This is a genomic window from Rothia mucilaginosa (assembly GCF_001061665.1).
Lineage (GTDB): Bacteria > Actinomycetota > Actinomycetes > Actinomycetales > Micrococcaceae > Rothia > Rothia mucilaginosa_A.
Genome location: NZ_JVSP01000002.1, coordinates 379,330 through 436,449, shown reverse-complemented (window position 1 = coordinate 436,449; position 57,120 = coordinate 379,330). Strand labels below are relative to the sequence as shown.

50 protein-coding genes (2 of these 50 cut by a window edge) are annotated in these 57,120 nt (G+C 64.6%); 25 read left to right on the top strand and 25 right to left on the bottom strand.

Going from position 1 to position 57,120, the window contains the following annotated elements:
• The 3 genes from ADJ95_RS02195 to ADJ95_RS02185 all read left to right on the top strand — a co-directional run.
• Window positions 1-926: the 3' portion of a threonine/serine ThrE exporter family protein gene (locus ADJ95_RS02195; RefSeq protein WP_049332125.1), read on the top strand. 454 nt of this gene lie to the left of the window's left edge; only the last 926 of its 1,380 coding nucleotides appear in the window; the start codon falls outside the window, past its left edge; its stop codon occupies window positions 924-926.
• Between the two features lie 251 nt (window positions 927-1,177).
• Complete coding sequence (gene hemL, locus ADJ95_RS02190; protein WP_049332123.1) at window positions 1,178-2,527, top strand: glutamate-1-semialdehyde 2,1-aminomutase; 1,350 nt, start codon at window positions 1,178-1,180, stop codon at window positions 2,525-2,527.
• Between the two features lie 29 nt (window positions 2,528-2,556).
• Window positions 2,557-3,735 carry a hypothetical protein gene (locus ADJ95_RS02185; protein WP_049332121.1) on the top strand — a complete coding sequence of 393 codons (1,179 nt, stop codon included), beginning with the start codon at window positions 2,557-2,559 and terminating at the stop codon, window positions 3,733-3,735.
• Between the two features lie 81 nt (window positions 3,736-3,816).
• Here ADJ95_RS02185 and hemB read toward each other — a convergent pair whose 3' ends face one another.
• The 7 genes from hemB to hemE all read right to left on the bottom strand — a co-directional run bounded on the left by hemB (window position 3,817) and on the right by hemE (window position 12,353).
• Entirely contained in the window at window positions 3,817-4,818 is a 1,002-nt protein-coding gene (gene hemB, locus ADJ95_RS02180; RefSeq protein WP_049332119.1) for a porphobilinogen synthase, read from the bottom strand.
• Between the two features lie 55 nt (window positions 4,819-4,873).
• A complete protein-coding gene (locus tag ADJ95_RS02175) occupies window positions 4,874-5,863 on the bottom strand; it encodes a uroporphyrinogen-III synthase (RefSeq protein ID WP_049332117.1) in 990 nt (329 codons plus the stop codon).
• 2 nt (window positions 5,864-5,865) lie between these two features.
• Complete coding sequence (locus ADJ95_RS02170; RefSeq protein WP_049332115.1) at window positions 5,866-6,993, bottom strand: hydroxymethylbilane synthase; 1,128 nt, start codon at window positions 6,991-6,993, stop codon at window positions 5,866-5,868.
• A 12-nt stretch (window positions 6,994-7,005) separates the two neighbouring features.
• Window positions 7,006-8,334 (bottom strand): ferrochelatase, encoded by a 1,329-nt coding sequence (locus ADJ95_RS02165; protein WP_192830497.1) that lies wholly within the window; start codon window positions 8,332-8,334, stop codon window positions 7,006-7,008.
• A 209-nt stretch (window positions 8,335-8,543) separates the two neighbouring features.
• A complete protein-coding gene (hemQ, locus tag ADJ95_RS02160) occupies window positions 8,544-9,350 on the bottom strand; it encodes a hydrogen peroxide-dependent heme synthase (protein WP_049332113.1) in 807 nt (268 codons plus the stop codon).
• Window positions 9,351-9,500: 150 nt separating this feature from the next.
• Window positions 9,501-11,090: a protoporphyrinogen oxidase gene (gene hemG / locus ADJ95_RS02155; protein ID WP_049332111.1), complete on the bottom strand. Its 1,590-nt coding sequence runs from the start codon at window positions 11,088-11,090 to the stop codon at window positions 9,501-9,503.
• An 87-nt stretch (window positions 11,091-11,177) separates the two neighbouring features.
• Window positions 11,178-12,353 (bottom strand): uroporphyrinogen decarboxylase, encoded by a 1,176-nt coding sequence (gene hemE / locus ADJ95_RS02150; RefSeq protein ID WP_049332107.1) that lies wholly within the window; start codon window positions 12,351-12,353, stop codon window positions 11,178-11,180.
• Between the two features lie 416 nt (window positions 12,354-12,769).
• Between hemE and ADJ95_RS02145 the strand changes: the two genes are divergently transcribed.
• The 4 genes from ADJ95_RS02145 (at window position 12,770) to ADJ95_RS09575 (ending at window position 17,923) form a co-directional block, all read left to right on the top strand.
• Window positions 12,770-14,032: a glutamyl-tRNA reductase gene (locus ADJ95_RS02145; protein WP_049332106.1), complete on the top strand. Its 1,263-nt coding sequence runs from the start codon at window positions 12,770-12,772 to the stop codon at window positions 14,030-14,032.
• A 236-nt stretch (window positions 14,033-14,268) separates the two neighbouring features.
• Window positions 14,269-14,496: a DUF3107 domain-containing protein gene (locus ADJ95_RS02140; protein WP_049332104.1), complete on the top strand. Its 228-nt coding sequence runs from the start codon at window positions 14,269-14,271 to the stop codon at window positions 14,494-14,496.
• Window positions 14,497-14,978: 482 nt separating this feature from the next.
• Entirely contained in the window at window positions 14,979-16,637 is a 1,659-nt protein-coding gene (locus ADJ95_RS02135; RefSeq protein ID WP_049332102.1) for a DEAD/DEAH box helicase, read from the top strand.
• Between the two features lie 2 nt (window positions 16,638-16,639).
• Complete coding sequence (locus tag ADJ95_RS09575) at window positions 16,640-17,923, top strand: DNA-methyltransferase (protein ID WP_049332100.1); 1,284 nt, start codon at window positions 16,640-16,642, stop codon at window positions 17,921-17,923.
• A gap of 202 nt (window positions 17,924-18,125) precedes the next feature.
• Here ADJ95_RS09575 and ADJ95_RS02125 read toward each other — a convergent pair whose 3' ends face one another.
• Window positions 18,126-19,049 carry a PHP domain-containing protein gene (locus ADJ95_RS02125; RefSeq protein WP_080974919.1) on the bottom strand — a complete coding sequence of 308 codons (924 nt, stop codon included), beginning with the start codon at window positions 19,047-19,049 and terminating at the stop codon, window positions 18,126-18,128.
• Window positions 19,050-19,251: 202 nt separating this feature from the next.
• Between ADJ95_RS02125 and ADJ95_RS02120 the strand changes: the two genes are divergently transcribed.
• Window positions 19,252-20,787 carry an aminopeptidase P family protein gene (locus ADJ95_RS02120; RefSeq protein ID WP_049332098.1) on the top strand — a complete coding sequence of 512 codons (1,536 nt, stop codon included), beginning with the start codon at window positions 19,252-19,254 and terminating at the stop codon, window positions 20,785-20,787.
• Between the two features lie 142 nt (window positions 20,788-20,929).
• On the opposite strand, the gene ADJ95_RS02115 is transcribed toward ADJ95_RS02120, so the two are convergent.
• The gene (locus ADJ95_RS02115; protein WP_049332097.1) at window positions 20,930-21,913 is read right to left on the bottom strand and encodes a hypothetical protein; all 984 of its coding nucleotides are present in this window, start codon (window positions 21,911-21,913) and stop codon (window positions 20,930-20,932) included.
• A gap of 114 nt (window positions 21,914-22,027) precedes the next feature.
• Between ADJ95_RS02115 and ADJ95_RS02110 the strand changes: the two genes are divergently transcribed.
• From ADJ95_RS02110 to ADJ95_RS02100, 3 genes are read left to right on the top strand one after another with little or no spacing between them, the layout of a single operon-like run.
• The gene (locus ADJ95_RS02110; protein WP_049332094.1) at window positions 22,028-23,356 is read left to right on the top strand and encodes a magnesium transporter MgtE N-terminal domain-containing protein; all 1,329 of its coding nucleotides are present in this window, start codon (window positions 22,028-22,030) and stop codon (window positions 23,354-23,356) included.
• The gene (locus ADJ95_RS02105) at window positions 23,349-24,185 is read left to right on the top strand and encodes a DUF1003 domain-containing protein (RefSeq protein WP_049332093.1); all 837 of its coding nucleotides are present in this window, start codon (window positions 23,349-23,351) and stop codon (window positions 24,183-24,185) included. Before ADJ95_RS02110 ends, ADJ95_RS02105 begins: the two co-directional genes overlap by 8 nt.
• Window positions 24,172-25,374 (top strand): P-loop NTPase, encoded by a 1,203-nt coding sequence (locus tag ADJ95_RS02100; protein WP_049332092.1) that lies wholly within the window; start codon window positions 24,172-24,174, stop codon window positions 25,372-25,374. Before ADJ95_RS02105 ends, ADJ95_RS02100 begins: the two co-directional genes overlap by 14 nt.
• A gap of 103 nt (window positions 25,375-25,477) precedes the next feature.
• Here the strand turns inward: ADJ95_RS02100 and ADJ95_RS02095 are convergent, their stop codons facing one another.
• From ADJ95_RS02095 to dapE, 4 genes are all read right to left on the bottom strand, one after another.
• A complete protein-coding gene (locus tag ADJ95_RS02095; RefSeq protein WP_049332091.1) occupies window positions 25,478-25,855 on the bottom strand; it encodes a twin-arginine translocase TatA/TatE family subunit in 378 nt (125 codons plus the stop codon).
• Window positions 25,856-26,132: 277 nt separating this feature from the next.
• On the bottom strand, window positions 26,133-27,500 hold the full coding sequence (locus ADJ95_RS02090) for a hypothetical protein (protein WP_049332090.1): 1,368 nt from the start codon (window positions 27,498-27,500) through the stop codon (window positions 26,133-26,135).
• Complete coding sequence (locus ADJ95_RS02085) at window positions 27,497-27,880, bottom strand: hypothetical protein (protein WP_049332089.1); 384 nt, start codon at window positions 27,878-27,880, stop codon at window positions 27,497-27,499. Before ADJ95_RS02085 ends, ADJ95_RS02090 begins: the two co-directional genes overlap by 4 nt.
• A gap of 209 nt (window positions 27,881-28,089) precedes the next feature.
• On the bottom strand, window positions 28,090-29,244 hold the full coding sequence (dapE, locus tag ADJ95_RS02080) for a succinyl-diaminopimelate desuccinylase (RefSeq protein ID WP_049332087.1): 1,155 nt from the start codon (window positions 29,242-29,244) through the stop codon (window positions 28,090-28,092).
• A 105-nt stretch (window positions 29,245-29,349) separates the two neighbouring features.
• On the opposite strand from dapE, the gene dapD reads away from it, so the two are divergent.
• The 6 genes from dapD to ADJ95_RS02050 all read left to right on the top strand — a co-directional run bounded on the left by dapD (window position 29,350) and on the right by ADJ95_RS02050 (window position 35,255).
• Window positions 29,350-30,315 (top strand): 2,3,4,5-tetrahydropyridine-2,6-dicarboxylate N-succinyltransferase, encoded by a 966-nt coding sequence (gene dapD / locus ADJ95_RS02075; RefSeq protein ID WP_049332085.1) that lies wholly within the window; start codon window positions 29,350-29,352, stop codon window positions 30,313-30,315.
• Between the two features lie 300 nt (window positions 30,316-30,615).
• A complete protein-coding gene (galE, locus tag ADJ95_RS02070; RefSeq protein ID WP_049332196.1) occupies window positions 30,616-31,629 on the top strand; it encodes a UDP-glucose 4-epimerase GalE in 1,014 nt (337 codons plus the stop codon).
• Window positions 31,630-32,005: 376 nt separating this feature from the next.
• Complete coding sequence (locus ADJ95_RS02065) at window positions 32,006-32,770, top strand: amino acid ABC transporter ATP-binding protein (protein ID WP_049332084.1); 765 nt, start codon at window positions 32,006-32,008, stop codon at window positions 32,768-32,770.
• 15 nt (window positions 32,771-32,785) lie between these two features.
• Entirely contained in the window at window positions 32,786-33,616 is an 831-nt protein-coding gene (locus ADJ95_RS02060; protein ID WP_049332082.1) for a glutamate ABC transporter substrate-binding protein, read from the top strand.
• Window positions 33,617-33,636: 20 nt separating this feature from the next.
• Window positions 33,637-34,320 carry an amino acid ABC transporter permease gene (locus tag ADJ95_RS02055; RefSeq protein ID WP_049332080.1) on the top strand — a complete coding sequence of 228 codons (684 nt, stop codon included), beginning with the start codon at window positions 33,637-33,639 and terminating at the stop codon, window positions 34,318-34,320.
• Entirely contained in the window at window positions 34,317-35,255 is a 939-nt protein-coding gene (locus ADJ95_RS02050; RefSeq protein ID WP_049332078.1) for an amino acid ABC transporter permease, read from the top strand. Before ADJ95_RS02055 ends, ADJ95_RS02050 begins: the two co-directional genes overlap by 4 nt.
• Before the next feature lie 123 nt (window positions 35,256-35,378).
• Here the strand turns inward: ADJ95_RS02050 and dapC are convergent, their stop codons facing one another.
• The 5 genes from dapC to ADJ95_RS02025 form a co-directional block, all read right to left on the bottom strand.
• Entirely contained in the window at window positions 35,379-36,518 is a 1,140-nt protein-coding gene (gene dapC / locus ADJ95_RS02045) for a succinyldiaminopimelate transaminase (protein WP_049332076.1), read from the bottom strand.
• Between the two features lie 206 nt (window positions 36,519-36,724).
• Entirely contained in the window at window positions 36,725-37,045 is a 321-nt protein-coding gene (fdxA, locus tag ADJ95_RS02040; protein ID WP_049332074.1) for a ferredoxin, read from the bottom strand.
• 363 nt (window positions 37,046-37,408) lie between these two features.
• Window positions 37,409-38,797 (bottom strand): PIG-L family deacetylase, encoded by a 1,389-nt coding sequence (locus ADJ95_RS02035; RefSeq protein ID WP_049332072.1) that lies wholly within the window; start codon window positions 38,795-38,797, stop codon window positions 37,409-37,411.
• 267 nt (window positions 38,798-39,064) lie between these two features.
• Window positions 39,065-40,975, bottom strand: a complete 1,911-nt coding sequence (typA, locus tag ADJ95_RS02030; protein ID WP_049332070.1) for a translational GTPase TypA — start codon at window positions 40,973-40,975, stop codon at window positions 39,065-39,067.
• Window positions 40,976-41,184: 209 nt separating this feature from the next.
• Window positions 41,185-42,117: an NAD(+) diphosphatase gene (locus ADJ95_RS02025; protein WP_049332069.1), complete on the bottom strand. Its 933-nt coding sequence runs from the start codon at window positions 42,115-42,117 to the stop codon at window positions 41,185-41,187.
• A gap of 130 nt (window positions 42,118-42,247) precedes the next feature.
• On the opposite strand from ADJ95_RS02025, the gene pgi reads away from it, so the two are divergent.
• The gene (gene pgi, locus ADJ95_RS02020; RefSeq protein WP_049332067.1) at window positions 42,248-43,924 is read left to right on the top strand and encodes a glucose-6-phosphate isomerase; all 1,677 of its coding nucleotides are present in this window, start codon (window positions 42,248-42,250) and stop codon (window positions 43,922-43,924) included.
• Between the two features lie 126 nt (window positions 43,925-44,050).
• Here the strand turns inward: pgi and ADJ95_RS02015 are convergent, their stop codons facing one another.
• From ADJ95_RS02015 to ADJ95_RS02005, 3 genes are all read right to left on the bottom strand, one after another.
• Window positions 44,051-44,755: a peptidase C15 gene (locus ADJ95_RS02015; protein WP_049332065.1), complete on the bottom strand. Its 705-nt coding sequence runs from the start codon at window positions 44,753-44,755 to the stop codon at window positions 44,051-44,053.
• A 6-nt stretch (window positions 44,756-44,761) separates the two neighbouring features.
• Entirely contained in the window at window positions 44,762-45,352 is a 591-nt protein-coding gene (locus tag ADJ95_RS02010) for a TIGR00730 family Rossman fold protein (protein WP_049332063.1), read from the bottom strand.
• Window positions 45,353-45,509: 157 nt separating this feature from the next.
• Entirely contained in the window at window positions 45,510-46,055 is a 546-nt protein-coding gene (locus ADJ95_RS02005; protein ID WP_080974918.1) for an NUDIX hydrolase, read from the bottom strand.
• A 251-nt stretch (window positions 46,056-46,306) separates the two neighbouring features.
• Between ADJ95_RS02005 and ADJ95_RS02000 the strand changes: the two genes are divergently transcribed.
• Window positions 46,307-47,902: a hypothetical protein gene (locus ADJ95_RS02000; protein WP_049332062.1), complete on the top strand. Its 1,596-nt coding sequence runs from the start codon at window positions 46,307-46,309 to the stop codon at window positions 47,900-47,902.
• Window positions 47,903-48,041: 139 nt separating this feature from the next.
• Here the strand turns inward: ADJ95_RS02000 and ADJ95_RS01995 are convergent, their stop codons facing one another.
• Both ADJ95_RS01995 and ADJ95_RS01990 read right to left on the bottom strand, forming a co-directional pair.
• Window positions 48,042-49,535: an amino acid permease gene (locus ADJ95_RS01995; RefSeq protein WP_049332060.1), complete on the bottom strand. Its 1,494-nt coding sequence runs from the start codon at window positions 49,533-49,535 to the stop codon at window positions 48,042-48,044.
• A 310-nt stretch (window positions 49,536-49,845) separates the two neighbouring features.
• Entirely contained in the window at window positions 49,846-50,358 is a 513-nt protein-coding gene (locus tag ADJ95_RS01990; protein ID WP_192830493.1) for an OsmC family protein, read from the bottom strand.
• A gap of 226 nt (window positions 50,359-50,584) precedes the next feature.
• On the opposite strand from ADJ95_RS01990, the gene ADJ95_RS01985 reads away from it, so the two are divergent.
• The 3 genes from ADJ95_RS01985 (at window position 50,585) to ADJ95_RS01975 (ending at window position 53,193) form a co-directional block, all read left to right on the top strand.
• Complete coding sequence (locus ADJ95_RS01985; RefSeq protein ID WP_049332058.1) at window positions 50,585-51,427, top strand: AzlC family ABC transporter permease; 843 nt, start codon at window positions 50,585-50,587, stop codon at window positions 51,425-51,427.
• Window positions 51,428-51,880: 453 nt separating this feature from the next.
• Window positions 51,881-52,216, top strand: a complete 336-nt coding sequence (locus tag ADJ95_RS01980) for a branched-chain amino acid transporter permease (RefSeq protein ID WP_049332056.1) — start codon at window positions 51,881-51,883, stop codon at window positions 52,214-52,216.
• Between the two features lie 8 nt (window positions 52,217-52,224).
• Complete coding sequence (locus ADJ95_RS01975) at window positions 52,225-53,193, top strand: AzlC family ABC transporter permease (RefSeq protein ID WP_049332054.1); 969 nt, start codon at window positions 52,225-52,227, stop codon at window positions 53,191-53,193.
• 290 nt (window positions 53,194-53,483) lie between these two features.
• On the opposite strand, the gene tpx is transcribed toward ADJ95_RS01975, so the two are convergent.
• A complete protein-coding gene (gene tpx, locus ADJ95_RS01970; protein ID WP_049332052.1) occupies window positions 53,484-53,984 on the bottom strand; it encodes a thiol peroxidase in 501 nt (166 codons plus the stop codon).
• 174 nt (window positions 53,985-54,158) lie between these two features.
• Here tpx and ADJ95_RS01965 point away from each other — a divergent pair, with 174 nt between their 5' ends.
• From ADJ95_RS01965 to ADJ95_RS01950, 3 genes are all read left to right on the top strand, one after another.
• A complete protein-coding gene (locus ADJ95_RS01965; RefSeq protein ID WP_152691682.1) occupies window positions 54,159-55,040 on the top strand; it encodes a hypothetical protein in 882 nt (293 codons plus the stop codon).
• Between the two features lie 159 nt (window positions 55,041-55,199).
• Window positions 55,200-55,970 carry an LppP/LprE family lipoprotein gene (locus tag ADJ95_RS01960; RefSeq protein ID WP_080974917.1) on the top strand — a complete coding sequence of 257 codons (771 nt, stop codon included), beginning with the start codon at window positions 55,200-55,202 and terminating at the stop codon, window positions 55,968-55,970.
• A gap of 450 nt (window positions 55,971-56,420) precedes the next feature.
• Window positions 56,421-56,813, top strand: a complete 393-nt coding sequence (locus ADJ95_RS01950) for a DoxX family protein (RefSeq protein ID WP_049332044.1) — start codon at window positions 56,421-56,423, stop codon at window positions 56,811-56,813.
• A gap of 75 nt (window positions 56,814-56,888) precedes the next feature.
• On the opposite strand, the gene ADJ95_RS09090 is transcribed toward ADJ95_RS01950, so the two are convergent.
• Window positions 56,889-57,120 carry the final stretch of a HincII family type II restriction endonuclease gene (locus ADJ95_RS09090; protein WP_080974916.1) on the bottom strand. Its footprint extends 797 nt past the window's final position, so the window shows 232 of its 1,029 coding nt (coding positions 798-1,029); its start codon lies off the right edge, out of view; it ends in the stop codon at window positions 56,889-56,891.

Below are 57,120 nucleotides of genomic sequence, written 5' to 3'. Positions count from 1 at the left end.
CCTCCGCGGTGGCTTGTGCCGGGTTCGCGTTCCTGAACCGCGGCGGCCTGGTGGAGTGCTCGGTCGTATTCCTCGCCGCCGGTGCCGGTCAGTTTTTGCGTTCGACCCTTCTCAAGCGCGGGGTGAGCCACCTGGCCACCTGGATGGCCTGCGGCTTCCTGGCGGCCGGCCTGTACATTGCGGTTGTCAATGTGCTGGTTGCGGCGGGTCTGGTTAGCCCGAACCACATGATTGGTTTCATTTCTTCGGTGCTGTTCCTGGTGCCGGGCTTCCCCATGGTGACGGGCATGCTCGACATTTCCCGCATGGACTTCCTCGCGGGTATTTCGCGTCTGACCTACGTGGGTTTGCTGCTGCTGAGCGCGTCTTTTGCGGTGTGGGTTTTGGGTTCGCTCTTCCACCTGCCGTTGGCTTCCCCGGCTCCTCTGAATCTGGACCCGACCCTGTATCTGCTCCTGCAGATTATCTCCTCGGGTGTGGCGGCGGGCGGCTTCGCGATGCTCTTCGCCGCCTCCCCCGTGGCGTGCGTGTGGGGTGGCGTGATTGCCGCGGTGGCGAACCCCATCCGTATTCATATGGTGGAGGCGGGCATGCCCGCGCATATGGCCGCGACGATTGCCGTGTTTGGTGTGGGCATCCTGGCCGAGGTTGTGGCGCCGTTGCATCAGCGCAAGTACACCCGTATTTCCCTGTCGGTTCCGGCGGTGGTGACGATGGTTCCGGGTGTTCCGTTCTACCGTTCCATGTCGCACTTTGCCAGCGGTGACATGTACTCGGCGGCGAGCGGTTTCGTGCAGTCCCTGCTCATCTTCATGGCGCTGGGTATGGGCCTGGCCTTCGTGCGTCTAATCTTCGACAAGAACTGGCTGTTCGATCAGGACACCCAGGTTCTGAACCGCCTGGATACCGACCGGCACCTGCGCTAACCGCTACCGGTCCCCTACCGCGTAGCCCCCACGCGCGCGACCCAGCTGCGTTCCCCGTCCATTACCCCGCCCGTCAGACGTGTTTTGTCGTCACCTTTCGGTACATTCAGACGCTCGTCACCTGCGGTTTACCTGAAGCACCTATGATGGTTAGGGTACGGGACGTTAGCGTCGCGAGGGCTCTGCCGCCCGGCATGCCTCGTCCCCTGTAATTCTTGAATTCGCCGTCTCGTTTGAAAGGCACCGATACGATGACTCCCTCCCCCACCCACCCGCTACACCACGAAGCCAGCGAGAAGCTATTCGAGCGTTCCCGCGCGGTGATTCCCGGCGGCGTGAACTCCCCGGTGCGCGCCTTCAACTCCGTGGGCGGCACCCCTGCGTTTGCGGCGAGGGCTAAGGGCCCCTACCTGTACGACGCGGACGGCAACGAGTACGTTGACCTGGTCTGCTCCTGGGGCCCGTCGATTCTGGGCCATGCACACCCGCAGGTCGTGGAGGCCGTTCAGCAGGCCGCCGCGCGCGGCCTGTCCTTCGGTGCGGCGAGCGCCCCCGAGGCGGAGCTGGCCGAGCTGGTCATCAACCGCATTAACGCCGCGATCCCCGGCGCGATTGAGCAGGTGCGCATGGTGTCCACGGGTACCGAGGCGACCATGACCGCGATTCGCCTGGCCCGCGGCGTGACCGGCCGCGACAAGATTATTAAGTTTGCCGGCTGCTACCACGGCCACGTGGATGCGCTGCTCTCCGAGGCCGGTTCGGGCGTGGCAACCCTGGCGCTGCCCGGTTCTGCCGGCGTGACTGCCGCGACCGCCGCCGAGACCATTGTTCTGCCCTATAACGACCTGGATGCCGTGCGCGAGGCCTTCGAAACCCACGAGGGTCAGATTGCCGCCGTCATCACCGAGGCGGCCCCCTGCAACATGGGCGTGGTCGCCCCCGAACCCGGCTTCAACCGCGGCCTGCACGAGATTGCCCACGCCAACGGCGCGCTCGTCATTTTTGACGAGGTGCTGACCGGTTTCCGCGTCTCCTCGGCCGGTTACTGGGGCTACGCCGCCCCCGAGGACGGCGGCTGGGTTCCCGATATCTTCACCTTCGGCAAGGTCATCGGCGGCGGCATGCCCATCGCGGCCCTGGCCGGTAAGCGCCGCATCATGGAGTACCTGGCCCCGGTCGGCCCGGTCTACCAAGCCGGCACCCTCTCGGGTAACCCGCTGTCGGTGGCCGCCGGCATTGAGACCCTGACCCTGGCCGACGAAGAGGTCTACAAGACCCTGGACGCCCGCAGCGCCCAGCTGCGCCGGGCCCTGACCGAGGCGTTCACCGCCGCGGGTGTGGACCACTCCATCCAGAACGCCGGCAACCTCTTCTCGGTGGCGTTTGGCACCTCCGAGAAGGGCGTGCACAACTACGCGGACGTCAAGGCCTCGGCCACCGACCGTTACACCGCGTTCTTCCACTCGATGCTGGAGTCCGGCGTGTACCTGCCGCCGAGCGCGTTCGAGGCCTGGTTCGTCTCTGCCGCTCACGACGACGCGGCCATGGACCGCATCATCTCGGCTCTTCCGGCCGCCGCAGCTGCTGCCGCATCCGCCTAGACGCGAGCGAATAGAGAGAGGAGAAACCCATGGATTTGTCTGCCCTGGGAATTCCCCTGGAGCCGGTGCGTGATGTCTGGCTGATTGCCTTCATGGCGTACACCTTCGTCTGCCTGCTGGTGGATATCGCCTACCCGGTGAATATTCCCGCCGCCAAGGCGCGGGAGCTTTTCGTGGCGGTCAAGGGGGATCCCGTTGAGGCCGCGAGAATCCGCCTCGAGGATATGGCCGCGAGCGGTTTGCCGCTCTCTTCTGCCCAGAAGGGCTCGGTGACGAAGCGGGCAAAGAAGCAGCTGGAGAGCATCCCCGGCAGTAGCATCGTGGGCGGCTGGTTGCACGTACTGATGTACGCGTGGGCGTGGGTCGTGATGGTGTCCATCTTTACGCTGTACTGGGACATCGCCTACGACGGCATCCTGATACCCGCGCTGGCCCTACCGTTCCTCATGGTGTACGCGGGTGCCCGCTGGGGCCGCCGCAGCTGGCGTACGGCCCGCGGCTTCAGCGCCGATGAGCGCACGCTGGGCATGCCCCGCATCTACTCCGCGACCCTGGGTCGGCTGAGCGCGCCGTTCCGCGTGAAGGGTGCGGTTCCCGGCATCGGCCCGATTCGTCTGGACCGCACTGGGTTCTGGATTCTGCAGTTCCTGGCGGCTCAGGCCCTGCTGTACTTCCTGTACTCGCTCTCGGGGCTCGAGATGGAGGATATCGCCCTCCCCTACGTTGGCCACACCTCGATGCTCCTGGGAATCGGCGCGGTAATCTCGCTCCTGACGGCGTGGGCGCAGGTACGCAGCTATATTCTGTTCAACCCCGATTCCTTCGTGACCGGCCGCGTGCTGCTGCCGGCGAAGACCCGCGAGTACTCGACGCTCCGGGCGTTCCGAGTGCTCCCGAACAACCCGGACGCGATTAAGACGGACGCGAAGGATCCCGCGCAGTGGAAGGTGGAGGTGATGCTCCCCAACGGCAGCAAGCGCACCTTCCCGCTGAAGGACCCGAATATTGACTGCCTGATTGCGCAGCTCGCGTTCAAGCTGGAGCAGGGAGACTGGGCTCGGCTCGACTCCCCCGCCGACCGCGAGAAGCTGGCCGGGTACTTCCTGGACGGCCGCGCGATTTGCACGACCCTGGGTCACATCCCCGCGGGTAAGCACGCGGAGGAGGCGGCGCGCCGTGCGTCCTTCCAGAAGGCGCAGTACAAGTAAACCGATAGCCCGTATAACACTAAAGAAGCCACATGCTGTTCACACAGCATGTGGCTTCTCAGCGCTCAAAGAGGGAGGGATTTAGGCGTCCAGCTCACGGAGCCAGCGGGCCGCCTCAGTACCGTAGTAGGTCAGGATGACGTCCGCACCGGCGCGGTGAATCGAACGCAGCGACTCCAGCACCACGGCCTTACGGTTAATCCAGCCGTTCGCGGCGGCCGCCTCAATCATCGCGTACTCGCCCGACACCTGGTAAGCGGCCACGGGCACCGGCGAAAATTCCGCCACCTCGCGCACAATATCCAGGTAGCTACCGGCAGGCTTCACCATGACCATGTCGGCGCCCTCCTCCAGGTCAGCGCGCACCTCCAGCAGCGACTCGCGGCGGTTGGCCGGGTCCTGCTGGTAGGTCTTACGGTCGCCCTTAAAGGTCGACTCCACAGCATCACGGAACGGGCCGAAGAACGCCGAAGCGTACTTCGCCGAATACGCCATAATCGACACGTCCTCGAAGCCAGCCTCGTCCAGGGCGGCGCGCATGGCCGCAATCTGGCCGTCCATCATGCCCGAGGGCGAGACGGTGTGCGCACCCGCGCGAGCCTGCGAAACCGCCATCTTGCAGTACAGCTCCACGGTCTCGTCATTATCCACCACGAGCGTGCCGTGGCCGTCATCGACCAGCACGCCGCAGTGGCCGTGGCTCGTGAACTCGTCCAGGCAGGTGTCGGCCATGACCACCAGGTCGTCGCCGAACTCCTCGCGGCACACGGCAATCGCGCGGTTCAGGATGCCCTGCGGGTCCCAGGCGGTCGAGCCGATCTCGTCCTTATCCTCGTCGCGGGGAATACCGAACAGGTCGATGCAGCGGATGCCCGCCTCGTAGGCCTCGCGCACGGCGGGGATGATGCTCTCCAGGGTGTGCTGGTACTGGCCGGGCATGGAGCGAATCGGCTGCTTCTCGTCAATGCCGTCGCGCACGAAGAACACCTGAATCAACTGCGAGGGGCGCAGGGTGGTCTCGGCGACGAGGGAACGCATGGCTGCGGTGGTGCGCAGGCGGCGGGGACGGCGGGTGAGGTTCATGATCTCTCCTGAAAATTCTTGCGAAATAATGTGAAGTCTTAGATGAAGGACGCGCCTAAATAAGGGATACTGCGGCGCGCGCCAAATCCTGCGGTGAGGGCGAATCCGCCTGCACGTGGCGCAGGTTCAGGGCGCGGCATGCGGAGGCGGTACTCGCCCCAATCGCCACCACCGGCGGCACGGATTCGGGTCCTAGCGCGGGCGCGCCATCCAACAGGGCGTGCAGGCGGGAGGGTGCGGTCGCCACGAGCACGTCCGGGGCGGATGCGTCTGCGCCCCGCAGGAGGGCGCGGGCGGCGCTGAGGCTCAGCTCGCCGGGCTCCACCCGCTCGGCGGGCACCATGTCGTAGAGCACGCGCGTGGTCACCGACCAGCCCAGGTTTTTGAGGCCCTCGCGCAGGGTCGGGCGGGCGTTGGATCCCTCCAGAACCAGCACGGCGGCGGGCACGGTTGAGACAGGCTCGGTTGAGACAGCCCCGGCTGCGGCTGAATCGGTTGAGACAGAGCCGGCCGCGGGCCCTTCGAGCTCCGCAAGCATGCCGGCGGCGCTCTGAACGCTCGGTTGAAAGTCCGCGTCCAGCCCGAGCTGGGTGCGCACGGCGCGGGCGGTTGCCGCACCCACGCAGGCGATGCGCGCTCCCCCGGCGTGAACCGCGCGGGCGAAGTCCTCACCCCAGAGCTCGGCGCAGGCGCGCACCGTGTGGGCGCTCGTGAAGCTCACCCAGGCGTAGGCCCCGGATTCCAGGAGTGCGGGAATACCGCGCAACTCCTCGGTGGCGGGCACGGTGCGTGCCTGCTGCAGGGGCGCGAAGAGCACGCGAGGGGCCGCGGCGTTCCGCAGGCGGTCCTGCGAGGGGTCCCGCGGGCCCTCCCCGTTGTCACCTTCGCGGGTCTCTTCGCTGGTGCTTTCGCGGGCGGACGGTTTAGCGGCCCGCTCAGCCTCCCACTCCTCGGCGAGGGCGCGCGCGAAGGTCGCACCCTGGGCCGCCGAGCGGGTCAGCAGAACCGTGGCACCCCGTTCGGCGGGGCGTTGCTCCTCGTCCATGGCTACTTGACGTCCAGACCGGCCAGGGCGGCGGCACCCATCTGCAGCAGGTCCTCGGCCACGCGCACGCCCAGGCGCTCGGCGCCGGGCACATCCAGCTCGGAGGTCGCGGAGGTGTGACGCAGCAGGTCGGTGCCGTCCGGGGAGGCCACCACGGCGCTGAGCACCAGGTCGCCCTCAACGATCTCGGCGAAAGCGCCGATGGGGGCGGCGCATCCGGCCTCCAGGCGGCGTAGCAGGGCGCGCTCGGCGCTGACGGCCAGGCGCGTCTCGTAGTGGTTCGCGGCAATCAGCGCGCGGCCCAGGGAGCGGGTCGGTCGGGCCAGCTCAGCGTCGTCGAGCACGGCCGGATCGGGGTTGCCGAACTCGCTCTCGCGCACCTCCAGGGCCAGGGCGCCCTGGCCGGGGGCCGGCAGCATGCGGCTGGGGTCCAGGTACTCGGTAATCAGGTGTTCCTTGCCCAGGCGCTTGAGGCCGGAGACGGCCAGCACCACGGCGTCGCAATCGCCAAGGCGTTCGGTGCCCACGCCGCGGTCGGCGTGCTCGTCGGTCTCGGCATTCTGGCGGAGGACGACCTGCTTGCCGGAGTGCTCCTCGAGGCCCTTCACGCGGCCAATGCGGGTGCCCACGTTACCGCGGATATCCACGATCTCGAGGTCGGGTCGCAGGGCTCGCAGTTGGGCGGCGCGGCGCGGCGAGCCGGTGCCCACGCGGGAGCCCTCCGGCAGGGTGTCGACGGTCAGGCCGTCGCGAGCCACGAGGGCGTCGCGCGGGTCCTCACGCTTGAGGGTTGCGGCGACGACCAGGCCGGGGCAGGGCGCGGAGGGCAGGTCCTTCAGGGAATGAACGGCCATGTCCACGCGCTGCTCGGCGGGGGCGTCGGCACCGTCCAGCAGGCGCTGGCGCAGGGCGGCGGCGAACACACCGGTGCCGCCCAGGGTGGCCAGCGGGCCGGTGAGCACGTCGCCCTCGGTCTTGACGGTGCGCAGCTCAAAGCTCACGCTTTCGGCGGGCTCACCGCCCGGCTGATGCTCGGCGTAGAGCTCGGTGACGGATTCGGCCGCCAGACGGCTCTGGGTGAGCGCGAGCGCGGAGCCTCGGGTGCCCAGAATATACTCGCTGTGGCTCATTTCTCTCCTGCTCTAGTCCTCTTCGGACCGGTCGGTGCATCCGATGCAATATTCGGCGATGACGGGTTTCTCCGCGCCACGGCCCGGCTTGCAGCAGCCCGGCTCGCACTCGTCGAACCAGCCGTACTGGCCGCTCGCGCTCGGAGCGCAGACGCTCTCACGTCCGGGGCGCAGGTCGGCGGGAATGTCGTTTTCCACGCGCTCCTCAATGAGGCGGCGCAGCGACTCCACGTACGCCGGATGCGTACCGGGGGTCGGGGTGCGCACGGCCACCACGCCCAGGCGCTCGCAGGTGTCCAGGGCCTCGGTGTCGAGGTCCCACTTCACCTCCATGTGGTCGGAGACGAAGCCGAGGGGCACCAGCACGACGCCTTCCACGGGGGCCTCGCCGTCCTCGCCGGGGTTGGCGGGGGTGGGCAGCGCCTCCAGGGCGTCGTTGACGTCCGGTTCCAGCCAGGGCATGGACGGCGGGCCGGAGCGGGACTGGTACACCAGCTCCCATTCGACGTTCTGCAGAAGCTGCGGGGCCTCATCGCGCACGAGCGAAAGCACGGCGCGGGCGACCTGCAGGTGCTTCTCCACGTAGGCGGAGCCGCCCTCGTAGTTCACGCCGCGCGGGCCCGCCTCGTTTGCGGCGGAGGTGGGTACCGAGTGGGTGCAGAACATGATGCGTAGGCGTGGATTGAGCGAACCGCTATCGCGTGCGGCAAGCTGTTCGCGCACCGTGGCGAGGCCGTCCTTCAGCCCGTCGGCGAAGGCGCGGGCGAAGCCGGGAACGTCAAAGAACTGGCGGATCTTGCCCACGTGCATGCGGCCCTCCAGGCCGAGCTGCTGAAGCGCGATGCCGTAGTCCTCGCGGTACTGGCGGCAGCTTGAGTAACCCGGGTAGGCGCTGGTGGCCAGCACCAGCACGTTGCGGTGGCCGTTCTCGTAGGCCTCGGCGAGCACGTCCTTCACGTAGGGCTTCCAGTTGCGGTTCGCCCAGGTAATCGGGATGTGCGGGCCGCGCTCGGCCAGCGCCTGCTGTAGCGCGGCGAGCAGGGCGCGGTTCTGCTCGTTAATCGGCGAAACACCGCCGTTGGCGCGGTAGTGGGTGGCGACCTCTTCGAGGCGCTCGTCCGGGATGCCGCGGCCGGCGGTCACGTTGCGCAGGAAGGGGATGACGTCCTCTTGGCCCTCGGGGCCGCCGAAGGAGGAGAGAATCACCAGGTCGTAGGGGCGGGGTTCCTCGGCGCGAACACGGATGATGGTCCGCTCGCTGCGGTACTCCCCCAGGGTCTGCTCGGTCAGCCGCGCCGGGCCGTTGGAGGCCGTGTTGGCGGGATCGGTGCGGTTGGGGATGACATCATCGGGCAGGAGGGAGCCGTTCAGGGTGCCCTCGCCCGAGGGGTTTGTGTGTGCGGGGGCGAAACGCGCGGGACGCGCCGCCACCCCGGCCACGCCGGCGGCGGAGGACACAGCCGAGGTGTTCTCGGCGGCGGCCTCTACCGCGCTGGGCGAACCGGGGTGGGAGCAACCGCATCCGCGGGTAGCGCCGTGAGGCTGTTGGCTCACGCCAGAACCTCTGCTACTTCGTCGGCACCGATGCGGCGACCGGTGTAGAAGGGGGTGTCCTCGCGAACGTGCAGGCGAGCCTCGGTGTTGCGGAAGTGACGCATCAGATCGACCAGGTCAACCAGCACAGGTGCTTCGAGAGCCAGAACCCACTCGTAGTCGTTCAGGCCGAACGATGCGACGGTGTTGGCCAGAACCTGAGGGAAGTCGATGGCCTTCATACCGTGGTTCTTCAGCATCTCGGCGCGACGCTCGGGGTTCATGTAGTACCAGTCGTAGGAGCGCACGAAGGGGTACACGCAGACCCACGCCTCGGGGGCCTTGCCGCGGGCGTAGGCGGGCGCGTGGTTGCGGGTGAACTCAGCCTCGCGGTGAACGCCCATGGTGGACCAGACGATGGTGGTGCCGGAGAACAGCGCGGTGCGGCGAATCTTGCGCACGGCTGCCTGCAGCTTCTCGGGGCTCTGACCGTGGGTCCAGATCATGATGTCGGCGTTGTCGCGCATTGCGGAAACGTCGTAGATGCCGCGCAGAGTCACGCCCTCGGCGGCCAGCTGCTCGGCGACCTTCTCGAACTCGGTGCGAGCCTCGTCGGTGTTAGCCTCTGCCGGGCGTGCGCCGGAGCGTGCGAACACGGTGTACAGGGCGTAGTGCAGGGTTTCGCCCTCTTCGCGACCGCGACGGTTCTCGTCGGCTGCGGAGTGCTGAACAGCGTAGCCCTTGGGTGCGCCACCGTAACCCTGGCCGGGGTGGGTGTAACCGCCGGGGCCGTGGCCGCCCTGTGCTGCGTGGGGGTGAGACATGGTTCTTCTCTTCCTTTCCTCAGCGGTAACCCGCTGTTCGTGGTGCGAGGCTTCCGTAGCCGCGCACCGTTTGATTGGTGAATATTCTGCGCTCTTCCCGCCCGAAGCGGTAGGAGGCATCCCACAGGCGTGGGAAGTCTTTGAGGGATGCTACGCGCCCTTGGGCTTGGTGCCGGGGGCGGGCGCCGCATCCTGCTTGGGTTCGGGGGCCTTTACGCCCTCCCAGTTCTGGGCGGCGTGGGTGATGAGGCGGTCCATCTGCTCGTAGGTGTCGCGCACCGTGGCCACGAGGCCCGAGCCTGCGGCCCAGGAGCCGACGGTGCTGAGCGTGCCCAGCTCGCTGGCGCGCTCGCGGAACTCCTGCACGCGCTTGCGGTGACCCGGCGTGGAGGCGGGCAAAACACCGCGCCAGCGCACGACGTCCGCATCCACCAGATTGTTGCGGGTGAGCGGCACGTCCGTCATGCGGGTTGCGTCACGCAGGGCCAGGGTGATGAGCTGCTCGTCAGCCAGGGCGACCTCGGAGAAGCGGGAGTCCTCGCCGCCTCGGCCGTAGGACAGGCGCACCACGTGGCGGTCCGGGCCGGCCTCGTCGGCCACCCACTGCCACTTGGCGGTCGCGTGGGTCAGGGCCTTGGCGCGCACGGCGGTGGCCTGTTCCGAGACGAGCAGGCCGGTGCCGCGGGGGTGCTGGTTGAGGGCCGGCGCATCTACGACGAGGGTCACGAGGGCGACCTCGGGGCCGGGTTCCACGGCGGGCAGCGCGGTGGAGACGTGCGGGCCGATGAGTCGGGCCACGGTCGGGCCGTCGGTGGCGAGCACCAGGTAGTCGGCGTAGAGGGGCGTGTTCTCGCCGTCAGTGGTGTGGCGCTGGATGATGAACCACTGGCCGGTGGATTCGTCGCGGTCCACGGCGATGACGTCAAAGTTGGTCACGATGCGCACGCCGGCCTCGTAGAGTTCCTCCACGAGACGCTCGGAGAGCTGGTTCATGCCGCCCACGATGCCCGCAACCTGCGAGCCGGCGGGGGCCGCCGAACGGAAGGCGGCCGCGGCTGCCGAGAGGGAGCCGTGCTTGCGCAGGGCCGCGCGCAGGCCGGGGATGGTGGCGTCCACGTCGAGCTTGTCGGGGTGGGTGGAGTACACGCCCGAGACCACGGGTGCGACCAGGTTATCGAGCACCTTCTGGCCCATGCGCAGGCGCACGAGCTCGCCCAGGGTCTTCGCCTTCTCGCCCACGGAGGCGGGCAGGAGGCGGTCCAGCTGGGCACGGCGCAGGCCGCTCTTACCGATGACGGGAATCAGCGACTTATCGCTCACATTGCCGGGAATACCCATAATGCCGGTGCTGGGGGTGCGGCAGGCTCCCTGCGGCAGGTACAGCCAGGAACCGTAGGAATTGGGGGTGACAATCTGGTCGCCCAGGCCGAGCTCCTCGACGAGTTCACGCACGATGGGGCTGCGGGTTGCGAAGGATTCGGCGCCGGAGTCCAGCAGTAGGCCGCCGACTTCGTGCGCGCCCACGGCACCGCCGAGGTGGGGACGCTGCTCGAGCAGGGTCACGCGCAGGCCGGCCGCGGCGAGGCGGCGGGCCGCGATCAGGCCGGAGGGGCCGCCGCCGATAACGATGGCGGTGGGCGCCTTGTCGTTGGCGCGGTGAGCCGCTCGTGCCGCCAGACGTGCGGTGGAGGACTGTCCCTGCGCGGTGTATCGGTGCGCCTGGTTATCGTGATTCCCCATGGTTTTCTCCTTTGTCTGTCAGCTGGTGGCCGGTGGTCGTGGGTTCCCACGGTGCCGATTCTACGCCGGCCCCGCGAGTTCGTCGCCCTAGTTCGCCGTCTTCTCGTGAATGTAGCGAACCAGGTCGGTCAGTACCTGCGGGTCGGTGGTCGGGGGTACGCCGTGGCCGAGGTTCACCACGTGCGAGGGGGCGGCGTTACCTTCTGCGAGGACTTCGTCCACGTGTGCGTAGAGGCTTTCGGGGCCCGCGGCGAGCAGTGCCGGGTCGATGTTGCCCTGCAGGGGCACCGCGCCGTTGAGCAGGGTGTTTGCGGCGGAGAGCGGCAGGCGGTAGTCCACACCGATGACGTCCGCGCCGGCCTCGTGCATCGCGGGCAGCAGCGCGGCAGTGCCAGTGCCGAAGTGGATGCGCGGCACGCCGTACTCGCGCACGGAGTCCAGGGTCTCGGCGGAGTGCTGCTGCACGTAGCGGCGGTAGTCGCCCTCGCCGAGGGAGCCCGCCCACGAGTCGAAGAGCTGCACGGCGGAGGCACCCGCCTCAATCTGCGCGCGCAGGAACTGGCCGGCGGTGCGGGCGGCCCAGGCGGCCAGCTCGTGCCAGGCGGCGGGGTCGGCGTGCATCATGGTGCGCGGGCGCAGGTGGTCGCGGGAGGGTCCGCCCTCAACCATGTAGGCGGCGACGGTGAAGGGTGCGCCGGCAAAGCCGATGAGCGGGGTGTCGCCGAGCATTTCGACGGTGGCGGCGATGGCCTCACGGATGGGGTCCAGGGCGCTTTCGGTCAGTTCGGGCAGGGCGCGCACATCCTCGAGGGTGCGCACGGGGCGGTCGAGGACCGGACCCTTACCGGGCACGATGTCCACGTTGACGCCCGCGAGCTTCATGGGAATCATGATGTCGGAGAAGAAGATGCCGGCGTCGACCTTGTGGCGGTGGACGGGCTGCACGGTGATTTCCGCGGCCAGTTCGGGGGTGAGGCAGGCTTCCAGCATGGGGATGCCCTCGCGTACTCGGCGGTACTCGGGCAGAGAGCGGCCGGCCTGGCGCATGAACCAGACGGGTCGGTGGCTTAAGGGGCGGCCGGTGAGGGCCTGGAGCATGGGCGAGGATGCGGCGGTTCCGGCGCGCAGGGGGTGCTGCGCGGGCAGGTGCGCGAGCTGCTCGTCGGTGAGCAGGGGGCGTTGTGCATCGGTGGGGTGCGTGGGCAGGGTCTGCGAGGGTGCAGAGCTTTCGGCCGGAAGTGTGTGCTGCTGGTTTTCGCTCATAGTGTCTAGTGTGACAGGTTTTGTTAGGGGTTTTTATGACACTTTGTCACGCTTAGGTTCCCCCATGATTCACTATGTTACATATCAGGCTTACCTTATCTGGTCCGCGATGTAGAGGGAGCGGGGCGAGGCTATTCGCGGCCGCCCATGAATAAAACCCCTAGTGGGAGGCTTATAGGGCACTGTTTGGTGCACCGAGAGCCACCCGGAAGTGATTATTTATACATTGGGTCATATGACCCGCGACGACCCGCGTTTATTTTCCTTATCTCTCGTGCCTATTTTTTGGACCCTTTAGAAAGTACTTGCTCCCCGTTATTCCTCATCCGCACCCCGCCAACATGACACTTCATGAAGTCACTTAGGTTATGCGCGCTTTACAGCCCGTCACCCCCGGCGGTTATGATTAGTCACTAGTGAGTACTTATGCATTTGTGGCATCGCACCACACAGTAGATCTAACCACCGTCGCTGCCCTGAGCGCCGGTGCCTCTGGCATACCCGACGTCCTCTCTAGCGACGACGCCCGTCAGCTGGGCGTGACCGGTTCGGTGGTCCTGGCCACCTGCAACCGCCTCGAGATGTACGTCCAGCTCCCCATTGCCGCGCACCTGCCCGCCATCCGCGACATGATTACCTCCAGCATCTCCGGTCAGTCTGGGCTGGATTCCGCACTCGTCTCCGGCAGCTTCGACCTGTACGAGGGCGAGGACGCCGTCCGCCACCTGCTGACGGTCGCCTCCGGCCTGGAGTCCGCCGTCGTGGGTGAGCGCGAGATTGCCGGCCAGGTACGCCGCGCCCTCGCCTCCGCCCAGGAGAAGGCACAGCGGGATGAGCGCCCCCTGCCCGGCGAGCTGGTTCAGCTCTTCGAACACGCCGCGCACACGGCCCGCCAGGTCGGCCAGCACACCCTCCTGGGCTCGCAGGGACGCTCCATCGTCTCTGTGGCCCTGGATTTGGCCGACGAGGTGACCGAGAAGGACTGGCCCACCCGCCGCGCCCTGGTGTTCGGCACCGGCGCCTACGCGGGCGCCACGATTGCGGCCCTGCGCGACCGCGGCTGCACCGACATCTGGGTGAACTCCCGTTCCGGACGCGCCCCCGAGTTCGCCGCCAAGCGCGATGTTTTCGCGGTGCCCGAGGGCGGCATGGAGCAGGCCATGGCCGAGGCCGACCTGATTATCGGTTGCTCGGGCGGCTCCGCGCCGCTTCAGCCCGAGCAGATTCCCGCCGGTCACCACACGATCCTCGACCTGGCCCTCTCGCGCGACTTCGATCCCTCTGTGGCCGACCTGCCAAACGTCGAGCTGATTACGCTCGAGTCAGTGCGCTTGGCCGCCCCCGAAGAGACCGAGGAGGCCGTGGCCACCGCGCTGCGCATCGTGGAGTCCGAGCTGGCCGCCTTCCTGTCACGCCAGCGCGCCCGCACGATTGACTCGGCCATTGTGGCCCTGCGCTCGCACACGATGGCGGTGCTCGACTCCGAGTTGGAGAAGGCCCGCAACCAGTTCGGATGCGGTGCCGCCGCCGAGCAGCTGGAAATCGCGATGCGCCGCACCGTGAAGTCCCTGTTGCACACCCCGACGGTGCGCGCGAAGATGCTGGCGGCTCAGGGCCGCACGGACGAGTACGTGCACGCACTGGAGGTTCTGTACGGTATTCAGGTTGCTGACGACTAGGCGATAGAGCTTGTGTATTGGGCCCGGCGAACATGCGCGCCGGGCCCTTTCTGTGCCCGCTGTACCCGGCATATGCTCAGCCCAGCTCGCTCTCAGCCCGGGGCGAAGTGCCCGCGGCGGGCCGTACCGCGGGGCACTCGCGCGCTAGAGTAGAGGGTAGAGACAGAACGAAGCAGAGGCGCGCCCCGACCGCGGTTGGCCGGCGGCGAGCCCCGAGAGCATCCGCAAGGAGAACCATGGAAATCAAGATTGGCGTTCGCCACAACACCCGCGAAATCGTTGTCGAGACCAGCGAGGCTAAGGAAATTCTCACCGAGAAGGTCACCAAGGCCATCGAGGACGGCTCGATCCTGGAAATCATGGACGATAAGGGCAACACCACCCTGATTCCCGGCGGCCAGATCAGCTACGTCGAGCTCGGTAGCGACGCCAAGCGCCACGTGGGCTTCGGCATCGGCGCCTAATCGCCGCATCGTACCCTGCACGCCCCGCTCTCCGCGATTCACCCGCGGAGCGGCGGGGCGCTGCGCATCCGTGGGGCCTCTCGCAGTATTCCTCGCCCCTTTCCGCGTTCCTCCCGCACGCCTCCGCAACGGCCGCGAGGGGCGTACACCACAGCCTCCCGATGGTGCGTTCCGGAGCGATCCGGGTTAATATTGAGGGGTTAAGTGAATGACCGGTCGTACCCACACTGTACCCCGAGTATCACGCCGCAGCGCGGCACCGCACCCCGGCACCCCCTACGCCGGGCGGCGAGCCCGCAACACCGCACCGGCCCACCCGCCGGAGCGACCCGAGCGCGGCGTTCTCGACAGAATTTCCCGCACTAGAATTTCCCGCGGCCGGCTTTCGATATCGACCGGCCATTGCACAGCCCCGCTGGCACTGGCCCCTACCCCTTCGGGGAGACGACACACCCCGACCAGGGGTAGAAAGATACGGTCCAGTGACTGAAACGAATACGCAGGAAACCACTCAGACTGCAAAGTCCTTCGCCGACTTCGGCGTTCGCCAGGATATTAGCGACGCCCTCGCGGCGGTTGGCATCACCTCTCCCTTCCCCATTCAGGAGCTCACCCTTCCCGTGGCTCTGTCTGGTCAGGACATCATTGGTCAGGCGAAGACCGGTACCGGTAAGACCCTCGGCTTCGGTCTGCCCACCATCCAGCGCGTGGTCGGCCGCGACGACGAGGGTTGGGCCGACCTGGAGTACCCCGGCGCACCCCAGGCCCTGATTCTGGTTCCCACCCGCGAGCTCGCCATTCAGGTGGGCGACGACCTGGCCATCGCCGCGAAGCTGCGCAACGCCCGCGTCGCCACCCTCTACGGTGGCGTGCCGATTGAGCCGCAGGCCGAGCTGCTGCGCCGCGGCCTGGAAGTGGTCGTGGGCACCCCCGGCCGCATCATCGACCTGTACAAGCAGGGCTTCCTGAACCTCAAGCAGGTCAAGATCGTGGTCCTCGACGAGGCCGACGAAATGCTGGACCTGGGTTTCCAGCCCTCGGTGGAGAAGATTCTCAGCTACCTGCCCGAGAAGCGTCAAAGCATGCTGTTCTCCGCCACCATGCCCGGCCCCGTGATTGCCATGGCGCGCCAGTACATGACCAAGCCCATGCGCATTAGCGCCGCCGACCCCGAGGACGCTTCGAAGACCAAGGCGTCGATTCGCCAGGTCGTCTACCGCGCCCACCACCTCGACAAGGACGAGATGATTGGCCGCATCCTGCGCGCCACGGGCCGCGGCCGCACCATCATCTTCACCAAGACCAAGCGCGATGCCGCCCGCGTGGCCGAGGAGCTCGTCAACCGCGGCTTCGCGGCCGCTCCCCTGCACGGCGACCTGAACCAGGTGGCCCGCGAGCAGGCGCTGAAGGCGTTCCGCACCGGCAAGGTCGACATCCTGGTCGCCACCGACGTGGCCGCCCGCGGTATCGACGTCGACGACGTGACCCACGTGATTAACCACCGCGTGCCCGAGGACGAGAAGACCTACCTGCACCGCACCGGCCGCACCGGCCGCGCGGGCAACGAGGGTACCGCCATCACCCTGGTGGACTGGGACGACCTGCCCCGCTGGAAGGTCATCAACGACGCCCTCGAGCTGGGCGTGCCCGAACCTGTGGAGACCTACTCTTCCTCCGAGCACCTCTTCTACGACCTAAACATTCCGCTCGGTACGAAGGGCCGCCTGCCCCGCGAGGAGCGCGTGGCCGAGGGCATGGGCGACGAGTTCTTCGCCAACGCCCGCGAGGAGCGCGAAAGCCGTGACGGTCGCGGTTCCCGCCGCGATTCCCGTGGACGCGGTGGCCGTTCCCGCGACGGTGAGAAGGGCAGCCGCCGCGGTGGCCGTTCCCGCGATGGCGAGAAGGGTAGCCGTTCCGAGGGCCGCCGCCGCTCTGAGCGCTCTTCCGAGCGTTCCTCCGAGCGTTCGGGTTCTGAGTCCGAGGCACCCCGCGCCGAGCGTGCGCCCCGCCAGCGTCGCCGCACCCGCCGCGTTGAGGGCCAGCCGGTGGAGGGCAAGTCCGCGGAGCGTCAGCCGCGCCGCCGCACCCGCCGCCGTTCCTCCGAGCGTTCCGGCGCCGAGCGCCCCGGTGCCGAGGGCTAGGGTTGGGTATCTCAGCATCCCCGGCGCCCGCCGTGCCCTCCCCCGCCGAGCCGGGTGACGCCTCCGCGCAGCCCGGCCTGCGTTCGGGCACGTTCGACCCGCAGGGCCCCTCCCTGATTGTGCAGGCCGATAACCTGCATTACCTGCGCGAGCTACCCGACGGCGCGTTCACGGTCATCTACATTGACCCGCCCTTCAACACGGGCAAAAAGCAGACGCGCCGCACGCTGAGCTCGGAGGCCTCCGAGAAGGGCGACCGCACCGGGTTCAAGGGCAAGAGCTACTCGAGCACCCTGCAAACCCTGGCGAGCTACAACGACTCCTTTGAGGACTACTGGGCGTTCCTGGCCCCGCGCATTGAGCAGGCGCACCGCCTGCTCGCGCAGGACGGCACCCTGTACCTGCACCTGGATTGGCGCGAAGTGCACTACGTGAAGATCATGTGCGACATGATTTTTGGGCGTGAGAACTTCATTAACGAGCTGATTTGGGCGTACGACTACGGCGCGAAGTCCACGCGCCGCTGGCCGACCAAGCATGACAACATCCTCGTGTACGCGAAGGACCACCGCAGCTACTACTTCAACACCGCCGAGGTGGACCGTGAACCGTATATGGCCCCCGGCCTGGTGACCGAGGAGAAGGCCTCACGAGGCAAGCTCCCCACGGACGTGTGGTGGCATACGATTGTGTCGCCGACGGGTAAGGAGAAGACCGGCTACCCCACGCAGAAGCCCACCGGCCTGCTGCGCCGCATGATTGCGGCAAGCTCCCGCCCGGGCGATTGGGTGCTGGATTTCTTCGCGGGTTCGGGGTCGACGGGCGCGGCGGCGGCTCAGCTGGGCCGCAAGTTCGTGTGCGTAGACCAGAATCCCCCGGCGATTGAGGTCATGGCGAAGCGCCTGAACGTGGATACGGTCTCTTTCGAGGCGTACCGCGGCGTGCCCCGCGGGGCGAGCGTGCTGTTCACCCCCAAGCGCACGGTGGGCGTGCGCGGCGGTACGAGCCGAGACGCGCTGACGGCGGCGAGCCGCCACGCGCTCAAGGCTGTGCTGGAGACGCTGACCGAGACGACCCGCCCGGTTGAGGGAGCCTCGTGCAAGTTCGTGCGTCACTGGTCGATGGATGCGGTGGACCGGAAGATGCGCGTCGACGGGCGGAACGAACTGCGCCGTCAGCGCCAGCGCCAGGCGCGCGCGAAGGCTCGCGCGGCGAAGGCTGCGGAGGCCGCCGCCTCCACGGCCGATGAGGTGCTGCAGCACCGGGCCTCCCGCGAGAGCCTGTAACCGCGCGGCCGGTTCTGCTTTTCAGGCCGGCTCAGCTCGTTCGACCTGCCCGGTAATTCGGGCCGGCTTAACCGCGCCGCCAGAGGCGCAACCCGTATGCGAGAAGGGGCGGGACGGAATCTTCTGAGGTTCCGTCCCGCCCCTTCGTGGGTTCGTTGAAGAGACGTGAATAGGCGTGAATGGGTGCGGCCCGTCAGCCGCCCTACGCGATCTGTTCGCGGATGCGCGCCACCGTGGCCGCGTCCGTCGTGTTTTCACCCAGCAGGTTCGGCTTGCCCGCGCCGTGGTAGTCGCTCGAACCGGTCACCAGCAGGTCGGTGCCCGCCGCGCGGCGCTCCTCGATAAACTTCAGCAGGCGCGCGCGGTCTTCCGCGGAGTTCTCGCGGTGGTACACCTCCACGCCGGCCAGGCCCGCATCCACCAGCTTGCCCAGGTAGTCCAGGCTCAGGGCGGGCCCGCGCATCGTGCTCATGGGGTGCGCGATGACCGGCACGCCGCCGGCCTCGCGGACCAGGCGCACCGCCTCCACCGGGTCCAGGGCCTGCTGGGGCACGTAGTAGGGGCTGCCCGTGTAGAGCAGGCGGTTGAAGGCCTCGGTGCGGTCCCGCACGATTCCGGCGGCGACCAGCGCGTCGGCGATGTGCGGGCGGCCCACGGCGGCGTTGCCCTCCCCCACCTGCGCGAGCACGTCGTCCCAGGTCAACGGGTAGTCGGCGGCCAGGCGCTCGAGGATGGCGCGGGCGCGACCCTCGCGGCTGAGGCGAATCTGCTCCACGCGGTGTGCAAGCTCTGAGTGCACCGGGTCGAAGCCGTAGGCCAGCAGGTGAATCGTCTTCGTGCGGGGGCGGTCCTCGGTGTAGTGGTAGCGGCAGGAGAACTCGGCGCCGGGCAGAAAGTCCAGGCCGTGTTCCTCGGCCAGGCGGGAGGCCCTATCCCACCCGGATGCGGTGTCGTGGTCGGTCAGGGCGAACCCGGCCAGCCCGGTTTGGGCGATGAGCGGCACCAGCTCTTCAAGGCTCTGGGTGCCGTCTGAGATGGCGGAGTGGATGTGCAGATCGTAGCGTCCGTTGTGCTCTCGACGTTCCGGGGTCGTCGGGGCCGTCGGGTTCGTCTCTGCCTGGCTCATGTGCCGCTCCGTCTCCTCACCCCGTACGGGTGCCCGCGCCGCCTCACGCGGCGGGCCCGTTTCTCGGGGATTTGTGTCTGAATGGTGTCTACGGTGTCTTTCTCTTCTTCCACCCTACCAACATTGGTGGCGGCCCACCGGCTATTTGGTCGTGGGGACCCGAATATGCGCCCATCTGTGGCGAAGGCGATATGATTAAGGCATGACTGAGAACAATAAGAAGAGCACCGAAGCTCAGAAGACTGATCACCGCAGCACCCCCAAAGCGTCTGCGTTTACCGAATTCATCGCTAAGGACTGGGCCAAGGCCGAGGACGGCGGCTACACCCGCGAGCCCGTAGCAGACTACGCAGCTGAGCGCCGCGCCAAGATTTCCAAGGCTTTCCCCGGCGAGCGTCTGGTTCTGCCCGCAGGCCCGCTGAAGGTCCGTTCGAACGACTGCGATTACCGCTTCCGTCCGCACTCGGCGTTTGCGCACCAGACCGGTCTGGGCGTTGACCACGAGCCGGACGCCGTGCTGATTTTTGAGCCCGTCGAGGAGGGTACCGGCGACAACGGTTCCAACCACGAGGTGACCCTGTACTTCCGCCCGCTGGCTGGCCGCGACACCACCGAGTTCTACGCCGATGCACGCTACGGCGAGTTCTGGGTTGGCCCCCGCCCCACCCTGAAGGAATTCTCCGAGCGTTTCGGCATCCGTACCCGCGACCTGTCCGAGCTTGAGGTTGCTATCACCAAGAACGCCGGTAACCAGGGCCTGGGCGGCGTGAACATCCGCCTGGTCCGCAACGTTGACCCGGCTGTTGACGCTCTCGTTGACACCTCCCGCTACAACACCGGCGTGGAGCTGGAGCAGGCTGACAAGCTGGACTCCGAGCTGGCTGTGGCTCTCTCCGAGGCTCGCCTGATTAAGGACGCTATCGAGGTTGAGAACCTGCAGCGTTCCGTTGACATGACCGTCAAGGGCTTCGAAGAGGTCATTCGTGCACTGCCGAAGGCTAAGGAGCACCACCGCGGTGAGCGCGTGGTTGAGACTGCGTTCTTCTCCGTGGCACGTACCGACGGTAACGACCTGGGCTACGACACCATCGCAGCGTGCGGTAACAACGCAACTATCCTGCACTGGATTCGTAACAACGGCACCGTGGACGAGGGCAAGCTGCTGCTGCTGGACGCAGGTGTTGAGGACGACACCCTGTACACCGCTGACGTGACCCGCACCTTCCCCGTGAACGGCAAGTTCACCGAGGTTCAGGCGAAGGTCTACAACGCCGTGCTGGAAGCTGCTGACGCCGCATTCGCCGTGGCTAAGCCGGGCACCAAGTTCTACGAAATCCACGAGGCAGCCATGAACGTTCTGGCGCACCGCCTGGAGGAGTGGGGCCTGCTGCCGGTTTCCGCTGATGTTTCGCTCACCGTTGAGGGCGGTCAGCACCGCCGCTGGATGCCGCACGGCACCAGCCACCACCTGGGCCTGGACGTGCACGACTGCGCGCAGGCGAAGGCTGAGCTTTACATGTGGGCTGAGCTGGAGCCGGGCATGGTCTTCACCATTGAGCCGGCCCTGTACTTCAAGGACGAGGACCTGTCGGTTCCCGAGGAGTACCGCGGTATCGGTATCCGCCTTGAGGACGACGTGCTCTGCACCGAGGACGGCAACGTGAACCTCTCCGCTGCGCTGCCTCGCACCGTCGAGGAGATTGAGGAGTGGATGGCTAAGCTCTCCAAGGAGGCGTAACCCCATCCCCGCCGGACGTACCGGTTAATGCCGGTTGTCTATGCATGAGGAAAGCCCCTCACCGAGTGAATCGGTGAGGGGCTTTCGCGTCTCTTCTCAGTCGCCGTCTTCTCCGCCTGTTTTCCGCCGTTGCGGCTGGAGCCTATTCGGAGTCCTTCGAGGGCTTATCGCGTAGACCCTGCGGGCGCGGGGTGGGGCGCTCGGGCTTGGGTTGAATCAGTTTGGCGTATTCCTCCGGGTCGTCCACGCGCAGGCCGAAGCGCTGAGCCGGACGCTTCTGCGCATCCGGCTTCTGATCGGTCACCTGCACGCTGTTTACCTGTTCGGCGGTTGCTGCCTCCCGGACGGCGGGCGGAACGCTCTGCGCGGGCTGGAGGGGCGCGGGCATGTTCTGGGCCGCGCTCTGCGCCATCGTGTTCTGCGCGGTGGTATCGCGCTCGGGCAGGTTCTGGTTCGGGGCGGGCTGGCTACCGGCCTGCGAACGGTAGGAGGGCGCCTTCGGGGCACCGGTCGGAACCGGCGCACCGTTCATCGAGACGGTGCTCTGAGCGGCACGCGCCTGCGAAGCCTCCGGGGCGGTCGCCGCACGCGCGGCCGCAACCGCGGCAGAGAAGCGGGAATGACCGCCCAGCACGCGGCGCGCCTCCTGGGCGTACTCCGGCAGAGCGTACAGCACGGTACGCGAGGGAATCGCCTCGGTGCGCATGGGGTAGCGAACCCCGCGGCCGCGGCGCAGGTCGAATACGCGCCACAGCACAAAAATGGCCACTGAAATCGGCACCGTTGAGAGCAGCGCGCTCATAAAGTTCGTGCCGCCGGCCGCCACAAACATCGAGTACAGCAGACCGATCATGACACCCTGGATGGCGGATACCAGCAGGGCGCGGCCGTAGCCGGTCTGCACGGGGTACTCCACCTGACGGATGCCGTCGTTGACCAGGTACAGGGCAGTCACCGGGAACTGTTGCTCGTTCAGCACGTCAAAAGCGGATAGCGCGTCGTCGTGGCGCACGAAGGAGGCGACCGGCTCGCCGCTCGGCAGGGGGTGGCCGTTGGCCTGGGCCAGGCGCGAGGCCATAAACGAGGAGGGCGGGGTATTGGGCAGATTCGGCAGCTGAAAAGTCATGGCATTAATTGTACCGGCCTGTCCAGGGCCCGGCCGCGGGGCTTCCCTGCGGGCACCGCTGAGAACGAGAACGCTCAAAGTGCGATTCCAGGCGGCGGAGCGTACCCTAGAGGGGTGAGCAATTCTAAGTTCAGCGCCCCCAGCAAGATTTACATTGCCCGCCTTCTGGGCCTCGACGTTTTTGACCCCTTCGGTGACCGCCTCGGCCGTCTCCGCGATGTTGTCGTGCTCAAACGCGGCCTGGGTGCCTCCATTGCCGGCGCCCGCCCCGCCAAGGGCACCGAGCCGATTGTCGTCGGCATCATCGTTGAGGTGCTCGGCAAGAAACGCGTATTCATGCCCATGACCCGCGTGCGCAGCATCGACGCCTCCCAGATTATTTCGACCGGCCTGGTGAACCTGCGCCGCTTCGAGCAGCGCAACTCCGAGACCCTCATCGTCGGTGAGCTCTTCGACCGCCGCGTACGCCTGCTTGACGGCAGCGGCGACGCCGTTATCGAGGACGTCGCGATTGAGCAGCGCCGCAACGGCGACTGGGGCGTGACCGAGCTGTTCGTCTCCCGCGTCAGCTCCGGCTCCAGCACGTGGCGCCGCCGTTCCAAGGAGACCCTCATCGTCGACTGGGACGAGGCTCTGCTCTCCACCGATGTGGAACCGCAGGCGGCAACAGCGTTCGTGGCCAACCACGAAAACTCCAAGCCTGCCGACCTGGCGGATGCCATCCACGAGATGAGCGATAAGCGCATGGTCGAAATCGCCGCCGAGCTGCAGGACGAACGCCTCGCGGACGTTCTGCAGGAGCTGCCCGCCGAGGACCAGGTGCAGATTCTGTCGTACCTGGACGACGAACGTGCCGCGCAGGTCCTCGAAGAGATGGAACCGGACGACGCGGCCGACCTTCTCATCGAGCTCGACGACGCCCAGCGTGAGAAGCTGCTGGAACTCATGGAGCCCGACGAGGCAGACGACGTGCGTCGACTGCTCGAATACGACGAGGGTACCGCCGGTTCGCTCATGAACCCGGTGCCAATCATCCTCTCCCCCGAGGCGACCGTCGCCGAGGCGCTTGCGCACATCCGTGCCGAGGAAATTCCTCCGGCAATGGCGGCTGCCGTCATGGTGACCCGCCCGCCCCTGGAAACGCCGACCGGCAAGTACCTGGGTCTGGTGCACATGCAGAAGCTGCTGCGCGTGCCGCCGAGCGAGCCCATCGGCCACATCCTCGACACCGACACCGAGCCGGTCTCTGACCAGGCCAGTTTGGAAGAGCTGGCTCGCGTGCTCGCGACCTACGACCTGACCATCGTTCCCATTGTGAACGATTCGCACCGCCTGGTAGGCGCAGTGACCATCGACGACGTGCTCGATGCTCTCCTGCCCGAAGACTGGCGAACTTACGATGATGGAACTCCCGTACGAAAGGTAGGACGACGCTTTGCCTGATTCGAACCGCCGCGACGCAAACCGTACTGAAGAGAACCCCCGCATCGATAAGGCGCGTATTCTCAAGGACCGTCTGGAGAAGAAGTACGCTGAACGCAACCGCGAGCGCGGCGATTCCCGCCCGCAGCGCGGCGAATCGCAGCTGAGCACCCCCGGCACCCGCAAGCCGAGGCTGTTTGCCAGCCCCAACCCGGACTCCTTCGGCCGCATGACCGAGGCGTTTGCGCGCTACATGGGTACCCCGCAGTTTTTGATGTGGATGACCATTTTCTGTGGCGTGTGGCTGGCCTGGAACTCCCTGGCGCCGGAGGAGATGCAGTTCGACCCGCGTAGCCTGAACTTCACCCTGCTGACCCTGATGCTGTCTCTGCAGGCCTCCTACGCCGCTCCCCTGCTGCTGCTCGCGCAGAACCGTCAGGACGACCGTGACCGCGTGGTGGCGTCCGAGGACCGTAAGCGTGACCAGCAGAACCTGGAGGAGACCCAGTACCTGACCCGCGAGATCGCTTCGCTGCGTATTGCCCTGCGCGAGGTGGCGACCCGAGACTTCGTCCGTAGCGAGCTGCGCGACATTCTTGAGGAACTGCAGAACATTGCGCAGGAGCAGGAGCGCCACGCCGAGCAGCTGCAGGACATCAGCGAGGACATTGAGGACCTGGAGGAGGCCATCGACGATATTGACGCCTCCGACGGCCTCGAGGGTGAGGAGACCGAGGGTGAGGAGACCAAGGGCTCCGCGCACGCTGAGGACCCGGGCGAGCGGAAGGCGGAGAACCCTGCCAAGACCTCGGGCGATATCCCGGAGGGAGGCGCCCGTGAGCGCCGATAACCCGCTGCAGGACGCGCTCTACGCGGCCCTTGCCCGTGTGGAGGACCCGGAGTTGCGCCGCCCCATCACGGAGCTCGGCATGGTCGAGACCGCGCTCGTGCATCCCGAGCTGGATGAGCGCGGTAAACCGATTCCCGGCCGCCACTGGGCCGAGGTGAAGGTTCTGCTCACCATCGAGGGCTGCCCGCTGAAGAACACCATCGAGCAGCAGGTGCGCGAGGCCGCCGCCACCGTCGAGGGCATCGAGCGAGTGCAGCTGCAGGTGGGCGCGATGAACCCGCAACAGCGTTCCGCCCTGCGTTCGATGCTTAAGCCCGAACGCACCAACCCGTTCACCGCCCCCGGTTCGCTGACCCGCGTGTTCGGCGTGGTGTCCGGCAAGGGAGGCGTGGGCAAGTCCTCCATGACGGCCAACCTTGCGGCGGCTTTCGCCTCGCGCGGGCTCTCGGTGGGCATTATCGACGCGGATGTGCACGGCTTCTCGATTCCGGGCCTGCTCGGCATCACCGATGCCCCCACACGCCTGGATGACCTGATTCTTCCGCCGACCGTGGATGTCCCCGCCCCCGCCCGCCGCTGGGGCGATGCGCAGGTCGGCGGCGGCTTTATTCGCGTGATTTCTATCGGCATGTTCCTCAAGGGCAACGAGCCGGTGGCCTGGCGCGGCCCCATGCTGCACCGCGCGCTGGAGCAGTTCATCATGGACGTGCACTTCGGCGCCCTGGATGTGCTGCTACTCGATTTGCCACCCGGCACCGGCGATATTGCCATCTCCATGGCGCAGCTGCTGCCCAACGCGGAGCTTGTGCTCATCTCCACCCCGCAGCACGCCGCCGTGGATGTGGCCGAACGCGCCGGCACCCTGAGCCTGCAGACCGGCCAGAAGGTCGTGGGCGTGGTCGAGAACATGGCCGCTATGACCCTGCCCGACGGCACCGTGCTCGACATGTTCGGTTCCGGGGGCGGGCAGGTGCTCGCTGAGCGTCTCTCGGAGGCGCTCTCCTACCCCGTCCCGCTGCTCGGCTCGGTCCCCCTGGACGTGAACCTGCGTACCGGCGGTGACGAGGGCATGCCCGTCGTGTGGGGTCGCCCCGACTCCGCAACCGCCGAAGAGATCCAGTCCATCGCTTCGAAGCTTCTGCACTCCGGCGAGTCGAGGGCGGGACAGAGCCTGCCGCTCTTCGTCTAGAGCTAGAGCCTCTAGAAGCCGCCGATAGAAAGCTGACACTGAAAAGCTGATACAGAAAGAACCCCGCGCCGTGACCGGTGCGGGGTTCTTTCGTTTCAAAATCTTAGGTGGCGTCCACGTCGAAGGGGGCGTACGCGCCTCGCGGGAGGGAGTGGCTCTCAGCCTTCTCCTGCTCCTTCAGCAGCGCCTCCTCGCGGGCCTTCGCCTCGCGCTCGCGCTCGGCGTCGTCCTCGGCGAATGCCTGACGCACAATCACGCGGGGGTCGTACTGGCGGGGGTCGTACTGGCGCCAGTTGATGTCCTCCAGGCCCGTCTCGCCCAGGGCCTCTTTGAAGTCGTCCTTAGCGTCAAAGGCCATGCGGCGCACGGTCTTGACGAACTCGCGAATCTGACGGGCGTATTCGGGCATGCGTTCGGGGCCAATCACCACAAACGTGATGATGGCCAGAATAATCAACTCGGTGCCACTAATACCAAACACAGAATATAGATTATCAGCTCCGGGCCGGTGCCGCCGACCAAAAGGGCCCATACGAACGTGTCTTTAAGCTCTGGACCTGCGGGATGCGCGAGCTAAAGCCCCGCCGAAAGTATTGCGCCCTCGGCTAAGAATGCCACAACAGCGGTTTACGGCAGATAATCTCCACCGCCGGGTAAAACGCTGCGGCTCCTACCGCAGACACGCCCGCCTCCCGAACGCAAAAGACCGCCGGCAGCACACCGGCGGTCCCAAGCACCCGCTGGAAAGAATCAGCGGTTTACGGCGGATAATCTCCACCGCCGGGGAGCTGCTTCCAATGCCACAGCCAGCCCACCCAGCCCCACTGCGCGCACGCGCCCCCAACCAGCAACGCCCAACGGTAAGCCCGCGAACGGCTCAGCGCCGCCGCCACCACGACCAGCGGGAACAGCGGTAGCAGCAGACGGAACGTCGACGACTGCGGGTTGAGGAACAGAATCAGGTAGGCGAAGTAGCAGACGCACCACAGATTCAGCGGGGCCGCCAAAACGCTTCGCGCCACCGGGCTCAGGCACAGCGCGACGAAACCCAGGATCAGCAGAACCAGCAGGATCGGGGCCGCATACCCAAAGTACAGGTACCCCTGTGTCAGCCACGGCTGAATCGGCGCCAGATGCGTGCCTCGCCAGGCCGTCTCCGTGGCGGTGTACGCATCCACGCGGCCCGTAGCCGACCACGCAATCGCGGGCCACACCAGCGCGCACGCGCACACCAGCAGGGCGCTCACCAGCTGCCCCGCACGGCGCACAAACGCCGTGCCAATGCCCATAGCGCGACTCGACCGAACCCAGCAGGCGAACCACCACAGGCCCGCCGCTGCACCCAGCGGAACGCCCACCGGGCGGGAAAGGCAGGCCAGGGCCGCAACCGGCACCAGCCAGCCGTAACGCCCCTTCACGAGGCACAGTAGCGCACCGGCCAGGAACACCAGGTTCAGTGACTCGGCGTAAGGCACCTGAAGCACGGGAGCCACCGGCAGGAACGACACCAGGGCCGTGCCCCACAGGGCCAACGAGGAGGCGGGCTCAGCATCGGCGGAGTCAGATCCGGAACGCGCGAGGCGGGCCGCCTTCACCGAGGCGTCAAAGAGCAGGTAGATGATCCAGGCCGCCGCGAAACCGGCCAACAACGCGACGGTGGCGGCCACCGGGTAGTAGGCGATGCCCGTCAGGCGGCTGATTCCCTGCGAGAGTAGCGGAAAGATGGGGTAAAACGCCCACTGATTCTGCTGGACGACACCCATCGCATTGACCGGCAGCTCGCTCGGGTAACCGTTGAGCGCAATCTGCTCGTACCAGCCGGCATCCCAGGTGCTGATGAAGGAGAGGTAGCTCAGATGCTCACCCCAGGGGCCGCGCAGCTGCTGCTGGCCGACCACGGCGAACACCACGAAGCCCCACACACGCGAAATCCCGTAGATGAGCAGCACCGAAAGCCAGGCCGGCAGGGCGCGCAGACGCTCCCCCACGCGGCGCAGACGCTCGGCGGAGGAGGTGTACATCCATGTCAGGGCCTCGTCGAAGGACTCGGACCGGTTCTGCTCGACGCGGGATGCGGTATGCTCCGCCGGCTCGCTCGATTCGGTGAGCCCGGCGCGTGCGCTCATCGGGCCTCCCCGCTCTGCGGCTTCTCGGCGGAGGATACCGCGGAGGCGCCCGAGGGCTTGTCCACGTGGTGATCCACGAAGTCGTGGGCGCTCAGGGTCCGCTCAACGTTACCGGTATGCGGCACGGCCAGAGGAAGGGGTTCCGGCTCTTCCTGCACGGCCCGGGGGCCCTCGGCGGGCACGGCCTGCGATGCGGGGGCCCTGAAGGGCTTGGCGATGACGTCCAGGTCGTCGACCGTGTCGAAGACTCCCAGGCCGTCACGGCCCACGGCGTTGAAGAACGCTGCGCCGGGCACGGCGCGGTGGCCGCCGAGCGCAATCACCGTGAGCGAGGCGATGACCAGCAGGATCAGGGCGAGCAGAATCAGAAGAATGTTCAACTCTGTCCTCTCGAATAACGTGTATGGATACTCTCCATCTTAGAAGAGAGATGCGTTGTCTCCCCTTCTATGACGCTGTGAGATGCCGGCCGGCCGGGGCGACAACGCGGTGGCCGGCAGGCGGAGGGCTTTGGTCCGGGTTCGCGCACGGGGTTCGCGCACGGGGCCCATGCCGCCGTTCGGCACGCAACCGGGCCGGGAAGCGCCTCCTAGTCCTCGTCGTCGCGGTCGTTGAGTAGCCAGGCGCGCAGGTCCGCGTGGCAGCGGGTCAGCTGGCTGAAGCGTACGTGCTCGTTGTCGGTATGGGCCAGCAGGGCGTCACCGGGACCGAAGTTCACGGCCGGGATTCCGATTTCACTCAGGCGCGCCACGTCCGTCCAACCGTACTTCGGCTGGGGCTCCTGCCCCACCGCCTCAATCAGGGAGGCGGCCAGCGGGGTGTCCAGGCCGGGGCGGGCCGCCGGGGAGAGGTCCACGAAGTCCAGCTCGTACCCGGCGAACACCTCGCGAACGTGAGCGACCGCCTCGTCCAGGGTCTTATCGGGGGCGAAACGATAATTCACGTGCATCGCCGCCGCGTCGGGAATCACGTTGCCGGCCACGCCGCCAGAGATCTGCACCGCGTTCAGGCCCTCGCGGTATTCCAGCCCCTCCACGGCGATGGTCTTCGGCTCGTAGGAGGCGAGCGCCGCCAGCGCGGGCGCCAGGGCGTGGATTGCGTTCTCGCCGCGCCAGGCCCGGCCCGAGTGGGCGGCCAGGCCGCGGGTGCGCACGAAGAAACGCATGGTGCCGTTGCAGCCGCCCTCAATCGTGCCGTTGGTCGGCTCGAGCAGTACGCCGAAGTCGGCGTCGGTGATGAGCTCGCCGTGGTTGCGGATCAGGCGCGCCAGGCCGGAGAGCTCGCTCGCGACCTCCTCGTGGTCGTAGAAGATGTAGGTCAGGTTGTAGTCGGTGTCCCGCGCGGTCAGCTCGGCGGCAAGCTTCAGCTGGACGGCCACGCCACCCTTCATGTCGGTCGCGCCGCGTCCGTAGAGCACGTACTCGCCGTCTTCCTCGCGGACGGTTGCCGGCACGGTGCCGAGGGAACCCTCGACGGTGGGCAGGGGCACGGTGTCCAGGTGACCGGCCAGGATAATGCGGGTGCGTTCCCCCTCTTCACCGGGCATCGGCGGGAATTCGGTGCGGGCGATGATGGCGTCCCCGTCGCGGGTCAGATGCAGGTGCGGGTAGGCCGCGAGCGCCGCGTACACGGCATCGGCCAGGTCCTTCTCGTGGTCGGATACCGATTCGTAGTCGAGCAGGGCGCGGGTCAGCTCGGGCATGGATACGTTCAGGTCCAGGGGTGCGTGGTGATTCACAGTCATCCCTCCACGATACAGGCTGGGGGCGCCCCGCATCCCGGGGCTCGCGCATCTGTTCGTGAGACGAACGCCGACGATCCTGATGCTCGGTGTGCTACAGCCCATATAATGGTGTGCATGTCTGAAAACACTCCCCGTTACGCCTCCGGCGTCGCACTGGTCAATGTTGTTGTCTCTGGCGAGCACGCCGGCACCGTCCTGGATGCCTGGTTCCCCGCCCCCTCCCTCACCCAGACCCCAGACCTGTCCATCGCGGACGAGCTGGAGGAACTGGCCGCTGAGCACCCGGCGCGCAATGCTCGCACCGAGGTGCGCACCGCCTCCATCAACCTGGATGAGGCCCCCGAAGATGCACTCGACGCGTACCTGCGTCTGCACCTGCTCTCCCACACCCTGGTTCGCCCCAACGAGCTGAACCTGGATGGCCTGTTCGGCACCCTCGCGAACGTGGCGTGGACCAACCACGGCCCGGTGCTAGCCGCCGAGTTCCAGAAGCTGGCGATTGGCCTGCGCAAGCTGGGCCACCTGAGCGTGAGCCACATTGATAAGTTCCCGCGCCTGGTGGATTACGTGGTTCCCGCCGGCGTGCGTATTGGCGACGGCGACCGTCTGCGCCTGGGCGCGCACCTGGCCTCCGGAACGACCGTGATGCACGAGGGCTTCGTGAACTTCAACGCCGGTACCCTGGGCACCTCCATGGTTGAGGGCCGTATTTCTCAGGGCGTTGTGGTCGGCGACGGTTCGGATGTGGGTGGCGGCGCCTCCACGATGGGTACCCTCTCCGGTGGCGGCACTCAGCGCGTATCCATTGGTGAGCGTTCCCTGCTGGGCGCGGAGTCCGGTATCGGTATTGCCCTGGGTGATGACTGCGTGGTTGAGGCTGGTCTATACGTGACCGCCGGTTCGCGTGTGAGTGTTCTGCTGCCCGGTCAGGAGGCGCGCGTGGTGAAGGCTGCGGAGCTGTCCGGCGTGTCGAACCTGCTGTTCCGCCGCAATTCGCTGAGCGGCGCGATTGAGGTTCTGCCGCGTGCGAAGAACACCGTGGAGCTGAACGAGGCACTGCACCTGAACTAGTCTGTACCTGAACTAGTCTGGGCCAGCCTGGGCTAATGCCGGCCGCCCCTGCAATCTTTTGGGGTCGGGATGCGTGAAGCATCCCGGCCCCTTTTCTACGTTGTGCGCGGGGCTCGCATCCCATCCTCGATAACTTCACCGTCCGTAGCCCTTTACGTGCCTCCCACATGCTCACACCGGAGTGCACAAGCGCACAGTGCATAAAACCATTCTGTTGCTTCGACCCCTGTACCATTAGATACAGCTCAACAGCACATGCTCCGTCCGGTTCACTCCGGAATTTTTGCTCGAAAGGACATCATGAAGGTACTCGTTACCGGCGGTGCCGGCTACATTGGCTCGCACACCGTACTTGAATTGCTCAAGGCAGGCCACGACGTCGTCGTCATGGATAACCTCTCCAACTCCTCCGAAGAGTCCCTCAAGCGCGTCACCGAGCTGGCCGGCCGCGCTCCCGAGTTCCACAAGGTTGATCTGCTCGACCTGGAGGGTATGAAGGCCCTCTTCAAGCAGGTTCGCCCCGACGCCGTGATTCACTTCGCGGGTCTGAAGGCTGTGGGTGAGTCCGCCGAGAAGCCGCTGTGGTACTACCAGACCAACGTGGCCGGCACCCTGAACCTGCTCTACGCCATGGACGAGGCCGACTGCCACTCCATCGTGTTCTCCTCCTCCGCTACCGTGTACGGTGAGCCCGAATCCATGCCTCTGATCGAGAAGATGAACATGGATGCGCAGTCCTGCTACGGCCGTACCAAGGAGCACATCGAGGACATGCTGGTCGACCTGGCCGCATCCGACTCCAAGTGGAACATTGCTCTGCTGCGCTACTTCAACCCGGTGGGCGCGCACGAGTCCGGCCGTATCGGCGAGGACCCGGCGGGCATCCCGAACAACCTGGTGCCCTTCATCGCCCAGGTTGCAGTGGGTCGCCGCGACCACCTGAACGTCTTCGGCAACGACTACCCGACCGTTGACGGTACCGGCGTGCGCGACTACATCCACGTGGTCGACCTGGCCGACGGCCACCTGAAGGCGCTGGATTACATCACCCAGCACGGCGGCCTGCACACCTGGAACCTGGGTACCGGCAACGGCTACTCGGTTCTGCAGGTTCTGCACGCCTTCGAGGAGGCGTGCGGCAAGGAGCTGCCGTACAAGATTGTGGATCGTCGCCCCGGTGACGTTGCGGTCTCGTACGCCGATCCCTCCTCCGCCCTGGCTGACCTGGGTTGGAGCGCTACCCGTGATATCAAGACCATGGTTCGCGACCACTGGAACTGGCAGAAGAATAACCCCAACGGTTACGAAGCCTAAGCAGTTTTAGCCCCTCCTGCTGGGGTGTTGAAGGATGCCCGATAGGTGTTGTCTCACCTATCGGGCACTTTTCTGCGCTTTTTTCGAAATTTTTACCAAGTCGTGACTACCTCCCCAAAGGCGTTTGACACCTCGTGAGTGAGTAGAGATAGGGAAGAATATATTCCCTAGTCAGAGCCTTGTGTGAAGATGGGGTGTTTTTTACCCATATTTTTACGTCAAAAATACTATAACTATGCATTCATGCTTAAAAATTCACATTGCTTACACAGTAAAGTGAATATTTTGCAGACAGGAAACCGCATGAGGCGTAAGCTGAAAACTCAGCATACAGACAACCCGCATCATAGACGCACCTCACGTGAAAGGGTTCATCATGTCCGCACAGGCAGCTCCCGAAGCGCAGAAAAACCTCATCGAAATCGCCAACGTCAACAAGTACTACGGCACCAACCACGTTCTGAAGAACATCAATCTTTCCGTGGGAAAAGGTGAGGTCGTCGTCCTCCTCGGCCCCTCCGGATCCGGCAAATCCACCCTCTGCCGAACCATCAACCGCCTCGAAACTATCACCAGCGGATCCATCACCATTGACGGACAAGAACTACCCGAAGAAGGCCGAGCCCTCGCCAAGCTCCGCGCGGAAGTCGGCATGGTCTTCCAGTCCTACAACCTCTTCGCGCACAAGAACATCCTCGATAACGTAACCCTTGGACCCCGCCGAATCCGCAAGATCTCCAAGTCGGAGGCAGAAGCGGAGGCCATGAAGCTACTCGCAAAGGTCGGCGTGGATTCCCAGGTGCACAAGATGCCCGCAGAGCTTTCCGGCGGTCAGCAGCAGCGCGTCGCCATCGCCCGCGCACTCGCCATGAGACCTAAGGTCATGCTCTTCGACGAACCCACCAGCGCGCTCGACCCCGAAATGGTCAACGAGGTGCTCGACACCATGGTCTCCCTCGCGAGGGAGGGTATGACCATGATCGTGGTGACCCACGAAATGGGTTTTGCCCGCAAGGCAGCAGACCGCATCGTCTTCCTGGCCGACGGCGAGATCGTCGAAGAGGCGCACCCGGACGAGTTCTTCACCAACCCGAAGAGCGACCGCGCCAAGGACTTCCTCTCCAAGATCATCAACCACTAAAGCAGAGGGACCAACATGCAAAAATATTCACGCAAGCTCGCGGCACTCGCCGCAGCAGCATCCCTCGCTCTGACCGGCGTCCTCGCCGGATGCTCCAGCGCAGAAAGCGACCACAAGATCCGCATCGGCATCAAAGTAGACCAGCCCGGCCTCGGTTACCAGGACGGCAACACCTACACCGGTTTCGACGTGGAGGTGGCGCGCTACGTCGCCGGTAAGCTCGGCTACTCCGAAGAGCAGATTGAGTTCGTCGAATCCCCCGCCGCTAACCGCGAAAACATGCTCAATACCGGTCAGGTAGACATGATCTTTGCGACCTACTCTATCTCTGATAGCCGTAAGAAGACCGTGGACTTCGCCGGCCCCTACTACACCGCGGGCCAGGACCTGCTCGTGCGTGCCGATAACACCGATATTCACGGCCCCGACGACCTCAACGGCAAGAACCTCTGCTCCGTGACCGGCTCCACCAGCGCCAAGAAGGTCCAGGACAAGTTCGCCAAGAACGTGAACCTGGTCAAGCAGAATAGCTACTCCGACTGCGTGGTCGCCCTCAACGGCGGCGTGGTGGACGCCGTCACCACCGACGACATAACCCTCGCCGGTCTGGCAGCCACCAAAGCGAACAAGGGCAAGCTGAAAGTGGTCGGCTCCCCCTTCACGACCGAACGCTACGGCGTGGGCCTGCCCAAGGGCACCGACAAGTGCGAAGCCGTGAACAACGCCATCAACGAGATGGTTGCCGACGGTACCTGGGAGAAGCTCATCACCAAGTACACCGAAGGCACAGGCTACCACTACAACACCGAAACCAACCCGCCGCACCTGGGCACCTCCTGCGCCTAGGCCTCTAGAGAGGTTCACGAATGTCATTCTTTGACCAACTCGGCACCCTCCTGTCCAAGTACGATGTGGTCGGCGCCTTCATGACCAATATTGAGCTGACCTTCTGGGCGGCCATTGGCTCGTTCGTTCTCGGTACCGTGCTGGCGCTCATGCGCATCAGCCCCGTCCCGTCCCTGCGATGGGTGGGCACCGCCTACGTGCATACTGTCCGTAATACTCCGCTCACCATCATGATGACTTTCGCCATTTTGGGTGTGTGGACGCAGTTCCAGCTCTCCTTCTCACACGATTTCGACACGAACTTCTTCGTGTACGCGGTCATTGCCCTGTCGATTTACCATTCAGCGTTTATCTGCGAGGCGATCCGTTCGGGTGTGAACACCGTGCCGAAGGGTCAGGCTGAGGCGGCACGCGCTATCGGTCTGGGTTTCTTCGACACCGCCCGCCTGGTGATTTTCCCTCAGGCTCTACGCGGTGCCATTACCCCGCTCGGCAATACTCTGATTGCGTTGACGAAGAACAGCACTGTCGCCTCGGTCGCGTCGGTGGCTGAGGCCTCCGGGCTGATGAAATCCATGATTGAGTTCGACGCGAACATGGTGCTCGCTATCTTCATCATGTTTGCGATGGGCTTCGTCATCATTGTTGTTCCCATTGGTGCGTTGACCACCTGGTCATCCCGTAAGCTGGCGGTGAAGCGATGAAAAACCCTTTTATCAGTAATGACACCCGCGCCGCTTCTTCGGTGCTTTTCGATGAGCCGGGTCCTATTGCGCAGCGTCGTATCCGCATCTTCAACATTGCTGCGGTAGTCCTTTTCGCGCTATTTGCGGTGTATGTGCTGACCGTGATGGGTGAGAAGGGCCAGATGGAGCCGGAGAAGTGGACTGATCTGTTCACCGCCCGCGCCTGGAGCTCCTACTACCTGCCGGGCCTCGCCTCGACCCTGTCGGCGGCAGCGGTTTCGGTGGTTACCTCGGTTGCGTTCGGTGTGGTCTTCGGTATTGCTCGACTCTCCCAGTACCGCGTTATCCGCTGGTTCGGCACCGTGGTCGTGGAGTTCTTCCGCGCCGTGCCCGTGCTGATCATGATGATCTTCTTCTGGCTGTTCTTGGGCAAGTACAGCGGTCTTCCGCCTGCTCAGCTGCCCTTCATCGCCGTGGTCATTGGTCTGACCCTGTACAACGGTTCGGTGATTGCTGAGCTGCTGCGCTCGGGCGTGAAGCAGCTTCCTCGCGGTCAGGGCGAGGCGGGTCTTGCGATTGGTCTGACCCCGACCCAAACGCTGATTCGGATCCTGCTTCCGCAGGCGTTCACCGCAATGATGCCCTCGATGCTCAGCCAGTTCGTGGTGATTCTGAAGGATACCGCCCTGGGTTACATCATCTCCTACCCGGAGCTGCTCGCCTCGGCGCGCCGCATCGGTTCCGGTGACGGCAACGTACTGCAGACCCTGATTCTGGCGGCGGCACTCTTCGTGACGGTGAACTTCGTGCTGACGGCTGTAGCAACCGGCATTACGGACAAGCTGGCGTCGCGCACCTCCGCGAAGGTGACCCGAAACCTGATTCCGGACGCTCTGGATAACCCGAACCCGCCGACCGTTCAGATGTTCGTGCTCCCCGGCGACCGCAAGTAGGCACGGCCGAGGTACAGCAAAGCCCCCGCACTCCCCTTTCGGGAGGGTGCGGGGGCTTCTCTGCTATGCAGGTTAGGTCCCCGGCGAGAGGCTCGGTAACGCCGCGCGGATGGGCCGGCCAGTCTACTTAGCCGCGGAGGCCTTCAGACGCTCGGCGGCCTTGGCCACGGCCTCGTCGGAGGCGGTCAGGGCGATGCGCACGTAGCCCTCGCCGTCCTCGCCGTAGAACACGCCGGGTCCGGCAATGATGCCCAGCTCGGCCAGGCGGCCGATGGAGTCCCAGGTGGACTCGCCGAAGGTGGTCCACAGGTACAGGCCCGCCTCGGAGCCCTCGATGCGTCCGCCGGCGGCGGTTATGGCGTCCTCCAGCACCTCGCGGCGGGCACGGTAGCGGTCCTTCTGCGCCGCAACGTGCGCCTCATCGCCCAGGGCGGCAATCATGGCGGCCTGCACGGGCGCGGGCACGATCATGCCGGCGTGCTTGCGGCTGTTGATAATGTTCGGCATGAGCTCGGGGGCGCCGGCCACGAAGGCGGCGCGGTAGCCGGCCAGGTTCGACTGCTTGGACAGCGAGTAGACGGCCAGCAGGCCGGTGAAGTCGCCGTCGCACACTCGCGAATCCAGGATGGAGGGCACAGGCTTACCGCCGCGGGCCTCGTCCCAGGCGCCCCAGCCGAGCTCCGCGTAGCACTCGTCAGAGGCCACCACGGCACCGATTTCGCGGGCCTGCGCGACGATTTCGCGCAGCTGCTCCACGGTGCGGACCGTGCCGTTCGGGTTGGCCGGGGAGTTCACCCAGATCAGCTTCACGCGGCTGCGGGTGTCGGCGTCCAGCTCGCCCAGGCTGTCGGCGGGCACGGATTCGGCGCGGGCGAAGCGGGCACCCATATCGTAGGTGGGGTAGGCGATGCGCGGGTACACGACCACGTCGCCGGGGCCCAGGCCCAGCAGGAAGGGCAGCCAGGCTACGAGCTCCTTCGAGCCGATCGTGGGCATGATGGCCTGCGGGTCCAGGCCCTTCACGCCGCGGCGGCGCTCAAACCATTCGGCGATGGCCTCGCGCAGGGCGGGGGTGCCGTGGGTGGTCGGGTAGCCGTGGGCGTCGGATGCCTCGGCGAGCGCGTTGCGGATGAGCTCGGGGGTGGGGTCCACGGGGGTGCCGATGGACAGGTCCACCGGGCCGCCGGGGTGAGCCGCGGCGGTGGCGCGGTAGGGGGCGAGCGCCTCCCAGGGGTATTCGGGCAGGTTCAGGCCGTAAGTCATTGTGTCACCTGGTCGCTTGGGGATTTTTCGTCACTTCAGTCTATCGCCCGGGCTTCGGGGCTGACTAGAGGAAGAGCCCCCATCCCAGCGCCTAGACAGTTTGTCCAGGGGCACACCGCGTGCGGTGCGCATCGGCCGGGGTGGGGGCTCGTGCATCCGGTCACTCGCGCAATTACTCTGCGGGCGCGGATGCTTCAGGTATGGGGCTAGTTGCTCTGCGGGGGCAGTGCCGCGATGAAAGGCACGTCCTTGCCGGTGGGGCCGAGCTTTGCGGCGCCACCGGGGGAACCCAGGTCGTCGAAGAAGTCGGCGTTGGCGCTCACGTATTCGCTCCACTCTTCGGGAACGTCGTCTTCGTAGTAGATGGCCTCGACGGGGCAGACGGGCTCGCAGGCGCCGCAGTCCACGCACTCGTCGGGGTGGATGTACAGGGTGCGGTCACCTTCGTAGATGCAGTCCACGGGGCATTCTTCAACGCAGGCGCGGTCTTTGACGTCCACGCAGGGAAGCGCGATAACGTAGGTCATGGGTCGGTGCCTTTCTCGATGCTGTGCGCCCTGTGCCCGCCGGTCTGCGGGTCGCCTTCTCCAGGGCAGGGTCTGCAGAGTAAACCGCCGAGCGTGTGGTGCTCGGCGGGGAAGTCTTTGTATAGTCTATCGCGCGCTCGGTGTTTTATCGTATTTTCGTGGTGTATTAGACAGCGAACGGCGGCGGGCGGGGGCCTATTTTTTAGGCAAGCCTGCCCTGCCGCCGTTCATTATTTCACCTAGTCAGTGAATTATAAAAATACCCAAATTATATAAATGAAATCTTCGTCACATTAATTTGTGGGTGGGCACAACCTTTTTCCCACCGAGGAAAAACACGCAATAACGCATACTTTTTCTTCGCTATTTATCCCGGCCCTCGGCCTTGGCACGCGCACGCTGATGCGCCGAACGGGCCGAGAAGTAGCGCGCATCCTTCACCCGGTTGCGCGTGTACGCGAACATACCCAGCATCGCCGCCACCGGCGCGCCGAACCACCACAGCGCACCGTACAGGCCGATGGCCGAGTGCCCCGGGTTCACGAGCACGAAGGGCGAATCCGGGCGGCCGTAGGCCAGCCAGTACACGGTCACGAAGGCCACGCCGCCCACGATGGCCGCCGTCATGCCGCGGCGCAGGGCGAGCGCGCTCCACAGGGAGGCGAAGAAAATCGTCAGGTAGGCGATAAGCAAGCCCACGGGCAGGGCAACATCGCCTGCGTACACAACCCAAGCGTGGTAGATGGAACCGGCGACGGCCGCCACGGTGCCCAGAATCACGCCGGTCAGCACCGTGGAGACGAGCCCCGCCTCCTGCGGCTTCGGGTTGACCGTGCGGGTGGGGTCGCCGTCGAGCACGCGGTAGGTCTCAACGGCAGAAATCTTCTGCGGCACCTTATTCGAGTACTCGAAGGTCTTATCGTCCAGCACCGTAATCTGGGTGCGGTGCGCCTCCATAGCCTTTCGCTTGGCGGTGCCGTCGCCAAAGATAGCGGCCTGCACGCGGGTGTCCTCGGGGTTGTACTCGCCCTCAATGCCCCAGGTAAGCAGCGGTCGGTCCTCGTCATCCCCCAGAATCTCCAGGGCACGCTTCACGATTTGGTGCACGCGCACGTGGTCGGGATGACCGTAGCCGCCGTCGGCGTCGTAGGTGACCAGCACATCCGGCTGGATCTCGTGAATTGCGGCGACCAGGGCCTGCGCCTGCGGTTCGAGGGGCTGGGCGGTCAGCGAGGCATCGCTCGAGACGGGGTTGGCGATGGGCTTACCGTTCGGGCCCCAGGCCATGCCGGAGTCGCGGTAGAGGGCCGGCACGCCCTCGGCGGTGGCCGGCTCCTGACCGAGGAAGAGGTGGCGGTGCACGCCCAGAGCCTCGAGAGCACCGTTCAGCTCGCCCACGCGGTACTCCCCCAGCGCTTCGCCGTTGTCGGTGCATCCGGGCTTACCGACCTCCAGGTGCTGTAGCTGCTGCGGGATGACCTCGCCCAGCTCACCGCGGGTTGCGGTGATGAGGTACACCTCGGCGCCCTTCTGGGCGTAGTGGGCCATCGTCGCGCCGGTCGAGGAGGTCTCGTCGTCGGGGTGCGCATGCACGAAGAGGATGCGCGCCTGCTCCGAATCGTAGTTTGTGGGCAGCAGGTCGCGCTTGGCCCCGGATGCGATGCGCTCACCCTGCGTGGGGTAACTGGGGGTCGCGGCTTCCTGCGGCTTCTGCTGCTCGGCTTCCTGCGGGCTGTTGTCGGATGCGGACACGGGAATTCCCTCTCATAACGCACGGACTGGGATGTGCCTCTGGGGCTCACGCCTCACCCCGCGCGCAGGGCGTCTGCGGGGGTGCACGCTGTCTCAGCACACGGTCTTATCTTACACGGCGGCGGGGGTAGGCTCACCTCAGTATTGAGCGGTCCCGGTTTCGCTCCCCGACCTGCCCGAATACGCCGAGCCGCCGCCCTCTTCCTTCCGGAAGGTGGCGGCGGCTCTTCGAAACGCTACGGCCCGATGGTCGTATCGTCAGCGCAATTAGTTGGCGCGGGCGCGGCGGCGGAACTCGCGCACACGCTCGTTGGAGTCAAGGATGACCTTGCGGATACGGATGGCCTCGGGGGTCACCTCAACGCACTCGTCCTCGCGGGCGAATTCGAGGGACTCCTCGAGGGTCAGCTTCTTCGGCGGGGTCAGATTTTCGAAGTTGTCCGCGGTCGAAGAACGCATGTTGGTCAGCTTCTTTTCCTTGGTGATGTTCACTTCCATGTCGTCGGCACGGGAGTTCATACCCACGATCATGCCCTCGTACACCTCGGAGGTGGGCTCCACGAAGAAGGTGCCGCGCTCCTGCAGGTTGATCATCGCGTAGGGGGTCACCACGCCGGCGCGGTCAGCAATCAGCGAACCGTTGGTGCGGTACTCAATCTCGCCGGCCCAGGGCTCGGGTTCAATCGAGTACGAGGAGGAAATGCCGGCACCGCGGGTCTCGGTCAGGAACTGGGTGCGGAAGCCGATCAGGCCACGGGCGGGAACGGCGAACTCCATACGGACCCAACCGGTACCGTGGTTTGCCATGTTCTCCATGCGGCCCTTACGAGATGCCATCAGCTGGGTGACGGCGCCCAGGTACTCCTCGGGCACGTCAATAATCATGTGCTCCATGGGCTCATACACCTTGCCGTCGATGGTCTTGGTGACCACCTGGGGCTTACCCACGGTCAGCTCGAAGCCCTCGCGGCGCATCTGCTCCACAAGGATTGCCAGGGCGAGCTCGCCACGGCCCTGAACCTCCCAGGCATCCGGACGCTGGGTGGGCAGAACCTTGATGGACACGTTACCGATGAGCTCGCGGTCCAGGCGGTCCTTCACCTGACGCGCGGTGACCTTTGCGCCCTTGACGCGGCCGGCCAGCGGGGAGGTGTTGATACCGATGGTCATGGAGATCGCGGGGTCGTCCACCTTGATTAGCGGCAGGGGCTTGGGGTTCTCGGCGTCGGTCAGGGTCTCACCGATGGTGATGTCCTCGATACCCGCAACCGCGACAATCTCGCCGGGGCCGGCGGACTCGGCGGGAACGCGGTCCAGCGCCTTGGTGGCCAGCAGCTCGGAGATACGGACGTTCTTGATCTCGCCGTCGTGGCGTGCCCAGGCGACGGTCTGGCCCTTCTTCAGGGTGCCGTTGAAGATACGGACCAGTGCCAGACGGCCCAGGAACGGGGAGGAGTCCAGGTTGGTCACGTGTGCCTGCAGAACCTCGTTGGGGTCGTAGGTGGGGGCGGGCACGTGCTCGATGATGGTCTTGAACAGCGGCTCGAGATCGTCGTTGTCGGGCAGCTGGCCGTCAGCGGGCTGGTTCAGGGAGGCGGCGCCGGCCTTACCGGAGGCGTACACGACCGGAACGTTCAGCACGGCGTCCAGGTCCAGGTCGGGGACCTCCTCGGCCAGGTCGGAGGCCAGGCCCAGCAGCAGGTCCATGGACTCGCTCACGACCTCGTCGATACGGGAGTCGGGGCGGTCCACCTTGTTGACCACGAGGATCACGGGAAGCTTGGCGGCCAGTGCCTTACGCAGCACGAAGCGGGTCTGGGGCAGCGGGCCCTCGGAGGCGTCCACAAGCAGCACAACGCCGTCAACCATGGACAGGCCGCGCTCCACCTCGCCACCGAAGTCGGCGTGGCCGGGGGTGTCGACCACGTTGATGGTGATGGTCTCGCCGTTAGCAGAGGGGCCGTTGTAGAACACAGTGGTGTTCTTCGCCAGAATGGTAATGCCCTTTTCGCGTTCGAGGTCGCCGGAGTCCATGACTCGGTCTTCAACATCTGCGTGGTCAGAGAAGGCGTGGGTCTGCTGCAGCATCGCGTCGACGATGGTGGTCTTGCCGTGGTCAACGTGTGCCACGATGGCCACATTGCGAAGGTCGGGGCGCGAAGCGGTGTTTTCAGACATGCGTTAAGTTTCTCGCTTAAATCTAGGGGATAGTCTTGCCAGCGGGTGCGCTCTAGAAGGCGCGGGGGTCACGGGGGCAGTACCTTCAGATAGGTATCTGGGGGTGTTTGCCGGTTTGAGCGTTTGCCGACGGAGCCACTCTAAAGTGAGAGCGTTTCCGGGCACGCCAAAACGGACCCCCTCCGTTGGGCTTAGCTACCAGTGTATCACTAGGGCTTTTCCGCGAGCCACTCATCAATCATGCGGCGGGCGACAGCGTTCGTGCCGGGTAGCTCCAGCTTGGCGGGGTCGTCCTCGTTGCTGTTGCCGCGCTCCTCCGAAATAGCAATCGCCTCACGCAGCTCGGCGGCGGTGAACCAGCGTGCGGCACGGATTTCTCCGTCATGATGGGTGATGGTCTCATTCTCATCCACGCGCACCCGGTAGCAAATCATGAGCGAACGCGGGAAAGGCCACACATCGCTCACACGGTACTCGGTGCTGAGGGCGTGCAAGCCGATTTCCTCATAGACCTCACGGGCGATTGCTTCCTCGAGGTTTTCGCCAGGGTCAACGAATCCGGCGATGAGGGCGAAGCGGTTGGGGTGCCACTGGCGGTTATTCGCCAACAGCACGCGCTCGCCGTCGCGGCTGGTCACCAGCGCCATCACGGCGGGTTCGATACGGGGAAACACCATTTCGCCCGAGGCGGTGCGGCGGATTCCCTTCGAGCCGAGGGGCGCCTCCTCGCCGCTGTAGGCGGAGTAGCGCATCTCGATCAGGTAGTCGCGGCGTGCCAGGGCGGTGGCGTAGTGGGCGCGGCCTTCCGGGTCCTCGTGGACCGGGTAGTAGAGGAAGTCGCTATCTGAAACGTGTACACCGGGGATGCTCAGCTCTGCGGCAAACTGCGCGAGGGTTTCATCCTCGCAGTAGAGCACGTGCACCTCTGCCCCACTATTCTTCTGGGCGTCAGCACCGTAGGCGGCGGGGCGGATTACGCTGCGCGCAAGGATCGCGTCTTCGGTCAGCGGCTCGGCAGCATCGTGACCGGTCAGGTAGTGCACGGTTCCGTCAGCGGTGAGGAGGGTTTCTCCTGCGCGAGAAACGAGCAGGTAGCGTGGCGCGTGAGTATCAGCGGGCGTGTGTTCAGGTGAAGAAGTCATGGGGTTTACTCTACATCTTGATACTGCAAGGCCCACAATGACGTGCCAGGTTTCGATTTTTTTCGCCGTATCGTCCCATATCACCTTCGAAAGAGGTGACATAGGCACCCGAAAATAAGAGAATGGAACCATGACTACTTCTATTGACCCCACGACCACCTCTGCCTGGTCGGCTCTGTCCGCTCACCACAAGGCTCTCACCCCGAACCTGCGCGAGTGGTTTGCCGCTGACCCGGAACGCGCGCAGAAGCTCAGCTTCACCGCCGACGAACTGCACGTCGACCTGTCCAAGAACCTGATTACCTCCGAAACCCTTGAGCTGCTGCTCAAGCTCGCCGAAGAGGTCAAGCTGGAGCAGGCTCGCGAGGCCATGTTCTCCGGTAAGCACATTAACGTCACCGAGGACCGCGCCGTGCTGCACACCGCCCTGCGCCGCCCCGAGGGCTACTCCCCCGCCCTGACCGTCGACGGCCAGGACGTAGACGCAGACGTGCACGCCGTACTGAAGAAGATTTACGCCTTCGCCGATCGTGTGCGCAACGGCGAGTGGACCGGCGTGACCGGCAAGCGCATCGAGACCGTGGTGAACATCGGTATCGGTGGCTCCGACCTGGGCCCGGTCATGGTGTACGAGGCTCTCAAGCCCTACGCAGACGCAGGCATCACCGCCCGCTTCATCTCCAACATTGACCCGACCGACGTGGCCGAGAAGGTCTCCGACCTGGACCCCGAGACCACCCTGTTCATCGTCGCCTCCAAGACCTTCGGCACCCTGGAGACCCTGACCAACGCGCGTGTGGCACGCGAGTGGCTGCTTTCCGCACTGGCTGAGGCTGGCGCGCTGGAAGGTAAGGAAGCTTCCGAGGCTGTGGCTAAGCACTTCGTGGCTGTCTCCACCGCGCTCGATAAGGTTGCCGCATTCGGCATCGACCCCGAGAACGCTTTCGGCTTCTGGGACTGGGTTGGCGGCCGCTACTCCGTAGACTCCGCTATCGGCACCTCCCTGGCTATCGTTTTCGGCCCGAAGGTTTTTGCTGAATTCCTCGCAGGCTTCCACGCAATGGATGAGCACTTCCGCACCGCTCCCCTGGCTCAGAACGTGCCCGTTCTGATGGGTCTGCTGAACATCTGGAACGTGAACTTCCTGGGTGCTGAGACCCACGCAGTTCTGCCCTATGACCAGTACCTGCACCGCTTCCCCGCATACCTGCAGCAGCTGACCATGGAGTCCAACGGCAAGTCCGTTCGCGCGGACGGCTCCTTCGTCAACTACGCAACCGGTGAAGTGTTCTGGGGCGAGCCCGGCACCAACGGCCAGCACGCTTTCTACCAGCTGATCCATCAGGGTACCCGCCTGATTCCCGCGGACTTCCTGGCCTTCGCTAACCCGGTCCACCCGACCAAGGACGGCGAGCAGGACGTTCACGAGCTGTTCCTGGCTAACTTCTTCGCGCAGTCTCAGGCTCTCGCATTCGGTAAGACCGAGGAAGAGGTTCGTGCAGAGGGCACCGCAGAGCACGTGGTCAATGCACGTATCTTCAGCGGTAACCGCCCCTCCACCTCCATCATGGCGCCGCGCCTGACCCCGCGTGTTCTGGGCTCCCTGATTGCCCTGTACGAGCACATCACCTTCGTTCAGGGTGTTGTGTGGGGCATCGATTCCTTCGACCAGTGGGGTGTTGAGCTGGGCAAGAAGCTGGCCCTGGACCTGGTTCCCGCTATCGAGGGTGACCGCGAGGTTCTGGAGCGTCAGGATTCTTCGACCGCTTCGCTGATCGACTACTACCTGAAGAACCGCACCAAGTAGTAGCTCAAACTTACGCTCGAGGGTTTTATAACCTGCGGGCGTAAGATGCACAAACCGCCGGATAGGCTCCCACGTCGGGAGGCTATCCGGCGGTTTTGTTGTATCTTCTAGCTCAATACCGTGTTGCTAGTCCACCGCGGGCAGGGTGTCCGAGGCAATCTCGGCGATAATGCGCACCACGGTGGACTCGGGCAGGTACGGCACGCCCTGCTCGTCGCGAACCACGCCACCGGCGTCGCGGTGGGCGGTCAGCTCCACACCCTCGGTCGCCTCTTCACCGTCGGCATCCTCTTCACCATCAGCACAGATTGCGGGCACGTGCACGAATCCGGCGGGGATACTCAGCCCCAGTTCGCGACTGATGCGCTGGCCCTCGTAGAACACGTGGTTGCACACGTAGGTTCCGGCGGTGTACGAGATCTCGACGGGTTCCCCCGCCGCGCGCAGGCGCTCAAAGCTGGCGCGTACCGGCAGGGAGGAGAAGTACGCCTCCCGGCCGTCCGGAACAATCGGCTCGTCGCAGCGTCGGTCGCCGTCGTTATCCTCAATGCCCGCGGAGTCCAGATTGATGGCGACCTGCTCGAGGCTCACCACATCGCGGCCGACCGCCACGCCCAAGCTGATGAGCGCATCGGGCTGCACCTCCTGCAGGGCGGCGCGCAGTGCGGCGCTGGATCCGTCGTAGCTGACGGGCAGCTCGCGGGCCACGACGCGCAGGTCCGGGCGGGCGGTATTCAGCGCCCGCACGGCGCCTTCCGCGAGCGCCACGGTGGGGTTGACGGGCACGCCGGGGAACGGTCCGAAGTAGGTCAGTAGCAGGGTATTGGCCATGGCAGTTTAGCTTTCTGCGTTGGTCTTTGTGGCGGCGCGGCGCTCCAGGTCCTTGGCGAGCGCATCCAGCAGCTCCTCGGGAGTGGTCGCGATAATGAGTTCGTCCAGGTAGCGCTCGTTCAGCAGGCCGGTGGAGGCCATGTAGTGCATCGCGTCGATGAGCTTATCCCAGTAGCCGCTCACGTTCAGCAACGCAACCGGCTTGGAGTGGATGTCGAGGAACTGCCAGCTGAACACCTCGAAGAACTCTTCCAGGGTGCCGGGGCCGCCGGGCATGGCGACGAAAGCGTCGGCCTTCTCGATCATGGCGATTTTGCGCTGGTGCATGGTGTCCACAATGTCGAGGGTGGTCTGGCCGGGGTAGACGCCCTCCAGACCGACCAGCTTGTGGGTGACCACGCCGTAGACCACGCCGCCGGCATCCAGGGTCGCGCCCGCGACGGTGCCCATCAGGCCGGTGCGGCCGCCGCCGTAGACCACGCCAATATTGTTCCGAGCGCAGAGGGTGCCGAGCTCGCGGGCGCGCTCGGTGAAGAGCGGGTCGTTGCCGGAGCGTGCGCCGCAGTAGACGGCGAGGTTGTAGTCAGTCTTCTTCATGGTTCTCCTTGGGTTGTGCAGCGGGTGCGCGGCGTTGCGCCCCGCCTTCTATGGGTTGTCTGTTGTTGAGGGTACCGGACGTACCTGTGTACCTCATGTGTGCAGGGTAGCCCTGTGGATAAAACGGGGGCTCTAGGCCGCCGGGTCCGCCGATATGCTAGCCCCGCGGAACCGGAGTGGCCGCCAGCAGCGGGAAAATCTGCTCGGTATTCAGCGGTGCCTGCGCGGCGATATCTGAAGGGCGGGCCATGGCGGGATCGACCCAGCGCAGCTCGGCAATTTCGGCCTGCGGCACCAGCGTAGCCAGCTGCTCGTACTGCTCGTCGGTGGGGGCGTACTCGAAGGTTTCGGCGCGCACCGTAAAGCCGGACTCGTTGAGCGCGGCGGCCTCCAGGGTGCCGAGGTAGTGCATCCGGGCGGAGTCGGGGGTCAGGCCGATTTCTTCGCTCACCTCGCGGCAGGCGGTCTGCACGGGGCTCTCCCCCGGTTCGGGTTTGCCGCCGGGCATCATGAACCCGTCGCTACTCTTCTTGCGTACGGTCAGCACGTACCCCCGCTCGTCGCGGATGGCTACGGCGCACACGTTGACGACGCGGTGCACGCTGTCGATGGCGCTGTGCTCAGTAGCACTGTGCTCAGTAGCGCTGTGTTCGGCGGGCTGGGCTGCTTCTACTCGGTTCTGCGGGTTCTTCTGCGTGGGCATCTTTCTACCCTAGCATTTCTGTATCCTCTACCCGGCGCTGTGCGTGTTTGTCTTATTCATCCGCCCTATTGTGCGCCCTGCAGGCGTTGGTTTTATGTAATATTTCGGCGAGTTATCTTATGTCCGGTTCATGCGTTTAGGTGCGTGTTACGGTGTAATTAACCGCGATGTCGCGGTACCGTATACGCACTCGACTTGGCGCGATACAGGAAGAGTGCGGATCACTCAATCACCCATGTAGAAGGAACTTCATGATGGCTAACTCTTCTCGTGCCCGCCGCTACGGTAGCGCCGGCGCTTCTGTTCTTCTTGCCGCATCCTTGAGCTTGTGCGCTCTGCCTTCTGTTGCAGCGGCTGACACCCCGAATCCGGTTAACCCGCCGGTTATTACGGTCTACAACTACAAGGTTGAGACCAATACCCGTGAGCTGAAGACCGCCCTGCGTCTGAACAAGATTACGTTCAAGGCGACGAAGCTGCCCGCGAAAACTACTGCTTTTTCTCCGGCTTTGCATGAGGCAAACCATAGGGGTTTCCCGTTTCTGAACCCGATTCAGACGGTGCACGTTGCGGGCCCGTTCAAGGATGGCACGGCGACTGCGACCCATTACGTTCCCGGTAGCCTGATTGACCCGGCGAAGAACTACAGCTTCGTCGCTAATATCGCCGTTGATGGTTATTATTCGGGCGGCCAGGTGCTGCGCATGGACGTTGTGAAGGATAGCGCCGCACCGGTTCTGCACGTGGATTCGCCGCGTCTGAACACCAAGGGTGAGACTGTGTTGAAGGTGCGTGGTACCGGCTACACCGGTGAGGCGACCCCGCACGGTGTGCGCGTGGTGGTGTCTGATACGAGCGTGTGGGTTCCCGGTCGTTTTCCTCAGACGGGTATGCGCTTCGTGGCTGAGGTGACCGTACCTGCTTCGCAGATTCACAACGGTGCTTTTGAGACGGAGGTGAAGGTCCCGGCGGATGTTGCGGCGACGCTGAATACCTCTCACAAGTACATTGCGGGCACTATGGCAGCTGGCGTTGAGGGTGCTGAGTACGGTTCGTTTGATGCTCAGAAGCCTCTTGAGCTTTTCGCGCAGGAGCCCGTGGTGTCTGCGGTTCCGACCTATGCCCCGACGGTGGCTCCTCTGCCGGAAGCAACCGTTGGCGTGAACCCGACGGATGCGCCGACCGTGGCGCCCCTGCCGGAAGCAACCGTTGGCGTGAACCCGACGGATGCGCCCACCGTGGCGCCCCTGCCCGAAGCAACTATCGGTGTGAACCCGACCGATGCGCCCACCGTGGCGCCCCTGCCCGAAGCAACTATCGGTGTAAACCCGACCGATGCGCCCACCGTAGCACCCCTGCCGGAAGCAACCGTTGGCGTAAACCCCACTGACGCGCCCACCGTGGCTCCTCTGCCCGAGGCAACCGTTGGCGTAAACCCCACCGACGCACCCACCGTAGCACCCCTGCCCGAAGCAACTATCGGTGTAAACCCCACTGACGCACCGACGGTTCCTGCGCTGCCGGAAGCACCGGTTGCCGATAAGACCCCCAACGCTGACAAGCTGGAGGACGCAACCGTGGCGCATCCCAAGAATAAACCTGCTCAGAGCAAGCCAGCTCAGGAGGCTCCGGTGACCGCCGCCCGCTCGGCTATGGACACTCCGGCTAAGGACGGCCCGGCAAAGGACAGCCCCGCTAAGGATCATCTGGCTCAGGAGAGCAGCCCCAAGAAGGCTACCCTGGCGAACACCGGCGCATCCAGCGTTGGCATGATTGTTGGCATTGGCGTTGCCGCGATTTGTGCGGGTCTGGGTTTGAGCGTTCTGCGCTCGCGCCGCCACTCCTAAGAGCTGCAGGGCTTACAGCCTAGCTCTCCCGTGCGGAATAAACTGCAGATAGCAAAGAGCCGCCGGCTCCCCTCGGTCAGGGGGAACCGGCGGCTCTTCACGTATCAGCTCATTCAATCAGCTGACGCAATCGTTCGCGTTACTTCGAAGCCTTAACCTCGAGGCCGCTCACGTCCATTTCTTCCAGCGGAATCAGGCGGTCACGGGTCACGATGCGGTGGCCCAGCCACACGGCCGCCACGACGGGCAGGCCAATGTAGGAGCTCAGAACGCCAAACCAGTCGCCACTGATGATGGCCTCGTAGTTCTGGCCGCCAATCACGACCAGGCACATGAGGAACGCAATGATCGGGCCCACGGGGAAGAACGGCGCCACGTACGGCAGCTCCTTGAGGCTGTGGCCCTGCTTCAGGTAGGCGCGGCGGAAGCGGTAGTGCGCCACGGCGATGCCCACCCAGGTGATGAAGCCCGCCAGACCCGACACGTTCACGAGCCACAGGTACGCACCATCCGGCGAGAGCAGCGCGGCGATGAAGCCGACCGCGCCGATAGCTGCGGTTGCCAGCAGCGCATTCATGGGCACGCCGCCGGAGTTGATGCGGGTGAACATCTTCGGTGCCTTGCCCTCCTGCGCCAGGGAAAAGAGCATACGAGCCGAGACGTACAGGCCGGAGTTACCCGCCGAAAGCACGGCGGAGAGAATCACGGCGTTCATGACGGCCGCCGCGAAGGCGATGCCCGCGCGCTCAAAGATGAGGGTGAACGGGGAGATGTTCACGTTGCCGTCCGCTGCGGTCAGCAGGTTCGGGTCGGTGTAGGGAATCAGGAAGCCGATGACGACCATCGCGCCGATGTAGAAGAGCATGATGCGCCAGAACACGCTGGTGAGCGCGCGGGGCACGTCGCGGCGGGGGTTCTTAGACTCGCCCGCTGCCACACCGATCATCTCGGTGCCCTGGAAGGAGAAGCCTGCGACCATGAAGATGGCGAGCACGGCGGGGGCACCGCCCACGAAGGGTGCCTCGCCCACGGTCCAGTTGGAAACGCCCGGGGAGCTACCGCCCAGGATGCCGAAAATCATGGCGATACCGGCGATGAGGAAGACGACCACGGTGACGACCTTGATGGTGGCCAGCCAGAACTCGCTCTCACCGTAGGAGCGTGCCGAGAGGGCGTTGATGCCGGTCAGTAGCACGAGGAATCCTGCCGCCCACACCCAGGAGGGCACGTCCGGCAACCAATACCTCATCACCTCACCAACCGCGACGAGCTCGGCGGCCACGGTAATCGCCCAGTTGAACCAGTAGTTCCAGCCCATGGCGAAGCCGAAGGACGGGGACACGTAGCGCGCGGCGTAGGTCTGGAAGGCGCCGGGCACGGGCAGGTGCGCGGCCATCTCGCCGAGGGACTGCATGAGGAAGAGCACCATGACGCCGATGAGGGCGTAGGCGAGGATTGCGCCACCGGGGCCCGCGGTGGAGATGGTCTTACCGGAGGCGACGAAGAGGCCGGTGCCGATTGCGCCGCCGATTGCGATCATCTGCATGTGTCGGGCGGAGAGGCCTCGCTTCAGTTCACCCTCTGCGGGGGTGGCTTCCGATGCAGTGCCGGAAGTCTCTGTAGGCTGTGCCATGTCAGGTCTTCTTTCTGAGGCTATTGCTTCGTGCGTTTGCTAGGGGGATTGTGTGCTGTCCAGTCTAGCCCTGCCGTCGATGCGGCTGCCGAAGGTTTGTGCCTGGGTCAAGAAATTCTTCAATCTTAAGGATTTCTTACGTACCGTAAGTTTTCCTAATCTGAGGGTCAATCCTACCCGCTTTCCGGGCTCTTTTCCACCCCAAACCCACAAAAACACAGAAAAACCCTCCCGAGCCGCTCCATCACGAGCGGCACGGGAGGGCCTCAAGTCAGGCTATCTCTCCGGGCGTTTAGTCCGTCTAGCCTTTCTAGTTCGCCAGGTTGTGGAACGAAACCTTCGTGGGGTGCTCCACGGTGCGGGAGACGGTGCAGTCCTTCTGCTCGCTGAGCTGAATCAGGCGGTCCACCATCTTCTGGGCCTTGGCGCCCTGCTCATCCTCGGGGAATCGCACATCAAAGTCCACCTCAACGTCGTCGAGGCGCACCGCGCCGTCTTCGGTCTGCTTCAGCGCCGAGGCGAGCACCTCGAATACCTCGGGGGTGGAGCGGCGGGAGGTGCCCGCGTCCACGTCCACGGAGGAGCAGCCGGCAATCGCGGCGAGCAGCAGCCCGACGGGGGTCAGCAGGCCCTCGCCCACACCAAAATCGAGGGTTGCGCCGTTGGCACCGTGGGCACGGTAGCGCAAGCGGTCGATGCGCTCAATCTTGGTCTGGCGGTAGTTGTCGAGTTCGCGGCGTTCCTGCTGGCGCGAGTACACCTTCTTCTGCTCTTCTGCAGTCTGCACGGCGTTGTTCTGTTCAGCGTTGTTCTGCTCGGTCATTGAGGTTCCTTTCGGGTTGTCTGCACGGTCGCTAGGTTATTCAGTACCGCGTTGTTTAGCGTCATTCACTATAAGCGTGTTTCTCATTATTTTATTCCCGGACTCTTTTTCTCGTCGGTCAACCGCTGGCTCCTATACACTGGAAAGCCGCGGCGGGCGTTATCTTTGCCCGTCTGCAGGCAGACGAGGCATTTCGTAGAACGTAACGCATACGAGGAACCCACTTATGGCACAGACTCCCAAGCTTCGGGGCGCTCAGCGTCAGAGCACTCGATTTAAGGGCGCAGGCTCGCAGCATGATTTCCGCTTGGCTGTTGCGGATTCTTCCGTGGTGATGCTCGGTATCGCTGTGCTGGGTTTGGGTCTGGGTATTATCCTCAACGCGCACGGTCTGCCGATTTGGACGGCGCCGCTGCTATCCGCGGTGGTTTTTGCCGGTTCCGTGGAATTCCTCATGGTGGGCATGATCAGCGGTGGCGCGTCGGTTGCCTCGATTGCTTTGACCGTGTTCCTCGTGAATGCTCGCCACCTGGTGTACGGCCTCTCCTACCCGTTACACAGCGTGAAGGGTCTCTGGGCCAAGGCCCTTGCCATCCACACTCTCTGCGATGAGGCGTTTGCTCTCAACTCCGGTCCTGATCGCAATGAGCGTTCCGGCGCCCGCATCCTGTGGGTTAACACGCTGATTTACGTGTCGTGGATTCTGAGCGTGGTGCTCGGATACGTACTCGGCGCGAGCTTCCTAAACGACCTGAAGGGCGTGGATTTCGTGATGGTGGCTATCTTCACGGTTCTCGCCATGGACGGCTACCGCGCTAACCCGGATCGCGTGACGGCGCTCTTCGTTGCGGTTTCGGCCGCGATTGCGCTGATTTTTGCGTCTTCCTCGTTCCTGGTGGTGGCGTTGGGTTCGTACGTGGTGTTGCTGTTGGCGCGCTTCCCGGTGGCGAAGCGCCGCGGCACCCTGCCTGCCCACTCGGAGCAGAAGACAAGCGAAGTAACGGGGTCCGCTTCCGAGGATAATGGGGGTTCCGCCGGGGTGTTACGCGGCGGCTCGGAAAACCGTTAATATAAAAAGTGCGAGCCGCCTATTCGGCCCGCCCTTCTCTTTCCTGTTTCACGCGGAACCGGCCGCGATTCGCCTTTCCCGGCGCCATCTCGTGAGCCGCCGCCCACAGATTTGAGGTACCACATGCAGATGAAAGACACCGCCAAGGAAACTAGCGACGCAGAACGCTGTGCCGCCCCGGAGTAACACCGCACCGGGAGCGGCATCACCCGAGGTCACGCACGAGAACTACTGCCGCGCGCAACTACCCGCGCCGAAAACTAGTCTCATGCGGGAGGAACGTCCCTCCGCCTCGTTGTTCGCGGCTTTCATCTATTCACGTACCTATCGCACTACTCCCCCGTTTCCTCGGGCAGACCCGGCTCTCGGCGGTTGCTTTGAAGACTTTAACCGTTCGACCGTGTGTCTTTCACCTCCGGGGTTTTCTGAGTGGTGCAGAAAGAGACAACCCTCATGAACGGCGAAGTTACTGCCGGATATATTTTGACTGCGGTGTTCGTTGCTGCAGGTATTACTTTTATGCTGCGTCTTCTGCCTTTCGGTTTGAAGAAGGCGCTCGCCGGCTCCGAGCTGCTCGATGCACTCAGCCATTGGATTCCGCTCGGCGCAGTCGCGCTACTTGCTATCTATGCGGTGGCGAAGATTGATTATTCTTCCGTTGAAACGGCGGCACCGTACCTGGCGGGCCTGGTGGTGACCGTGGGTGTGCACCTGTGGCGTAAGAATATGGTGCTGAGCATGGTGGCGGGTACCGTCACCTGTGTTGTGCTGGCTAACTGGGTTTTCTAGGGGGCGTCATGACTTCATCTCAGGATTCTCAGCGTCACCCGGCGGATGCCTCCGCCCCCATCGTCGAGTCGGTCCACCGTACCGCGCCCGACCGTAGCGTGCAGCAGCAGGCACCCCACCAACGGGCGGAACCCAGCCAGGCAAGCCCGGAGCAGGTGGATCAGGTGATCGCCTCCGCCCTTCCGCTGACCGGCGTTATTCCCGTGGTCGAGGCACCCAAGGACTCTTCGGACTCCCAGCAGCCACGCGTGAGCGGTTTTGCCGAGGCGATGCGCACCGCCGGCGTGGTCATGGCGGGCCTGTTCTTCGTGGGTATCGGCCTGGGCGTGGTGATTCACAGCTACGGCTTCCCGATGTGGCTGGCGGTCGTCCTGCCGGGCATTGTCTTCGCCGGTTCCGTGGAGTTCGTGCTGCTGGACATGATGTCTCTGCACGCTTCGCTGGTGTCGATTGCGCTCATGACTCTGCTCGTGAATTCGCGTCACCTCATGTACGGCCTTTCCTACCCGATTGAGCGTGTGCGCCATCCTCTCGCGAAGTTCTACAGCGTGTACACGCTCACCGACGAGGCGTACGTCCTCAATAGCGGCCCCGACCGCCACACGCTGCGCGGCTCCCGCATCCTGTGGATTCACGCAGGCATGCAGGTGTCCGTCATCTGCGGTACTCTGCTGGGCTACGTGCTGGGCGTCAGCTTCCTGAGCGAGCTGAAGGGTCTGGGTTTTGTGATGACTGCGCTCTTCGCGATCCTGACCGTGGATGCGTACCGCGAATCGAAGGACCGTCTGACCGCCGTCATCGCGCTGGTGGCCGCGGCCGCGGGCCTGCTGATCGCCCCGCAGTCCATGCTTGTGGTGTCCATGGTCGTCTACCTAAGCCTGCTGGTGGCTCGCTACGCGGTGCAAAAGCGTCGCGGTACCCTGCCGGAGCACATGCTTGTGGCCGACCACGACGGCGGCTCCGAGCAGACGCGCTAGGTACCGGGGGGGCATACCGGCCCTTCGCACTCTGCCTAATGCATCGTTAAAACGCTCCGCCCACCCGTGATATCGGGTGGGCGGAGCGTAATGCTGTCGCCAGCCGCATGTGTGGGGTGAGACCGTACTCGTGCGGTGTAGCGTTCGTATCTGTTGTGTCGTGCACCGCGCGAGAGAAATAATCGCGCGGCGGTTATCACTATTTTAAAGCACCCCGGGCGCAAACCAGGGGTATGCGCGCCGGGGCGTTGAGAATCAATTGCTCATTCGCGAGGCGAACGAAACGGAAACTACTTGATGGCGGCGAGTGCTGCTTCGTAGTTGGGCTCGTTGGTGGTTTCGGGAACCAGCTCGGTGTAGACAACCTCACCGGCGGGGTTCACGACGACCACGGAGCGTGCCAGCAGACCAGCCAGGGGGCCGTCCACGAGCTTCACGCCGAAGTCCTCACCGAAGGAGGAGCGGAAAGCGGAGGAGGTCGCGACGTTCTCAATGCCCTCGGCTGCGCAGAAGCGGCCGATTGCGAAGGGCAGGTCGTTGGAGACGCACAGCACGACGGTGTTCTCCAGGCCTGCAGCCTGCTTGTTGAAGGTGCGGACGCTGGTTGCGCAAACACTGGTGTCGACGGAGGGGAAGATGTTCAGCACCAGGTTCTTACCTGCGAAGTCTGCGGAGGAGATCTCGGAGAGATCAGCCGCGAGAACCGAGAATTCGGGCAGCTTTGCGCCGACTGCGGGCAGGTCGCCGTTGGTGTGGATTACGAGTTCGTTCTGTAGAGTTACTTCAGCCATGCCTTCATTGTCCCCCGGATGCGGCGGGTGTGCAAGGGGATGCAGGCTCTAGTGGGTGGAGTTTCCGCATAGCTGATTTTCTGCGGTGCCGCTTCGCCTCAGCGGCACCTCTACAATGGGCAGGTGAGCATTTTGAGGCACGTATCTTCCCGCCTTGCGCCGCTGGCGCACCCCGTGACGAATTTCAGGGCCCTCCGCCGGGACCTGCGCCGTCAGCGGGTGGAGGGTCGTGCCCTCGTTGATCCGCAGCATACGTACCGCCCGAGCGTGCGGGCCGAGCTGCGCCGCATGTTCACGCGCCCCCTCCCGGTGGAAACGCAGACCCTTGTGTGTAACGCCCTGCTGGCGGCAATCTGCTGGTACCTGCTCCCGGACGTCTGGCGTTCGTGGCTGTTTAGCGAGTTTAAGGGCCCGGCCGGTTTCGCCCTGGTGATGGTCGGCTGGATGGTTGCGGACGTCACCTCCACAAACCTGATGGGTCACGACGAGGAGCATGCGCTGCGTGCGTTGCGCAGTAGCGACCCGCACGCCCTGCACCTGTTCGTGCGCACAAAGGCTATTGCGATTGGCATCATCACGGGTGTTTCCGGCACCCTGCTGGCGCTGGTTCTGCACAGTCAGGACAAGACCCTGACCCCCACGCTCATGATGTCCCTGTCCTTCTTTGTGGTGCCGGCTATTGTGGTGTCCCTGGGCTCGATTCTGGGCGTGATTTATCCGTACCGTCTGCGCGGTTGGCAGTTCCGCTGGGCGCACCGTAAGAACCTGCGGATGAGCGCCCGCTGGGTTCTGCTCTGTTTCGGTCCGGGCTGGGTGCTGGGTACGGTGCTGATGTCGCTCATGTTCCCTTCATTGTTCCTGGCGGATGCGCTCGCGCGCCTTCTCAACCCCGGCGTGGATCCGCACGATGTTGCGTTCCAACCGTTGCTGTTTTCGCTGACTTTGTGGGCTCAGGGCGCGATTAGTCTGTGGGTTTTTCCGCGGGTTACGGCACGTATTGCGACGGCGAGGCGCGCCTGGCTGGTGCACTACCTGACCGACGATAAGGTCTGCTAACCGGTTTTCTGCCGCCTACCGGCAATGGAAAAAGGCTACGGTAATGAACGGCGCTGACGCCCCGCACCACGTCAATGCGTCTTTTTCTCTATACTGGACGAGTTCACTGTTCACATACATCAGCTTGCGATGCGCCGCCGCATCGCGCGAGGAGTCCCCATGCGTTTGACCCGCTCCGCTCTATCCCTGCCCGCCCTGGGCGCGGCCGTGGCCCTGGCCGTCTCGTCCTGCTCGGCAAGCACCGATTCGGCGCTTTCCGGTACCGTTGTGTCTTCGTCCGCCTCGGCGAGCGCATCCGCTTCGGCTTCGCCGAGCTCCTCCTCGAGCGCCGCCTCGGCTATCTTCCCCACGGCTTCGGCGAGCCCTTCCGCTTCTGCCTCCGCCTCTGCCTCTGCGTCTTCGCCCGCCCCGGCTCCGTCGGTGGTGACGATTACGGTGAACCCCGAGCCGAGCGTTACGACCGTTCCCGCGAAGTCTGACTCCTCGGGCGATAAGAAGAGCTCCAGCTGCTCCAACGTGTCGGCTTCGTCCACGGTCTCGAAGGCTCTGAGCGATATGAAGAACAAGAGCAAGTGGAACCAGTGGACGAACGTTTCCCGCACGTACGAGGGTTTTGATCCCTGCGCCGAGCTGTCCTGGATTGACGCGATTCCGGGCTCCTCCCCGGACGAGTGCTGCATTTCCTCGATGGCCCATCACATCCTGCTCTTCCACTACGGCAAGTTTATTGGTACGGCAACCTACGAGCCCTACTCGTTCTCGCCCTCCATTACCCGTACCGCCGATAATTCGATTAGCGTGACCTACCGCTATATGAAGGACGATGAGAGCCCCGCCAACGCGAGCGGCCGCACGACGGCTACGTTCACGTGGAGCTCTTCTCAGAATAAGGTCGTGATGAGCGGCGAGGTTCCGCCCAGCGGCGAGTAGGTTCACCGCTCCGTCCGTAAATTCTGCGGATACGACGAAGCCCGCCCCTCGAATGTTTCGAGGGGCGGGCTTCTTATGCTTAGGATTATTACGCCCTGCGGGGCGAGATACCTTAGGCTGCCTTCTTCTTGTAGATGAAGAATGCGGCGCCTGCGAGTGCTGCGATGAACAGAATCTTCTTCATGGGGTTACTCCTTTGATTTTTGGTATGGTGCACCCGGTCCGTCCTGATCGGCGTCGGCTCGTGGGGAGCCACTCGTCGGTCGGTACCGCACGCGGTGCCATGCTTCACATCATACCCTGTTTGACGGGTCTTTTCCTCTTGAGGGGTTGGATTTGGACCTCGCCCGGTTGCGGTGGCTTCTGGGCTTCCCCTTCCGAGGGTAGATATTTTCGGGACTCGCCGTGAAGGTCAGCGGTTTCCTCTTCGTTGGAGAGGATACTGGGGGCATGAGCATTTTTAAGAAGAAAGAGTACAGCGCCGAGCGTTCGGCGACTCGTATGGCGCGCGGTCTTGCCGTGATGGGTGCGCTGCACTTCATTATCCCCGAGCCCTTCGATTCAATTATTCCGAAGTACCTGCCGGGCCCTCCGCATGCGTACACACACGGTTCCGGTGTGGCTGAGCTGGGTACCGCTGCCCTGTTGTCGAGCGATAAGACCCGCCGTGCCGGTGGTCTGTTGGCCGCGCTGCTGTTCGTTGCGGTGTTCCCCGCGAATATTCAGATGGCTCTGGATGCGCGCAAGCAGTCCGCTCAGCGTAAGGCTATCGCGTATGCGCGCTTGCCCCTGCAGTTGCCGCTGATTTGCAGCGCGCTGAAGATCTGGCGCCGCTCCAAGTAGTACATTTAATTTTGTGTTTTAGAGGGTGGCAGGTTGCTCTAAGCAACCTGCCACCCTCCATATTCGTGGTCCTAATTATAGAGATAAATCCCCTCGTAAATTATTATCATTTTGCAGTCTGCGCAGTTGATTTATTTGATTCAATCCATTTCTTGCGCCAATATTTTGACCAAGTTGCGAGTTAGATTTTTTCGCACCTTCAACGGATTCTTGGGGCGATTTAATTTCCAACCTATCAGAGATAATTCTATTTGCTTCTAGAATATATCCATTTTTTGCATAATATTCAGCAAGCATTTTTTCCTGG

What these genes read in the sequence shown, in the direction of transcription:
- hemL (WP_049332123.1), top strand. Translation starts at nt 1,178, where the DNA reads ATGACTCCCTCCCCCACCCACCCGCTACACCACGAAGCCAGCGAGAAG.
- ADJ95_RS02185 (WP_049332121.1), top strand. Translation starts at nt 2,557, where the DNA reads ATGGATTTGTCTGCCCTGGGAATTCCCCTGGAGCCGGTGCGTGATGTC.
- hemB (WP_049332119.1), bottom strand. Translation starts at nt 4,818, where the DNA reads ATGAACCTCACCCGCCGTCCCCGCCGCCTGCGCACCACCGCAGCCATG.
- ADJ95_RS02175 (WP_049332117.1), bottom strand. Translation starts at nt 5,863, where the DNA reads ATGGACGAGGAGCAACGCCCCGCCGAACGGGGTGCCACGGTTCTGCTG.
- ADJ95_RS02170 (WP_049332115.1), bottom strand. Translation starts at nt 6,993, where the DNA reads ATGAGCCACAGCGAGTATATTCTGGGCACCCGAGGCTCCGCGCTCGCG.
- hemQ (WP_049332113.1), bottom strand. Translation starts at nt 9,350, where the DNA reads ATGTCTCACCCCCACGCAGCACAGGGCGGCCACGGCCCCGGCGGTTAC.
- hemG (WP_049332111.1), bottom strand. Translation starts at nt 11,090, where the DNA reads ATGGGGAATCACGATAACCAGGCGCACCGATACACCGCGCAGGGACAG.
- hemE (WP_049332107.1), bottom strand. Translation starts at nt 12,353, where the DNA reads ATGAGCGAAAACCAGCAGCACACACTTCCGGCCGAAAGCTCTGCACCC.
- ADJ95_RS02140 (WP_049332104.1), top strand. Translation starts at nt 14,269, where the DNA reads ATGGAAATCAAGATTGGCGTTCGCCACAACACCCGCGAAATCGTTGTC.
- ADJ95_RS02125 (WP_080974919.1), bottom strand. Translation starts at nt 19,049, where the DNA reads ATGAGCCAGGCAGAGACGAACCCGACGGCCCCGACGACCCCGGAACGT.
- ADJ95_RS02120 (WP_049332098.1), top strand. Translation starts at nt 19,252, where the DNA reads ATGACTGAGAACAATAAGAAGAGCACCGAAGCTCAGAAGACTGATCAC.
- ADJ95_RS02115 (WP_049332097.1), bottom strand. Translation starts at nt 21,913, where the DNA reads ATGACTTTTCAGCTGCCGAATCTGCCCAATACCCCGCCCTCCTCGTTT.
- ADJ95_RS02090 (WP_049332090.1), bottom strand. Translation starts at nt 27,500, where the DNA reads ATGAGCGCACGCGCCGGGCTCACCGAATCGAGCGAGCCGGCGGAGCAT.
- dapE (WP_049332087.1), bottom strand. Translation starts at nt 29,244, where the DNA reads ATGACTGTGAATCACCACGCACCCCTGGACCTGAACGTATCCATGCCC.
- dapD (WP_049332085.1), top strand. Translation starts at nt 29,350, where the DNA reads ATGGTGTGCATGTCTGAAAACACTCCCCGTTACGCCTCCGGCGTCGCA.
- galE (WP_049332196.1), top strand. Translation starts at nt 30,616, where the DNA reads ATGAAGGTACTCGTTACCGGCGGTGCCGGCTACATTGGCTCGCACACC.
- ADJ95_RS02065 (WP_049332084.1), top strand. Translation starts at nt 32,006, where the DNA reads ATGTCCGCACAGGCAGCTCCCGAAGCGCAGAAAAACCTCATCGAAATC.
- ADJ95_RS02060 (WP_049332082.1), top strand. Translation starts at nt 32,786, where the DNA reads ATGCAAAAATATTCACGCAAGCTCGCGGCACTCGCCGCAGCAGCATCC.
- ADJ95_RS02055 (WP_049332080.1), top strand. Translation starts at nt 33,637, where the DNA reads ATGTCATTCTTTGACCAACTCGGCACCCTCCTGTCCAAGTACGATGTG.
- ADJ95_RS02050 (WP_049332078.1), top strand. Translation starts at nt 34,317, where the DNA reads ATGAAAAACCCTTTTATCAGTAATGACACCCGCGCCGCTTCTTCGGTG.
- dapC (WP_049332076.1), bottom strand. Translation starts at nt 36,518, where the DNA reads ATGACTTACGGCCTGAACCTGCCCGAATACCCCTGGGAGGCGCTCGCC.
- fdxA (WP_049332074.1), bottom strand. Translation starts at nt 37,045, where the DNA reads ATGACCTACGTTATCGCGCTTCCCTGCGTGGACGTCAAAGACCGCGCC.
- typA (WP_049332070.1), bottom strand. Translation starts at nt 40,975, where the DNA reads ATGTCTGAAAACACCGCTTCGCGCCCCGACCTTCGCAATGTGGCCATC.
- ADJ95_RS02025 (WP_049332069.1), bottom strand. Translation starts at nt 42,117, where the DNA reads ATGACTTCTTCACCTGAACACACGCCCGCTGATACTCACGCGCCACGC.
- pgi (WP_049332067.1), top strand. Translation starts at nt 42,248, where the DNA reads ATGACTACTTCTATTGACCCCACGACCACCTCTGCCTGGTCGGCTCTG.
- ADJ95_RS02015 (WP_049332065.1), bottom strand. Translation starts at nt 44,755, where the DNA reads ATGGCCAATACCCTGCTACTGACCTACTTCGGACCGTTCCCCGGCGTG.
- ADJ95_RS02010 (WP_049332063.1), bottom strand. Translation starts at nt 45,352, where the DNA reads ATGAAGAAGACTGACTACAACCTCGCCGTCTACTGCGGCGCACGCTCC.
- ADJ95_RS02005 (WP_080974918.1), bottom strand. Translation starts at nt 46,055, where the DNA reads ATGCCCACGCAGAAGAACCCGCAGAACCGAGTAGAAGCAGCCCAGCCC.
- ADJ95_RS02000 (WP_049332062.1), top strand. Translation starts at nt 46,307, where the DNA reads ATGATGGCTAACTCTTCTCGTGCCCGCCGCTACGGTAGCGCCGGCGCT.
- ADJ95_RS01995 (WP_049332060.1), bottom strand. Translation starts at nt 49,535, where the DNA reads ATGGCACAGCCTACAGAGACTTCCGGCACTGCATCGGAAGCCACCCCC.
- ADJ95_RS01990 (WP_192830493.1), bottom strand. Translation starts at nt 50,358, where the DNA reads ATGACCGAGCAGAACAACGCTGAACAGAACAACGCCGTGCAGACTGCA.
- ADJ95_RS01985 (WP_049332058.1), top strand. Translation starts at nt 50,585, where the DNA reads ATGGCACAGACTCCCAAGCTTCGGGGCGCTCAGCGTCAGAGCACTCGA.
- ADJ95_RS01980 (WP_049332056.1), top strand. Translation starts at nt 51,881, where the DNA reads ATGAACGGCGAAGTTACTGCCGGATATATTTTGACTGCGGTGTTCGTT.
- ADJ95_RS01975 (WP_049332054.1), top strand. Translation starts at nt 52,225, where the DNA reads ATGACTTCATCTCAGGATTCTCAGCGTCACCCGGCGGATGCCTCCGCC.
- tpx (WP_049332052.1), bottom strand. Translation starts at nt 53,984, where the DNA reads ATGGCTGAAGTAACTCTACAGAACGAACTCGTAATCCACACCAACGGC.
- ADJ95_RS01960 (WP_080974917.1), top strand. Translation starts at nt 55,200, where the DNA reads ATGCGTTTGACCCGCTCCGCTCTATCCCTGCCCGCCCTGGGCGCGGCC.
- ADJ95_RS01950 (WP_049332044.1), top strand. Translation starts at nt 56,421, where the DNA reads ATGAGCATTTTTAAGAAGAAAGAGTACAGCGCCGAGCGTTCGGCGACT.